Origin of the sequence: Pseudomonas hunanensis, from assembly GCF_013393325.1 — a bacterium.
Lineage (GTDB): Bacteria > Pseudomonadota > Gammaproteobacteria > Pseudomonadales > Pseudomonadaceae > Aquipseudomonas > Aquipseudomonas putida_P.
Genome location: NZ_QJRC01000084.1, coordinates 169,664 through 227,334 on the forward strand (window position 1 = coordinate 169,664; position 57,671 = coordinate 227,334).

Sequence of the window (57,671 nt, forward strand, 5' to 3'; positions counted from 1 at the left end):
AACGCATCATGCTGTTGAGCCTGGACAAGGCCAGTGACTACCTGCGCGTACAGCAGATTGCCGGCCTGCCCAAGGAAGCCGGGGCTTTGGCCCTGCAGGTGTCGCAGAACAAGCTGCTGCAAAAGCTGATGAGCCAGGCTGGGCAACTGCGCATAACCCCGGAAAACCACAGCCAGTTTTCGGCCCTGCTGCCCGCCCCGCTGCGTGCCTTGTTCCGCAGCGAGCATGTACTGCTGCGTTCATTGGCGGTGAACGACCAGGTGCTGATGCTGCTGGTGGCCGACCAGGGCTGTCGGCCCTTGGCCGATATCAGCGTGCAAGCTGTCGGCAAGACCGCGCAATGCATCGAGCGCGCCCTGTCGGTGTTTGCCAACCGCAAGGGCTGAGCCTTGCGCTACAATCGCCCCTCTTTCCACACTGGAGACCGTGGATGACTGACTTTTCCGGCCTGCCCCTGGTGATCGAAGCTGCAGACCTGCTGCCACGCCTGGATTCGCCGCAGCTGATCCTGGTCGACCTGAGCAGCGCCAACCGCTATGTCAGCGGGCATATCCCCGGCGCACGCTTTGTCGAAGGCAAGCGCACCCAGCTTGGCCAGCCGCCCGCGCCCGGCCTGCTGCCGGCCCTGGGCGAACTGGAAAAACTGTTCAGCGAACTCGGCCATCGCGACGACGCCGTATATGTGGTGTACGACGATGAAGGCGGCGGCTGGGCGGGGCGTTTCATCTGGCTGCTCGATGTGATCGGGCACAAGGGCTACCACTACCTCAATGGCGGTATCCAGGCCTGGCCGGCAGATACGCTGTCCACTGAAGTGCCCGCCAGCGGCAACGCCCCGGTACGCCTGCGTATCGACAGCGCCCCCACGGCCACGCGCGAGTACCTGCAAAGCCGCCTGGGCGCCGATGACCTGGTCATCTGGGACGCGCGCGGCCCGCAGGAATTCAGTGGCGAGAAAGTGCTGGCAGCCAAGGGCGGCCACATCCCCGGTGCGATCAATTTCGAGTGGACCGCCGGCATGGACCTCAACGACCACCTGCGCATTCGCCAGGACATCGCCGACGTCCTGCTGGAGCTGGGCATCACACCGGACAAGGAAGTGATCACCCATTGCCAGACCCACCGCCGCTCCGGCTTCACTTATCTGGTGGCCAAGGCCCTCGGCTACCCACGCGTCAAGGCTTACGCCGGCTCGTGGAGCGAATGGGGCAACCACCCGGACACGCCTGTAGAAGTTTAAGGAACCTGCATGAAATCCCGTTTGTTCATCATCAGCCAGTACCTGCTGCCGCACCACCTGCTGTCGCGACTGGCCGGCTGCGTCGCCGAGTGCCGCGCACGCTGGTTCAAAAATGCCTTCACTGCCTGGTTCGCCAAGCGCTATCAGGTCAACATGAGCGAAGCGCTGGTCGAAGACCTGAGCGCGTACGAGCATTTCAACGCGTTCTTCACCCGCGCCCTGAAGCCAGGCGCCCGCCCGCTGGACGAAACCCCGGGCGCCATCCTGTGCCCGGCCGACGGTGCTGTCAGCCAGCTCGGCCCGATCGAGCACGGCCGCATCTTCCAGGCCAAAGGCCACGGTTTCAGCGCGCAAGAGCTGCTGGGCGGTGACCCGGCCATGGCCGCGCCGTTCATGGGCGGCGAGTTCGCCACCATTTACCTGTCGCCCAAGGACTACCACCGCGTGCACATGCCGCTGGCCGGCACCCTGCGTGAAATGGTCTATGTGCCGGGCCGCCTGTTCTCGGTCAACCAGACCACCGCAGAGAACGTTCCCGAGCTGTTCGCTCGCAACGAGCGTGTGGTCTGCCTGTTCGATACCGAACGTGGGCCAATGGCTGTGGTGCTGGTTGGCGCGATGATCGTTGCCTCGATCGAAACCGTATGGGCCGGGCTGGTCACGCCGCCAAAGCGTGAGCTGAAAACCTTCCGTTACGACGAAGCCAGCCGCGCGCCGATCCATCTGGAAAAGGGCGCCGAGCTGGGCCGCTTCAAGCTGGGCTCGACCGCCATCGTGCTGTTCGGGCCGGAGCAGGTGAAGTGGGCTGAAAGCCTGGGTGCTGGTTCTGCAGTGCGCATGGGGCAACTGCTGGCAGAGCCTGTACAGGCTTGACTGCGGTTTTTGCTTTGAAGTGGCTGGCGCGGTTTATTTAGCGCCTGTGAGATCGAGCGCCACCCGCGCGGCGCTCGATCTCACAGGCACTGAAGATACAACGACAAACTAGCCGCGCGCGTCGCGGTCGCGTAGGCCCAGCAGGTACAGCACGCCATCCAGCCCCAGGGTAGAAATAGCCTGCTTGGCCGATTGGCGCACCAGCGGCTTGGCACGGAACGCGACACCCAGCCCAGCCAGCGACAGCATCGGCAGGTCGTTGGCACCATCCCCCACGGCAATGGTCTGCTCCAGCTGCAAGCCTTCTTCGTTGGCCAGCTTTTGCAACAGCTCGGCTTTGCGCTGGGCGTCGACGATCGGCTCTACCGCCACCCCGGTCACCTTGCCATCGACCACTTCCAGCTCGTTGGCGAACACATAGTCGATACCCAGGCGCGCCTGCACCTGGCGGGCGAAGTAGGTAAAGCCACCGGACAGGATCGCAGTCTTGTAACCCAGGCGCTTGAGCTCGGCGAACAGGTTTTCGGCACCCTCGGTCAGGCGCAGCGAGGCACCGATTTCGTCCAGCACCCCCACATCCAGGCCCTTGAGCAGCGCCATGCGCTCCTTGAAACTGGCGCGGAAATCCAGCTCCCCGCGCATGGCACGCTCGGTGATCGCCGCGACCTGCTCGCCCACACCGGCCGCCTTGGCCAGCTCGTCGATGACTTCAGCCTCAATCAGCGTGGAATCCATGTCGAACACGGCCAGGCGGCGGTTGCGGCGGAACAGGTCGTCTTTCTGGAAGGCGATGTCGATGCTCAGCGCTTCAGCCAAGGCAAAGAAATCGGCACGCAGGGCCTGGGCATCGCTCGGTACGCCGCGCACGGAAATCTCGACGGCTGCCTTGCCCTTGTCGGTTTCGGCGTCCAGCGCCACACGGGCCGACAGGCGCTCGATGCGCTCGATGGTCAGGCCGTACTGGCTGATCACCGCACTCACCCGCTGCAACTGCTCGGGGGTGATCTTGCGGCTGAGCAGCGTAACGATGTGGCGCGCTTCGCCATGGCCATCGGCCCAGTGCTGGTAATCCGCCTCGGAAATAGGGGTGTAGCGGGCCTGCAGGTTCAGCTCGTGGGCCTTGGCCTGCACGCTTTGCAGCAGGGCAGTCGCCACTTCGTTGTCCGGGATATCGACCAGGATGCCAAACGACAAGGTGCCGTGCATGACCGCCAGGCCGATGTCGAGGATACTCACACCGCCCTGCAGCAGGACGCCGGTGATAGCCGCAGTGAGACCGGGACGGTCCTCACCGGTGATGTTGATCAGGACGATTTCGCGCACAACCTGGCTCCGACTTCGATGAAAAATGCGCATTCTACCGATTTTCCATGACCATCGGGCGCCAACGATACTTTGCCGACAAAACCCGGCTCGCTATACTCCCCCCACTTTCATGCCATTAAGAGCCGAGCTCAGTGAACCGGCCCACGCCAGTCAAACCAGATAACTTCTTCCTGATGATCTATCGTGCCCTGAGTCAACGTCGCGTGCCGCTGGCACTGCGCATCGCCTGCACCAACATCTTCCTGGTGGCGCTGGCGCTGGTGATCTACGCCTGCGTGATGGGCCTGCAGTTCAAGCAGGCCATGCATGAGCAGGCCGATGCCCTGGGGCAGAGCCTGACCACCCAGACTGCCACGTCGGCAACCGAGCTGCTGGTGTCGAACGACATCCTCAGCCTCAATGTGCTGCTCGGCAACCTGGTGAAAAACCCGCTGGTGGCCCATGCGGCGATCTACAGCGTGGACAACCGTATCCTCGCCGAAGCTGGCCAGCGCCCGCGCAACAGCCTGTTGGGCGAAGCCGAAGGCCTGTACCAGACCAAGATCACCTTCCAGGACGTGACAGCCGGGCAGTTGCGCATCAGCCTGGACATGAGCCAGTTCCAGCAGCCGATGTTGATCAGCCTGCAGAGCATGGGCATTCTGGCCGCGATTCTGCTGGCCCTGGCCTTGGCCCTGAGCTTGCGTCAAGGCCGCTACATCACCCTGCCGCTGCTGCAACTGCGGGTATGGCTGCGCGACCCACAGCCCTATACCCCGGCCACCGACCGCCAGGACGAGATTGGCGACATCGCCCGCCAGCTGCATGCACGCCTGGCTCCACCGCCGCCGCCAGAACCAGAGCTCGAGGAAGACGACGACGAGTCGTTTGACGACCTGCACGAAGCTGCCCCCCCCGCCAAGGCCGCGCCGCGCGCCAAGGTTGTCGCCGTGGAAGACGAGCATGACGACGAAGCCTTCGCCGGCCTGCTGGACGACGACCCTGCGCCCAAAGCCGCCGCGCTGGTCGAGTCCGATGAGCCGCAGTACAGCGCCGTACTGGCCGTGCAGCTGGGCTCGCAGGAGCAACTGCGCCGCCTGCCACGCACACGCCTGACCGAGCTGACCGAGCGCTACCGCGACTGCCTGGAGCACGCGGCCTCACTCTACGACGGCGAAACCCACACGCTCGACGATGGCAGCACCCTGGTGCTGTTCCACAGCCGCGAGTGTGGCGAAGACTATCTGACCAACGCCATTTGTTGCGGCGAGCTGTTGCGCGCCCTGGGCCATGCTCTGCAGATCGAAGTGGCCGACAGCGGCATCACCTTGCAGCTGCAACTGGGCCTGGTGCTGGGCAACGACCTGCATGGGCTGGAACTGGTTGATCTGCTGATGGCCGAGAAGGTTCAGGATGCTTTGGCACTGTCGCAGCACAGCCGCAACCTGTTGTTGGTGGAGCGGCAGATCAGCGATGACGCGCTGATTCGTCAGCGCGCCCGCATTCGTCCGATTGCCAGCCCAGAAGGCGCCTGCTGCGTGGAGCGCCTGATGGAGCCCTACCCGTCGATGCTGGAACGGCAGCTGGCGCGGATGCACGAGCGCAGGGCCTGACAGCTATGGAAGCGGCCTCTCTGTAGAGGCAAAAAAAAGCCCGCATGATCGCGGGCTTTTTCGTACCTGGCAGTTCGATCAGAACCGATAAACTTCCATATCGGTACGAATCGGGGAGGCCATCGGGATCTTGGATTTCTCCGGTGCCTTCTTCACCTGTACCGGCGCAGCGGGCTTTTTAGGCGACTCTTCGGCAATCGCCGGCTGGTTGGCCAGCGGCTTCAGCGCTGTGCTCAGCTGTTCGGCCAGCTTCTGCAGCAGTTGGCCCTGAGCCTGAACCTGCGACGATTCGCTGCCCTCGTGCGGCTGTTCGAGGTGAACGATACGGTTGTCACGCACATGGCCACGGCGGTCGAGCAGACGCCACTGGGCATCCAGTATGGCCGGCTGATCCTTGCCCGAGTCCAGGCGAGTGATCGACAACAACACCTGCACGTCCGGGCTGAAGCCCGTGGTCGCCGGTGCCAGCACAACGCGTTGGCTGTCCAGACGCCAGGCCAGTTGGCGCACCAGCAGTTGGTCGATATCCGACGAAAGGCTGCCAGCCCAACGGCCGTCGGTCGCCGCACTCAGGCTGCCATCGGCTTGACGCTGCAGAAAGGTTTCACGCTGCAGGTAATCGGCCACCGATACCGGGCCGAGCACCACGGCCATGCCCGCACTCTGCGAAGGCTGGCCAGGATCACCACTGTCGAGCTGGTACAGGGCAACCGGCTGATGCATGGTGCACCCGCCAAGGCCCAGCAGGCCAGTCATCAACAGCGCAAATGGAAGGCGCAGAAATTTCATCATCCCATCCAGGCGGCCGCCACAAGGCACACCGCAGTGATACATGTAGATTCAAACGGGCACACGACTACGTCGGCACCGCAAGGGCCATATCATCCGCGAAATAACCGTCCGACTCCAGCATTTCTGCCCGGAACGGCGCTGAAATTGCCGTTCCAGACATTTCTGGTCGTTACGCCGGCACTTCCACCTGCAACCCATCGACGCGCTGGAACCCGCGTGGCAGCTTGCTGCCGCGCCGCCCACGCTCGCCCTTGTAATGCTCCAGATCGTCCCCTTTCAAAGACAGGGTACGCTTGCCGGCCTGCAATACAAGGGTTGCACCTTCGGGAATCACGGCCAGATCGGTGACAAATTCTTCACGGCTGGCCACCCGATCGCCGGGCACGCCAATGATCTTGTTGCCCTTGCCTTTACCCAGCTGTGGCAGGTCGCTGACCTTGAACACCAACAGGCGACCTTCGGTGGTCACCGCCGCCAGCCAGTCCTGCTCGCGGTCCGCCACCGGGCGTGGGGTCATGACCTTGGCGCCGTTGGGCAGGCTGAGCAAACCTTTGCCGGCCTTGTTCTTGGCCTGCAGGTCTTCACCTTTGACCACGAAGCCGTAGCCGGCATCCGAAGCCACCACGTACAGCGCATCGTCATCAGGCAGCAGTACGCATTCGAAAGTGGCCCCCGGTGGCGGTGTCAGGCGGCCTGTCAGCGGCTCGCCCTGGCCACGCGCCGATGGCAGGCTGTGGGCGGGCAGCGAGTAGCTGCGCCCGGTGGAATCGATCAGCACGGCAAACTGGTTGGAGCGCCCGGCCGCAGCGGCCTTGAAGCCGTCGCCAGCCTTGTAGGAAAGGCCGGTGGCGTCGATGTCATGGCCCTTGGCGCAGCGCACCCAGCCCTTCTCGGAGAGCACCACGGTGACCGGCTCGGTCGGCATCAGCTCGTTTTCCGACAGGGCCTTGGCTTCGGCGCGCTCGACAATTGGCGAACGGCGATCGTCGCCATAGGTTTCGGCATCCTTGATCAGCTCGCTGCGCACCAACTTGCGCAGTTTGGCCTCGCTGCCCAGCAGGGCCTGCAGCTTGGCTTGCTCCTTCAGCAACTCGTCCTGTTCGCCGCGGATCTTCATTTCTTCCAGGCGCGCCAACTGCCGCAGGCGGGTCTCGAGGATGTAGTCGGCCTGGATTTCGGTGAGTTCGAAGCGGGCGATCAACGCCTGTTTGGGGTGCTCCTCGGTACGGATGATGTGGATCACTTCATCCAGGTTGAGGAACGCGGTGAGCAAACCGTCCAACAGGTGCAAGCGCTTCTCGACCTTATCCAGACGGTGCTGCAAGCGACGACGAACGGTATTGGTACGGAACTCCAGCCACTCCACCAGGATGGTTCGCAGGTTTTTCAACTGCGGCCGGCCGTCGAGGCCGATGATATTCACGTTGACCCGGTAGGTGCTCTCCAGGTCGGTGGTGGCAAACAGGTGCTGCATCAGCTCGTCGGCATCCACGCGATTGGACCGAGGGATGATGACGATACGGCACGGGTTTTCGTGGTCCGACTCGTCGCGCAGGTCGGCGACCATCGGCAGCTTCTTGGCCTGCATCTGTGCGGCGATCTGCTCCAGCACCTTGGCCCCGGAGACCTGGTGCGGCAGCGCGGTGACAACGACGTCGCCATCCTCGACACGGTACACGGCGCGCATGCGGATCGAGCCACGGCCACTTTCGTACATTTTGAGGATTTCGGCCCGTGGCGTGACGATTTCGGCCTCGGTCGGGTAATCCGGCCCCTGGATATGCTCGCACAGCTGCTCGATGGTGGCCTTGGGCTCGTCGAGCAGGCGCACGCACGCGCTGGCTACTTCACGCAGGTTGTGCGGCGGCACGTCGGTGGCCATGCCCACGGCGATACCGGTGGTGCCATTGAGCAGGATATTGGGCAGGCGCGCCGGTAACACGGCCGGCTCCTGCAAGGTGCCGTCGAAGTTCGGCACCCAGTCCACGGTGCCCTGGCCGACTTCGCTAAGCAGCACTTCGGCGTAGCGCGACAACCGCGCTTCGGTGTAACGCATGGCGGCGAATGACTTCGGATCGTCCGGCGCACCCCAGTTGCCCTGGCCATCGACCAGGGTATAGCGGTAGCTGAACGGCTGCGCCATCAGCACCATGGCCTCGTAGCAGGCCGAGTCGCCGTGGGGATGGAACTTGCCGAGCACGTCACCGACGGTACGCGCCGACTTCTTGTGCTTGGAATCGGCATCGAGCCCCAACTCGCTCATGGCGTAGACGATGCGTCGCTGCACCGGCTTCAGGCCGTCGCCGATGTGCGGCAAGGCGCGGTCCATGATCACGTACATGGAGTAGTTGAGGTAGGCCTGTTCGGTGAAGTCAGCCAGCGAGCGGCGTTCGACACCGTCCAGGCTGAGTTCCAGTGAGTCGCTCATGCGGGCCTCGTCATTTCAGGTTCTGGCGCAACAGCATGGTGCCGCCGCGCTGGGTAAATTCAAGTTGCTGCAGGGCACTCATGCCCAGCAATACGGTGGGCCCGTCCAGGCCCGGTACCACGATGGCGCGTACGTCCTGCAGGCGGATATCGCCCAATTGCAGGCTGGCCAGACGCGTGCGGTAACCCTCGGTACGGCCGTTGGCAGTGCTGAGCAGCACCGGGCTGCCGCGTTCGAGGTTCAACTCGCGGGCCAGCGCTTCAGGGATCGCCACGTCGGTGGCACCGGTGTCGAGCATGAAGTGCACCACCTGGCCGTTGATCGCACCGTCGAGCACGAAGTGCCCTTGGCCGTTGCCCAACAGGCGCACTTCGATAAAACCTTCGCCATGCTCGGACTGCACCTGGCTATTGGGGTTGCGCTGGCTGTCCTCCCATTGGCCGAAAAAGCGCGTGGCAAGGAACAGCGCCGCCGCCCAAGCGACGACCATCAGCACCCTGCCCGCGCGCTTGCCCGGCGCCTGGCTCATGGCTTGGCGCTCCAGCCGCCTTGCGGCGCATCAAAACGCCAGACGATCGGGCGGGTTTCGCCATCGGCGCGGGCGCCGTTGTTGTTGTCCAGGCCGATCCAGGCGCCCTTGGCATCGATCACCAGTGCTTCGGCAAGGCCAAACGGCTGCGAATAGCGGCGTGATTCCACCAGCGCATCGGCAGCGAACGACCAGCAACGCTCGACCTTGCCACTGTCGGCATCCCGCCGGCACACCCGGTAGGCGTTACGTTCGAGGGTAAACAGCTTGCCCTCGTACCAGGCCAGGTCGGCGAAATCGCGCGACAAGGCCCGGGCATCGGGCATTTGCGCCGGCTGCATCTCGACCCCGGCCTCGCTCAGCAGCACGCAACTACGCCCGCAGGTCCATACCGATTGCTGGCGCTCGATAGCCACCAGGCCGCGGCGTTCACGCTCGGCGGCCAGCCACAGACGGTCCCCCGCCGGGTTGATCGCCAAGCCTTCGAACAGGGCATTGAAGTTCAGCAACATGCCACTGGCCCGGGCCTGACGCACCATGGCCGGGTCGATCTTCAACCAGTCCGGCTCGCCTTGCAGCGGCAATTGCAGCACCGCGGCATGGGCTTCACTGACCAGGTACAGGTTACCCGCCTGGTCACAGGTGATGCCTTCGAAATCCAGCTCGCCACCGCGAATGTACGACGCTGCCCAGTTGCGCGACTTCAGCCCCCACGGCAGGCCGCTTTCCGGCGGCGTTGGCGGGGTGAAGGTAAGCGGTTGTGCGCGCCAGGTGGTGTTCTGCTGGTCGAAGCGGTAAATGCGGTCGTCGTCGCGATCGGAAACACCCCACAGCCCGCCCCGACATTGCGCCAGGCCAGACAGGTTGCCACCGCGCATGCCATCGATCGGGTGCTCGCCACTGAGCTTCAGCTCTGGCCAGTTGCCCGCCAGGCAAGGCAGGGCAACCAGCGCAAGGCAAACGGCAAGTACTTGCCGAATCAAACCATGACCTCGGCCAGGTTGCCTTTGGTTTCCAGCCAACTCTTGCGGTCACCGGCGCGTTTCTTGGCCAGCAGCTTGTCCATCAGCTCGCAGGTGGCCTCCACGTCATCCAGGGTCAGCTGCACCAGGCGCCGGGTGTTCGGGTCCATGGTGGTTTCGCGCAGCTGTGGCGGGTTCATCTCGCCCAGGCCCTTGAAGCGGGTGACCTGCGGCTTGCCGCGCTTCTTCTCGGCCACCAGGCGGTCGAGAATGCCGTCACGCTCGGCTTCGTCGAGGGCGTAGTAGATTTCCTTGCCAAGGTCGATGCGGTACAGCGGCGGCATGGCCACGTACACATGCCCGGCCTCGACCAGCGCACGGAAGTGCTGGACGAACAGCGCGCACAGCAGCGTGGCGATGTGCAGCCCGTCGGAGTCGGCGTCGGCGAGGATGCAGATCTTGCCGTAGCGCAGCTGCGCAAGGTCGGTGGCACCCGGATCTACGCCGATGGCCACGGCAATGTTATGCACTTCCTGGCTGGCCAGGACTTCGCCACCGTCCACTTCCCAGGTGTTGAGGATCTTGCCGCGCAGCGGCAGGATGGCCTGGAACTCCTTGTCCCGCGCCTGCTTGGCCGAGCCACCTGCCGAGTCACCCTCAACCAGGAACAGTTCGGCACGCATCGGGTCCTGGCCGGCGCAATCGGCCAGCTTGCCAGGCAGTGCCGGGCCCTGGGTGATGCGCTTGCGTTCGACCTTTTTACTGGCCTTGAGGCGGCGCCCGGCGTTGCTGATGGCCAGCTCTGCCAGTTGCATGCCCAGCTCGGGGTGGGCGTTGAGCCAAAGGCTGAAGGCGTCCTTGACCACGCCGGAAACGAACGCGGCCGCCTCGCGCGATGACAGGCGCTCTTTGGTCTGCCCAGAGAACTGCGGCTCCTGCATTTTCATCGAGAGCACGAAGGAAATGCGCTCCCAGATGTCCTCTGGCGCAAGCTTCACGCCACGCGGCAGCAAATTGCGGAACTCGCAGAACTCACGCATGGCATCCAGCAGGCCCTGACGCAAGCCGTTGACATGGGTGCCGCCCTGAGCGGTGGGGATCAGGTTGACGTAGCTTTCCTGGATGCTGTCGCCACCTTCTGGCAACCACAGCAACGCCCAGTCCACGGCTTCCTTGTTGCCAGCCAGGCTGCCGCAGAACGGCTCGTCGGGCAGACGCTGGAATTCGCTGACCGAATCGACCAGGTAAGAACGCAGGCCATCTTCATAATGCCACTCGACCTTCTCGCCGCTGGCCTTGTCCTCGAAGGTGACCAGCAGGCCCGGGCACAGTACTGCCTTGGCCTTGAGCACGTGCTTGAGGCGGCTGATGGAGAACTTGGCCGAGTCGAAGTACTTGGGGTCGGGGCTGAAGTACACGCTGGTGCCGGTGTTGCGCTTGCCGACCGAGCCGACCACTTCCAGCTCGCTGGCCTTGAAGCCGTCGGCGAACGTCATCTGGTATTCGTTGCCGTCACGTTTGACACGCACGCGCACCTGGGTCGACAGGGCGTTGACCACCGAAATGCCCACACCATGCAGGCCGCCAGAAAACTGGTAGTTCTTGTTGGAGAACTTGCCGCCAGCGTGCAGCTTGGTGAGGATCAGCTCGACCCCGGACACGCCCTCTTCCGGGTGGATGTCCACCGGCATGCCACGGCCGTCGTCGCTGACTTCCAGCGAGTGGTCGGCATGCAGGATGACCTGCACCGAACGCGCGTGGCCGGCCAGGGCTTCGTCGACACTGTTGTCGATGACTTCCTGGGCCAGGTGGTTGGGGCGGCTGGTATCGGTGTACATGCCCGGCCGCTTGCGGACCGGGTCAAGGCCCGAGAGGACTTCGATGGCGTCTGCGTTATAGGCGCTAGCGCTGGGATTGGCCATAGGGTCTCGTCGTCAGTCTGGTGAGTGCAAAAAGTCAAAATACAGAAAAATCGAGCGCAGCATACTGCCCACGGGCAATGCCGGCGAACGCCAACAGTGCCGGCAGGCGCTCGGCGAAGCCTTGGAAGCTGTGGTCGCCACCGGCCTGAATGCGCAGGGCACAAGCACGGTAATAGCGCTCGGCGTGGCGATAGTCCAGGGTTTCATCGGCGGTCTGCAGCCACACTTGATAGCGGCTGGCATCTACCGGGGCCGGCACTTCCAGCTCGGCCAGTGCCTGCACGTGGTCGTGGGTCAGCTCCCAGGTTTCACCGCTGTAGTGATTGCGCTGGGTGCCCAGGTAACCGTCGAAATGCTTGTGCGGGGTTACCGCCGGGTTGACCAGCAACGCCTTGAGGCCATGGCGCTCGGCCAGATGGGTGGCATAGTAGCCGCCGAGCGAACTGCCCACCAACAGTGGCGCACCAAGTTCGGCGATGGCCGCTTCGAGCTGGGCGATGGCCTGGCGTGGGTGGTGGTGCAAGGCGGGCACACGTAGCTGGGCCGACAAGCCCAGTTGCTGCATCACGGCTTCGAGCTGGCGCGCCTTGGTCGAAAGCGGCGAGCTGTTGAAGCCATGGATATAGAGGATGGAACCCGACATGCTGCCCCCGGAATCTGTGGCTTCGCGCCTGATGGTGCGGGCGCAGGGACGCGCAGTGTAGCGCGTTCGCCGGGTTTTGACGCAGTGTCACGGGTTTCGCAACAATTTCTTCAATACCCTGGGCTATCGAAGTCGAGTTTCACAGCGAAGTCCAGCGCCCGCTCCACCCCGGTTTCCAGCCGCCCGTCGGCATGCAGACGCAACCAGCGGTAGCCCGGCTGCTCTTCGCTCACTTTGAAGTCTTCGCTGCGTGCGGCGAACTGGATACAGGTCGACGGAGTAGCCAGCAAGCGCCGCCCCCCGCGTACTTCATCCCACTCCTGATGCACATGCCCCCACAGCAAGGCCCGCACCTGTGGATAACCCTCGACAATGTCGAACAGCGCCTGGGCATTGCGCAAGCCGATCGGCGCGATCCAGGCGCAGCCAATGTCCACCGGCTGATGGTGGAAACACACCAGGCAATGCCGCTCGCCCGCATCTTTCAAGGCTTCTTTCAACACGGCCAACTGGCCATCTTCGAGAAACCCGTGGGTAGCGCCGTGCACGGCGGTGTTGAGCATGATGACGCGCCACGTACCCATATCGGTGACCGCTTGTACCAGCTCTGGCGCCACGTGCGCCATCACCTGGGCCTCGTCATGGTTGCCCGGCAACCAGCGGGTGGGCGCGGCAAACGTTGCGGTCAGTTCACGAAACGCTTCATAGGATGCAACGCTGGCGTCCTGGGACAGGTCGCCCGTACACAGCAACAAATCGACAAGCGGCTGCTCGCGCCGCACCTGGGCCACCACATGGCGCAGGCTGTCACGGGTTTTCAGGCCCAGCATGCTGCCGGCCGGGTCGGCGAACAGGTGGGCATCAGTCAGTTGCACCACATGCACGGGGCGGGATTGGTCTGGCGGCGACAACGGCCATCTCCTCGAACGATTTCAGCACGAATTATGGCTGCGCGAAGGTCACGAGCAAACACCCGCAACCGACCCACGTCACAATTCAGCGAACACTTGCCAGTTCATGGCCACAGGCCAGGCAGTGGCTGAGCCATTCACCGAGGAACAGGTTGAGCTGGGCCTTTTCGTCCGGCTGATGCATGGCCGCGTTCGGGTAGGGGTAAATACTGCGCAGGCGCCGGGTGTGTTCGGCGCTGACCACTTCGGCCATGCGTGCATCGTGATACACCTGCACTTCCAGGTGCGGCACGGGCAACCACGGCAGGCTGTGTTCCTGGCGCACATGCAGGGTGGTGGTATACGGGCAGGCCAGGACCACGTCGAGTACCAGCACGCCAAGCATCTGGTCGCCCTGGGTCATACCGATACGGCGCGAGCTTTGAGTGGTGCGCATGTCAGGCAACAGACGCATCAGCCGGGCGTAGTTGGCCTCGCAGGCTGCCTGCAGCCCGACCAGGTCGACTCGATAGCGCTCACGCAGCAGGTTCACTTCCACATACCTCGTACTTCGTCACGGTTCAGCGCCAGCCATTGCAGGCCAATGATGGTCGCTGCGTTGCAGATGCGCCCGTCGCGCACCGCCTGCAAGGCATCCTCGAACGACCACACACGCACACGGATGTCTTCACCCTCTTCTTCCAGGCCATGCAGGCCGCCCGCGCCCTGGCTGCTGCAACGGCCAAGGAACAGGTGAACATATTCGTCACTACCGCCAGGCGACGGGAAGTAACGCGTCATAGGCCACAGGGCGCTGAATGTCAGGCCAGCTTCTTCCTCAGCTTCGCGGTGAGCGACTTCCTCGGGTTGCTCGTCCTTGTCGATCAGCCCGGCAACCATTTCGATCAGCCAGGGGTTATCGACCTTGTCCAGTGCACCCACACGGAACTGTTCGATCAGCACCACTTCATCACGCAACGGGTCGTACGGCAGCACGCACACCGCATCGTGGCGCACGAACAGTTCACGGCTGATCTCGCGGCCCATGCCCCCGGCAAACAACTCATGGCGCAGGCGAAGCTTGTCGAGCTTGTAAAAGCCCTGGAAGCAATTGGCCCGCTCGATGATTTCGAAGCCCTTGGGCACTGAGTTCAACGCGTCTGACATGGAAATCCTCATTACCTCGAATACTGCTTCGCGCCATCCTACTCTGCACGCCTGCCGGTTTCATCCCTTTCTGGCAACCGCTGGCGCACTCAGGACAGCAGGTCTTCACTCTGTTAGCTTAGTGGCGAACTGAAGGCCGCGCAGACGGTCAAAGGCCGACTTTTCCCTGTTCTGCAAGGATCATCATGACACTTGTCAAACTGACTTCCGTGGCCGTGCTGGCACTCGCTCTAGGCGCCTGCCAGAGCCTGTTCACGCCCAACTACCGGGCTCCGCTCGAGGTCAAGCGCGACGCCTGGGAGCATGTCAAACCCGGCTGCAGCGAGCGTGACTGCCCGCTGGTGAATATCGACATGGTCCACTTCCCGGCCCTGCCCAAGCTCGATGGCATCGTTGAAAAACGCCTGCTGCAATTGACCGAAGACAATCAGCATGGCACCGCGCCAAGCACCCTGCAGGCCTACGAACAGCAATACCTGGCCAATGCCGACAAACGTAACAGCAGCTACTTGCAGGCCAAGGTACGCGAGCAGCATGACGGGCTGGTGATCATCGAGTTGTCCAGCTACCTGGACAGCGGTGGCGCCCACGGCATGCCGGGGCGTGGCTTCATCAACTACTCGCGCAAGCTGGACAAGGTACTGACCCTGCAGGACATGTTGGTGCCGGGCCAGGAGGACACCTTCTGGAAAACCGTCGAGGAGTCACACCGCGCCTGGTTGATGAGCGTGGGCATGGACAAGGACGCCGAGTTCGTCAAAACCTGGCCGTTCAAGAAGTCGCCGCACATCGCCCTGACGTACGGCGCGGTAGTGGTCAAGTACGAGGTCTATGCCATCGCGCCCTACTCCATGGGCCACGTGGAATTGAAGATCCCCTACCCACGCCTCAATGGCGTGCTCAAGCCTGAGCTGTTTCCCGGCCGCGGCTGAGGCTTAGCAGCCCATGCAGCACACCTGCCAGCAGCAATGCTGGCAGGGTAGCGCCCAGTTCCGGTGCATTAGCGGCAATCAGGTGATAGGCCGCCACACCCGCAAACCAGGCCACCAGCGCTTGCCAGTGCAAGCCATCGATTTGCGCAGGCAGGCGACGACGACGGATCACGTAATGGTCCATCAGCACCACACCGAACAGCGGCGCGAATACCGAACCGATCAGCAACAGGAAGTTCTCATACTGGGCCAAGGGGGCCAGCAGGGCGATCAAGGTGCACAGCACGCCGATCGCAAGTGCCAGGTGCTCGACCTTCAGCGGCAGCAGCACACCGGTTGAAACTGCCGCCGAGTGGATGTCGGCGAAGGCTTTTTCCGACTCATCCAGCAGAATCAGCAGCAACGGGATACCCATGCCGGCCCCCGCCAGCGCCAGCAGCAGCGCATTGACTTCGCCACTGGCGGCGAAAGCCAGGGTGTAGGCCACGCCCAGGCTCATCAGCCAGGTGTTGCCGATGAAATAGCCCACGACCGTGCCACCGAACACATGCTTGCCGTTGCGGGCGAAACGCGAGTAGTCGGCAATCAGTGGCAACCAGGACAGCGGCATGGCGATGACGATATCAAAGCCCACCGCCAGGGACATCGAACCGTCACCCGCGCGGCTCCACAGATCAGCCAGGTCGGCCTTGGCGAACAGGTTCCAGGTGAGCCAGACGCAAGCGCCCAGCAGCAACCAGATCCCCCAGGCGCGCAGCACCTTGCGCACGAAGGCCAGTGGCCCGCTGACGGCCAGCAAGGTGGCTAGCGCACCGAAACACAGGGTCCACAGCATCGGGCTGTTCCAGGCACTCTCCTCACCGAAGGCTCGCGCGCCCAACAGGCTGGCAGCATCGCGCATGACGATGATTTCGAACGCGCCCCAGCCCACCAGTTGCAGCAGGTTGAGCAACGCCGGCAAACGCGCGCCATGGCTGCCCAGGCTGAGTTTCAACGTGCCCATGGCGGACAGGCCGGTGTCGCTGCCGATCACCCCGGCGGCGCCCAGCAACAGCACACCGACACCGGTGCCCAGGGCGATGGCCAGCACCGCGCCGGCAAGGCCCAGGCCTGGCGCCAGCATGGCACCGACTTGCAGCACCATCAGGCCGATGCCTAGGGAGAACCACAGCGAAAACAGGTCGCGGGCACCGAAGATACGCTGGTGGGTGGGGACCGGGTGGTCGGGGGAGAATTGGCTGGGTGATGTCATGGTTGGCGCTCGCCGGCAATGTTGTTGGTGTTCTTGGCAAGGACTTCGTCCTCGAATCGCGACGCAAGGCCGCTCCCACAGTGGCCGCGCAGGCCTTGAGCCTTGTGCGGTCCCTGTGGGAGCGGCCTTGTGTCGCGAAAGGGCCGCTAAGCGGCCCCAGCGTTCTTACACTTTGTGGTACAGCTGGCTGCCTTCCTGGCGGAACCGCTCGGCCTGCTCACGCATGCCTTCTTCGACCGTCACATCCACGGCCTCGATCTTGGCGGCGTACTCACGCACTTCCTGGGTGATCTTCATCGAGCAGAACTTCGGCCCGCACATCGAGCAGAAGTGCGCGACCTTGGCCGATTCCTTCGGCAGCGTCTCGTCGTGGAAGGCACGGGCCGTGTCCGGGTCAAGGCCAAGGTTGAACTGGTCTTCCCAACGGAACTCGAAACGCGCCTTCGACAGGGCGTTGTCGCGAATCTGCGCACCTGGGTGGCCCTTGGCAAGGTCGGCGGCATGCGCGGCGATCTTGTAGGTGATGATGCCGGTCTTGACGTCGTCCTTGTTCGGCAGGCCCAAATGTTCCTTGGGCGTGACGTAGCAGAGCATGGCGCAACCGAACCAGCCGATCATCGCCGCACCAATACCCGAAGTGATGTGGTCGTAGCCCGGAGCAATGTCGGTGGTCAGTGGGCCGAGGGTGTAGAACGGCGCTTCGTCGCAGCACTCCAGCTGCTTGTCCATGTTCTCTTTGATCAACTGCATCGGCACGTGGCCAGGGCCTTCGATCATGCATTGCACGTCGTGCTTCCAGGCAATCTTGGTCAGTTCGCCGAGGGTTTCCAGCTCACCGAACTGCGCGGCGTCGTTGGCGTCGGCAATCGAGCCAGGGCGCAGGCCGTCGCCCAGCGAGAAGCTGACGTCGTAGGCCTTCATGATTTCGCAGATTTCGTCGAAGTGGGTGTACAGGAAGTTTTCCTTGTGATGCGCCAGGCACCACTTGGCCATGATCGAGCCCCCACGGCTGACGATACCGGTGACACGCTTGGCGGTCAGCGGCACATAACGCAGCAGCACACCGGCGTGAATAGTGAAGTAGTCCACCCCCTGCTCGGCCTGCTCGATCAGTGTGTCGCGGAACAGCTCCCAGGTCAGGTCCTCGGCCACGCCGTTGACCTTTTCCAGGGCCTGATAGATCGGCACGGTGCCGATCGGCACCGGCGAGTTGCGGATGATCCACTCGCGGGTTTCGTGAATGTGCTTGCCGGTGGACAGGTCCATGACCGTGTCCGAGCCCCAGCGGATGCCCCAGGTCAGCTTGGCCACTTCTTCCTCGATCGAGGACCCCAAGGCGCTGTTGCCGATGTTGCCGTTGATCTTCACCAGGAAATTGCGGCCGATGATCATCGGCTCAACTTCCGGGTGGTTGATGTTGGCCGGAATGATCGCGCGGCCACGGGCGATTTCCTGGCGGACGAATTCGGGGGTGATTTCTTTCGGGATGTTGGCACCGAAGCTGTGGCCAGCATGCTGCTCTTTGAGCAGGCCAGCTGCGCGGGCCTCCTGCAGCTTCATGTTTTCGCGGATGGCCACGTATTCCATCTCGGCGGTGATGATGCCCTGGCGGGCATAGTGCATCTGCGAGACGTTGGCGCCCGCCATGGCACGACGCGGATTGCGCACATGGGCGAAACGCAGCTTGGCCAGCTCGGCGTCGTTCAGGCGCTGCTGGCCGAAGTCGGAGCTCAGGCCGTCCAGGCGCTCGGTGTCACCACGGGCGTCGATCCACGCTGAACGCACGTCGGCCAGGCCTTTGCGCACGTCGATGATCACGTTGGGGTCGGTGTATGGGCCGGAGGTGTCGTACACCAGCACCGGGGCATTGGTCTCGCCACCAAAATCGGTAGGGGTGTCATCCAGGCTGATTTCACGCATGGGTACACGGATGTCCGGGCGCGAGCCTTCGACATAGACCTTGCGCGAACGCGGGAACGGTTGCACGGACTGCTGATCGACTTGTGCCGATTCGCTGAGGTTGATCGCTTTTTCTTGTTTGGTCATCACAGGCTCTCCAGACGGCTTCCTAGCAGTGGAATGTCGGGGTGAACCTGAAACGCGCGGACGCACCCTCTTTGGAGTGCAGTGCCGGGTATGGGGGTGCCTGAAGCTGCATGCAGCTGTGACAATCCCGGACCTGGCACAAGAGGCTCCCCGGGAAGGCGAGCAATCTTGTTCCCTACGCAGGCGCTAACCTGATCAGGTTCAACGGGATCCGCACCTCTGCGATCTCAGCCTTTGCTTCAAGGCACCCCGACAAGAACCTGCGCAGTCTAGACTGGAGTGGTCGGCAAAGCCAAGCGGGTAAATGCGCGGATGATGAAAGGCACACCAAGCGATTGTTGCCGGGTGCGCATGGCACTACACTGGCCCGTCGCGCGATACTCAACAGTTCAGTAATTAAATTTCGTACAAGGATTGCCTCTATGCTGCGCAAACTCTCACTGGCGATAGCCGTGTCTTGTGCGTCCAACGGAGTGGTCTGGGCAGCGGACGTGCCCCAATCAGTAAAGACCGACCTGGTCAGCGTCTATCAGGAAGCGGTCGACAACAACGCCGACCTGGCGGCGGCACGCGCCGATTACGGCGCCCGCAAAGAGGTGGTGCCCCAAGCCCGTGCCGGGTTGCTGCCAAACCTGTCGGCCGGCGCCGAAATGCTGAACACGCGCACCAAGCTGGACGAACCATCGACCACCAGCAACCGCAGCGGCAACACCTGGAGCGCCACCCTGGCTCAGCCGATCTTCCGCGCTGACCGCTGGTTCCAGCTGCAAGCGGCCGAAGCGGTCAACGAACAGGCAGCGCTGGAGCTGTCGGCGACCGAGCAGAACCTGATCCTGCAAACCGCGCAGAACTACTTCGCCGTACTTCGCGCACAGGACAACCTGGCCGCGACCAAGGCCGAGGAAGCGGCCTTCAAACGCCAGCTGGACCAGTCCAACGAACGCTTCGACGTCGGCCTTTCCGATAAGACCGACGTGCTGCAGTCCCAAGCCAGCTACGACACCGCCCGGGCCAACCGGATCATCGCCGAACGCCAGGTGCAAGACGCCTTCGAGGCCCTGGTGACCCTGACCAACCGCGAATACACCTCGATCCAGGGGGTGGTGCACACCCTGCCGGTGCAGGTGCCTACACCTAACGACGCCAAGGCCTGGGTAGAAACCGCTGGTCGCCAGAACCTCAACCTGTTGGCGACCAACTACGCGGTTTCCGCCGCCGAAGAAACCCTGCGCCAGCGCAAGGCCGGCCATGCGCCGACCCTTGACGCAGTGGCCAAGTACCAGAAAGGTGACAACGACAACTTCGGTTTCACCAACCCCGCACCAGCCCCCGTCACGCGCTACGGCGGCGATGTCGAGCAGACCAGCATCGGCCTGCAACTGAACATCCCGATCTACAGCGGCGGCCTGACCAGCTCGCAGGTGCGCGAGGCCTACCAGCGCCTGAGCCAGAGCGAGCAGCAACGCGAAAGCCTGCGCCGCCAGGTGGTGGAAAACACCCGCAACCTGCACCGCGCGGTGAACACCGATGTAGAGCAGGTACAGGCGCGCAAGCAGTCGATCATCTCCAACCAGAGTGCGCTGGAAGCCACCGAAATCGGTTACCAGGTCGGTACACGCAACATCGTCGACGTGCTCGATGCCCAGCGCCAGCTGTACACCTCGGTGCGCGACTACAACAACAGCCGCTATGACTACATTCTCGACAACCTGAGCCTGAAGCAGGCAGCCGGCACCCTGAGCCCGCAAGACCTGCAGGACCTCAAGCGTTACCTGAAAGCGGACTACAACCCGGACAAGGACTTCCTGCCACCGGACCTGGCGGCTGCCGCGGCGAAGAACTTCGAGCGCCGCCCTTGAGATAGATGTTGGCTTTTTCGCGGGCTCGCCCGCTCCCACAATTCAAATCCTGTGGGAGCGGGCAAGCCCGCGAAGAAGGCGATGCAATAATCAGCGGATAAGCGCACTCAGCCCATCGAGCAAGCGCTGCAGCGCCCCCTGATTGGCCTGCATCACCGCCCTGCCCGCCTCACCCATGCGTTGGGCATCCTGCGGCAGCTCGACCAGACGCCGCACAGCACCGGCCAGTCCATCGGTATCATCCACCTGCTGCAACGCCCCCGCCTCGCGCAGCATCGCGCTGATTTCGAGGAAGTTGAACACATGCGGCCCCATGAGCACCGGCAAGGCAAGCGCCGCAGGCTCCAACGGGTTGTGCCCGCCGGTCGCTACCAGGCTGCCACCGACGAAGGCAATGTCGGCCAAGGCATACAGAAACAGCAGTTCGCCCATGGTGTCGCCCAGCAATACCCGGGTTTGCCCATCGACCGGCGTGCCAGCAGAACGGCGCACGGTGGCGAATTGCTCGCTGCACAACGCGTGTACCGCATTGAATCGCTCGGGATGGCGCGGCACCAGGATCAGCAAGGCATCGCCATGCACCTGCAACAACTGCCGGTGCGCCTGCAAAATCAGCGCATCCTCGCCTTCATGGGTGCTGGCAGCAATCCACACTGGGCGCTGCTCGGCCCCCCACTGCTCACGCAGTGCCTTTGCACGTGGTAGCAGTTGCTCATCAATCTTCAGGTCGAACTTGATCGAGCCGGTGACCTGCACGCACTCAGTGCGCGCACCCAGGTCACGGAAACGCTGCGCCTCGGTTTCGGTCTGCACGGCAATCAGGCTCATTTCGGCCAGCATCGGCCGGGTCAGCTTGGCAAAGCGCCCATAACCACGGGCCGAGCGCTCGGATAACCGCGCATTGGCCAGCGCTACCGGAATCCCGCGTTTGGCGCACTGGTGGATGTGGTTGGGCCACAGCTCGGTTTCCATGATGATGCCCAGCTTCGGCCGCACATGGTCGAGAAAACGCCCCGCCGCCCATGGCAGGTCGTAGGGCAGGTAGCAGTGCTGCACGCGCGGTTCGTCGGCGAACATGGCGCGAATACGCTCGGAACCGGTGGGAGTCATGCAGGTAAGGGTGATGGGCAGTTCGGGGTAGGCCTTGAGCAGGGCACGCACCATGGGCGCGGCAGCAATGCTCTCACCCACCGACACCGCATGCACCCAGATGCCGCCCTGGCGCATGGTCGGCAGCTTGAAGGCAAAGCGCTCACCGATACGCTGGCCATAGGCCGGCGCCTTGCGTGCGCGCAGGTACAGGCGCAGCGCAACCAGCGGCAGGCCCAGGTGAAACAGCAAGGTATAGAGTGTTCTGTTCATGGCGGCGAAGTTTACCCGATCGCACGCAGGTGTACTGCAAAGCGCTCGGCCAGCCACTGCGCAGCGGGCCCCAGTGGCTCATCGCGGCGCCAGGCCAGCTCCGCCACCAGCGCCGGCGGGCGCCACTCACTGTCCAGTTCGACCATGTGCGCCTGGTAGGTCGGGTACTGCACCACGTGCCGCGGCAGCCAGGCCCAGCCCAGGCCGCGCATCAGCAGTTCAGCCATGGCGTAGAAGCTGTCGGCACGCCATACCTGCGGGCTGATTGCCTCGCCGCCAGGGTAACCGCTTTGCTGTGGGGTGATGAGTAATTGCCGGTGGCGCGCCAGTTGCTGGCGGGTTGCCCGGCCTTGCCCCGCGAGCGGGTGGCCGACTGCGCACACCGTGACCATTTCGACGCTGCCCAGGACGCGACGCTCCAGCGAAGACGGGATGCTTTCATGGTGGAAGAACAGCCCCAGATCGGCTCGGCGCTCAACCAGCTTGCGCGCTACATCGCCCTGGGCGCCGCTGGCTAGTTGTACCTCCAGGTACGGGAAGCGGCTGGCCAGTTCGTCGAGGCTGTCGATCACCGGTTGATAAGGCATGGCCTCATCCTGAGCAACCCGCAGCAAGGCCTCCTGCCCACGCATCAGGGCCAGGGCGCGACCATCCAGGTGTTCGCACTGGCGCAGCAGTTCGCGGGCGTCTTCCAGCAACGCGCTGCCACTTTCGGTCAGTTTTGGTTGCCGGCCGCTGCTGCGCTCGAACAACGTGACACCCAAGTCTGCTTCCAGCAGGGCGATGGCATTGCTGATGGCCGATTGGGCCTTGCGTTGTTCGCGGGCCACGGCAGAAAACGAGCGCAATTCGGCGACGCGCAAAAAAATACGCAACTGCTCCAGACTCCATTGCTCAGCCATCATCCTATCCCCATATCAGATAGGTAATGACTTTACCGCATCTGGCCAAGGTCTAGAATGCCCAACCAGTTACCGGAGGATCCCGCCATGAATGCCTACACCTACCTCGCCATTGCCATCTGCGCAGAAGTCATCGCCACCGCTTCGATGAAAGCGGTGAAGGGCCTGAGCACGCCGTTGCCACTGCTGCTGATGGTGGTGGGGTATGGCGTTGCCTTCTGGATGCTGACCTTGGTGGTGCGCAGCATTCCTGTAGGGATTGCCTATGCCATCTGGTCGGGGCTGGGGATTGTGCTGATCAGTGTGGCGGCATTGGTGATCTACGGGCAGAAGCTCGATGTGCCGGCGATGCTGGGCATGGCCATGATTGTGGGGGGCGTGGTGGTGATACAGCTGTTTTCGAAAGCGGCTGGGCACTGAGGCTGGCTTGCCGGCGATAGGGCCCTCTCAGGTATAGCCTGTATACTTGCCAGCTGTCCCAGTCTTCGAGGTACCGCCATGCCATCTGCCATTTCCACTGACGTGCTGATCGTCGGCGCCGGGGTCGCAGGCCTCTGGCTCAATGCCCGCCTGCGCCGCCAGGGCTACTCGACAGTGCTGGTGGAACGCGCCAGCCTTGGCGGCGAGCAGACCATCAAGTCGCAGGGCATCATCCACGGCGGCACCAAGTACGCCCTCCACGGTGCCCTGACCGGCGCCTCGGAAGCCATTGCCGACATGCCGCGCCGCTGGCGCGAAGCCTTGAGCGGCAGTGGCGAACTGGACCTGAGCGGCACTCGCCTGCTGTCCGATGCGCACTACCTGTGGTCGCCAGGCACCCTGGCCGGCAACCTCACCAGCTTCTTCGCCAGCAAGGCCGTACGTGGGCGAGTCGACCAAGTAAAAGGTGAGCAACTGCCGCCGGCCCTGCAAGACCGCGCCTTCAAGGGCAAGGTTTACCGCCTGGCCGAACTGGTCATCGACGTGCCCAGCCTGCTGGCCAACCTGGCCGAACTGGCGGGCGACAGCCTGCTGGCTGGGGAGCGCATTGAGCCGCTGCGCGAAAACGACGAGCTGGTCGGCCTGCGCGTTGACGGTCGCGACATCCGTGCCCAACGCGTCGTGCTCAGCGCCGGCGCCGGCACCGAGGAACTGCTGCACGCCCTGGGCCTGAACCAACCGGCCATGCAAACACGGCCGCTGCACATGGTCATGGCCAAAGGCGCCAACCTGAAACCCCTTTACGCTCACTGCCTGGGTGGCGGGCCCAAGCCGCGCGTTACGGTGACCACCCATCCGGCAGCCGATGGCCAGTGGGTCTGGTACCTGGGCGGCGACCTGGCCGAAGCCGATGGCGTGGCGCGCGAGCCAGCCGCACAAATCGCCGCAGCGCAAAAGGAAATCGCCAACCTGCTGCCATGGGTCGACCAAAGCTTGGTGCGCTGGGCCACCCTGCGCGTCGACCGCGCCGAACCTGCGCAATCGGGCCTGGTACGCCCGGACAATGCCTTCCTTGCCGACCAGCAGCGCCTGCTGGTGGGCTGGCCGACCAAGCTGGCGCTGGCACCTGACTTCAGCGACCGGGTCATCAGCCACCTGGAGCGCGACGGCATCCGTCCACAAGCACAAGCCGACCTGGCCGACCTGCCACGCCCACCGCTGGGCGTACCGGCTTGGGAGCAACTGCTGCCATGACCTTGCCAACCCTGCACGACTTCCATCGCCCGCTGGGCAGCACCGGCTTCAAGGTTTCACCGCTGGGCCTGGGCACGGTAAAACTGGGCCGCGACCAAGGTGTGAAATACCCCACCGGCTTCACCATCCCCGGCGATGACGAAGCCCGCTTGCTGCTGGCCCAGGCCCGCGAGCTTGGCATCAATCTGATCGACACCGCCCCGGCTTATGGCCGCAGTGAAGAACGCCTCGGCCCGCTGCTGCGCGGCCAGCGCGATGAATGGGTGATCGTCAGCAAGGTCGGCGAAGAATTCGATCAAGGCCAATCGCATTTCGATTTCAGTGCCGCCCACACCCGCCGCTCGGTGGAGCGCAGCCTGCGACGCCTGGAAACCGACCGCATCGAACTGGTACTGGTACATTCCGACGGTAACGACCTGGCCATCCTCGAACAGCAGGAGGTCTACCAGACCCTGGCAGCGCTCAAGCAGGAGGGCAAGATCCTTGGCTTCGGCCTGTCCGGCAAGACCGTCGCCGGCGGCCTGAAGGCGCTGGAGCAAGGCGACTGCGCCATGGTCACCTACAACCTCAACGAGCAGGCAGAACGCCCGGTGCTGGACTACGCTGCCGAACACGGCAAGGCCATCCTGGTAAAAAAGGCCCTGGCCAGCGGGCATATCTGCCTGGCCCCGGGCGTTGACCCGGTGCAGGCCAGCTTTGAGCTGCTGTTCGCCCACCCCGGCGTCAGCAGTGCTATCGTCGGCACCATCAACCCGTTGCACCTGGCCCATAACGTGGCCACCGTCGCCCGTATCCTGGGCCAGCATTGAGTTACCCCTGGCCCAAGGGCCAGGAGACTGACCCGACGCAAGGAGTAGCCTCGTGGCGCGAACGCTGATCCGCAAGAACCCGAGCAACTTCAAGACACTGCCACTGCATGTCGAGGCCACGGCTGAAGGCCTGATCTACCAAAGCATCGGCATGCCGCTGAACTTTGCCCAGACCCAGCAGCGGCGCAAGGCGATCCAGTTACCCGACGTGCAGCGTTTTGTGGTCGAACTGGCAAACCTGGGCGTGTCGGTGCGCCTTACCCTGCATTGGCAAAACCGCGATTACTGGGTGCTGGTGCGCCAGCGCCGGCAAGACCGTGGCGACGTGGTGCTGAAACTGATTTCCGGTTATGTACCGGCGCAGGAGTTGAACCTGCCGCTGCACACGGCTGTGCAGGAAGTGGCCGAGGAGTGCCTGCTGGAAACCCCAGAGGGCTGGCTTGGCGGGCGTTTCAACGATACCTGGCTGCCCGTCCCTTACGCTGCCGCCCTGCACTACCGTGAAACGCCGCACTTCGTGCTGGCCCCGCAGTCCGGCGCAGCACGCCCGGTACACTGCGGCCAGCTGATGCTGCTGGAGCGCCCACGGGCCTATGTGCACTTGCCCACCGCCTCGCTGCAACTGATCTACGATATGCGCCTGCAGGTACCCCGTGAGGCCAAGAAACTCAGCCTGTTCCACGTCGATGAACGGCTGGAGGGCGGCCAGCTGGTGGCGCGACTCAACCGCAAACGGCCAGACCTGTATCTGATGCCGTTAAAGGACGGCCAGCCGCTGGCGGAGCTGTATACGCTTAAAAAGGATGAGCTGGTGCCGGCGAGCACACGCGGGCTGTACCTGGCCGAGAGTTTTGCCCGGCAGGAAGGCTGGGTGGTGGCGGATGAGCGGGTACGCTGGAAGGACTGGGTGAAGCAGCAGGGGCTGGTGGAAAACAAGCCGGTGAAGGCATCGCACCTGCAGCGCTTTGGCGACAAGGCGCGGGCACTGCTGGAGCGGGCTCGTACTAGCCTGAACAAGTGATAGCGGGGCTGCTCTGCAGCCCCAGCTGTATCAGTTCTTGCGAATCTTCTCGACAATCGCCGTGGTCGAGCTGTTCTCGACCAGCCCCAGCACCTTCACGGTGCCGCCATAGGCCTTGACGATATCGGCACCCACCACCTGGTCGATGCCGTAGTCGCCACCCTTGACCAGCACATCCGGCTTGACCTGGCTCAGCAGGTTTTCCGGGGTGCCTTCCGGGAAGCTGATCACCCAGTCCACCGCGCCCAAGCCGGCCAGTACGGCCATGCGCCGGTCGACACTGTTGATTGGCCGGCCCGGCCCTTTCAGGCGGCTGACCGAAGCATCGTCGTTGACCGCGACGATCAGGCGATCGCCTTGGGCCCGTGCCTGTTCCAGGTAGGTGACATGCCCGGCATGCAGGATGTCGAAGCAGCCGTTGGTGAAGACGATCTTCTCTTTGTGTGCCCGCGCGTCATCGATGGCCAGCAGCAGTTGCTCCAGGCCCAGTACACCGCGCTCGGAGCCTTCCTCACGCTGGATGGCGCGGCGCAGTTCAGGGGCGCTGATGGCCGCCGTACCCAGCTTGCCGACCACGATGCCTGCCGCCAGGTTGGCCAGGGCCACAGCATGGGGCAGGTCCTCGCCAGCGGCAATGGCTGCGGCGAGGGTGGAGATGACGGTATCACCGGCACCGGTCACGTCGAACACTTCACGTGCCCGCGCCGGCAGGTGCAGCGCCGGCTGGCCCACGCGCAGCAGGGTCATGCCGTGCTCGCCACGGGTTACCAGCAAGGCGCCGAGGTCCAGGTCCTGCAGCAGTTGCAAACCCTTGGCAACCAGGTCGGCCTCATCGGTGCAACGGCCAACGATGGTCTCGAACTCGCTGAGGTTCGGGGTGATTAGGCTGGCACCACGGTAAATGGAAAAATCCTTGCCCTTGGGGTCGGCCAGCACCGGAATGCCTTTGGCCCGCGCCGCCTGGATCAGGCTTTGGTGATTCTTCAGCGCGCCCTTGCCGTAGTCGGACAGAACCAGCACCTTGACACCCTCGAGCAGGCTGTCGACCTCGGTGGCCAGCGACAATGGGTCGGTGGCGAACGGCTCTTCGAAATCGATACGCAGCAGTTGCTGGTGACGGCTCATGACCCGCAGCTTGACGATGGTCGGCTGATGCGCGATGCGCTGGAACACCGAACGCACACCGGCAGCCTGCAGGCTGTTGGCCAGGCTGTCGGCAGCTTCGTCCTGGCCGGTGACGCCGATCAGCGAAGCCGGCGCGCCCAGCGCGGCAATGTTCAAGGCAACGTTGGCCGCGCCGCCGGGGCGATCCTCGATTTGATCGACCTTGACCACCGGGACTGGCGCTTCAGGCGAAATACGCGAAGTACCGCCATGCCAGTAGCGGTCGAGCATGACATCGCCGACCACCAGTACCGGGGCTTGATCGAAACGCGGCATGGACAACTTCATGGGCAACCCATATGGAAATAATGAACAGGGGCAGGATATTAGCACAGGGTAGTCGACGGCTTTATGGCCAGATCGTACCCAGAAAATTCCCGTGACAATCGGGGCCATGACGGCCCCGATCAAGGAGGGTTCAGGTGATATCGGCCTTGGCCGGCTCATCCAGGCCCATGGCATGCAAGCGGGCATAATGGCCATTGGCCGCAAGCAGCTCGGCATGCGTGCCACGCTCGACCAGGCGGCCCTGGTCCATGACCAGGATCTGGTCGGCCTTCTCGATCGTCGACAGGCGGTGAGCGATCACCAGCGTGGTACGGCCTTGCATCACGTGATCCAGGGCAGCCTGGATATGCCGCTCGGACTCTGTATCCAACGCAGAAGTAGCCTCGTCGAGGATCAGCAGCGGCGCGTTTTTCAGCAGCGCCCGTGCAATTGCCAGGCGCTGGCGCTGGCCACCGGACAGCAGTACACCGTTCTCTCCCACTTCGGTATCGAAGCCCTTCGGCAGCCGGTCGACGAACTCCTTGGCGTAGGCATCGGCTGCGGCGGCTTCGATGTCTGCGCGTGGGGCACCGGCCAAGTCACCGTAGGCGATGTTGTTGGCCACGGTGTCGTTGAACAGGGTGACGTGCTGGGTTACCTGCGAAACATGGCGACGCAGGTTGCGCAGGCGATAGTTTTCGATTTCCACGCCATCGAGCAGAATCTGCCCCTGGTCGTGGTGATAGAAGCGTGGGATAAGCGCCGCCAAGGTCGACTTGCCACTGCCGGAACGGCCGACCAGGGCGATCATCTGCCCAGGTTCGGCGACAAAACTGATGTCGCTCAGCACTTCACGCTCGGTACCCGGGTAGGTGAAGCTCAGGTTGCGCACTTCCAGGCGCCCTTCCACACGCTCCTTCTCGACAGTACCGGTGTCCAGCTCAGGCTCTTCGTCCAACTGCTCGAAGATGCTCTCGGCACCTGCCAGGCCCTTCTGGATGGTCGAGCTGACTTCCGACAGCTGGCGAATCGGCTTGGGCAGCAGGCCAGCAGCAGTGATATAGGCTACCAGGTCACCGGCGGTGGACTCGCCCCGCAGGAACAGCACCAGGAACATCAGCGCGGCCATGGCGCTGTAGATCACCAGTTGCAGCATCGGCGTGTACAGCGAGCCGGTCTTGGTCATGCGCAGTTGCTTGTCGGTGTTGCTCTGGCTGGCTTTGCCGAAACGCTGCTCCTCGTAGGCCTCGCCGCCGAAGCTGCGGACCACGCGGTAGCCCTGGATGGTTTCCGACGCCACGTGGGTAACGTCGCCCATTGCCACCTGGATCTTCTTGCTCTGCTTGCGGAATTTCTTGCTGGCGATGCTGACCATGACCGCGATCACCGGCAGGATGGCGACCATCACCAGGGTCAGGTGCCAGTTCATCCACAGCAGGTAGGCAAACAGGAACACCACGGTCAGGCCTTCGCGGATCACCACCTTGATGGCATCGGTGGCCGCGCCGGTGACCATGGTCACGTTGAAGGTGATGCGCGAAATCAGGTGACCGGAGTTGTGGTTGTCGAAGTAGCGGTTAGGCAGCACCAGCAGCTTGTTGAACAACTCCACACGCAGGTCGTGCACCAGGCACAGGGACACCTTGGCCAGGAAGTAGTTGCCGAGGAACGAGCCCAGGCCCTGCCAGGCGGCGATCAGGATGATCAGCAGCGGCACCGCCTGCAGCAATTGCAGGTCACGCAGGTAGGGCACGTTGGGGAACAACACCGCTTCGGGGTTGCTCAGGCCATCGACGAAATACTTGAGAATGCCGGCCAGCATCGGCTGGGTCGAGGCAAAGATCACGAAACCGACAATGCTCAGCAGGAAAATGCCGACATAGGGTTTCACATAGCTCAGCAGCCGGAAGTAGATCTTCAGGCTGGAGGTGTGCTCCGCCGGTCGCGGGGTTTCGGCCATTATCGAGCTCGCTGTTCAGGTTGAACCGGAAATTTTACCACAGGCGTCATTTTCGGCACGCCCCCATGGCAGCATCATGGCAAGGCCCACCGGCAGCCAGCTGATGAACCATTCGGCACGCGGCGTACCAGTGAGGCTGGCAGCATCGAACTGCATGGCCAGGGTCGAATACACCCAGAACCCCAGCAGGACCTTGCAGAACAGGGTGCCGCGCGCGCGCACGATTTCACCCAGCGTGAACAGCCATACCATGGTCCACAGCAGCATACCGGGCAGCCCCATCTCGACCGCGATGTGGGTGAACATGTTGTGGGTATGGTCAAAATGCTTGCCAACCGCACTCACCTCGTAGGCCGAGCCCAGGCCCAGGCCAGTCCAGGGATGCGCGGCAATCATGTCCACCACAGCATGGAAGATTTCCGGCCGGTACGACGAGCCACGCTTGGCGATCAGATCGTACACCAAGTAGAAAGCAAGGCCCGTGGCAATGACTGCGAGGATGGAAAACACTCGGCTGTGGCGGTCGCGGAACCACAGCGGCGCCATCACCACGGTGATCACCAGCGCCAGAAGCGCCCCACGGCTCTGGCTGAGCATGGCGAAGGCCCCCAGGCAAGCCAGTGCCGCCAGCCACAACAGCTGCAAGCCTCGTTGCCGAGGTGGCTCGTAGAGCAGGAAGAGCACGGCCGAGCCAATGACATAGGCGCCCAGGATGGGGTGGGATATCTCACCGATACCCGCCAGCCTCATCAGCAAAGGCATGCGCTGCAACCCATAGAACTTGATGATCGAGACCAGTGCCGCAATGGCCAGTAGCGCGCTGCCAAGCAGCAACAGCTGGCGAATACGGCCCAGGCCAAGCTGGGCGAGCAACGGGAAAGCCAACAGGAACACCAGGATGTAGAGCAGCCGTTTGATCTCGCGCCCGTCATCTTCCGCAGATGACCACACCAGGCTCAGCCCGCTCCAGGCCAACAGCAGCAGCACGCTCCCCCACAGCGCCGGCTGGCGCTTCCAGGCCTGCACCAGCACGTCACGCGCCGACCAGGCCAAGACCAGCGTCGGCAGCCACAGGAACAACACCAGCCCCTGCTGATAAACCTTGTTGCTCGGTGCCAGGGCAATCGCCGCCAGGAACCAGACCAAACCCAAACCTAACCAGGCCCGTGCCCAGCTTTTTTGATACAACATCCTTTCCCCCGATGAATCAAAGACACCATCCATGGTGCTACAGCATTATTTTCGGCATTATTGCCGGTCATTTTGCTCGCCAGACGACAAGGCTCTATTCATGCAATGCTCCCGGCTCACCCAGGTCGACTTCGATCAGCTGACACAAGGCGCACAGGTGCTTGAGGCAGACAGCCATGGTGCCAAAGTCTACCTGCTCGCGAATGGAAATTTCCTTAAGGTTTTTCGTAGGAAGCGACTGATTTCATCTGCGCTTTTGCGCCCTTACTCCCAGCGCTTTGTCGATAACGCCGCGCAGCTGGCGCAACTGGGCATCCCCACCCTCGAGGTGATCAGCCAGCACAAGCTCGACCTGCCTGGCCGCACCGCCGTGCTGTATCGCCCGCTGCCCGGGCGCACGCTGCTGCAGATGTCGCGCGATGAAGGCTTCAGCTGGGACGTTTACCTGCCACGCCTGATCGAACTGATTCGCCAGCTGCACCGCAGCGGTGTGTACTTTCGCTCGCTGCACCTGGGCAACGTGGTGGTCACCCCCGACCAGCGCCTGGGCCTGATCGACGTGGCCGATATGCGTTTCCTGCGCCCGCCGCTGTCGGCACGCATGATTCGGCGCAATGTGCAGCATATGGTGCGCTATATCGAGCGGGAGAACCTGGGCGACCGGTTCCCCCTCGCCGCCTTCGAGGCAGCCCTGCTGGCGCGCTGAGCGTCAGCTGCGCAACAGGCTCTGCGAGCCGTTGCAGAACGCCTGCCAGGCCTGCTCCGGCGCCAACGCCTGGCGCTGCTGCGCGGCAACCGCCGAAGCGCTCAACGCCGAACAACGCTCGATCGCCTCGGCCCAGGCGCTCTCGTCGGCAATGGGCAGGTAGCCCCCGGTGTCGCGCAACTGCTCGCGGAACACTTGCAGGTCGCTGCACACCACCGGCACATCGGCCATCACGGCCTCTTGCACTACCAGCCCCAGCCCTTCGGAACGCGAAGGCACCAATAGCCAGTCGAAGGCCCGATACAACTGCTGCAGGTCTTCGCGGTGGCCACATAGATGAACCCGCCCAGCCAGGCCCAGCGCGTCGATACGTGCCTGGAGCGCGGCGTGCTGCGGCCCCTCGCCAATGATCGCCAGTTGCAGGCTCGGTTGCCGAGCACAGGCTTTGGCGAATGCCTCGATCAGCATTTCAAAGCCCTTGCTCTCTACCAAACGCCCTACCGCACCCAACATCACCCCGCCGGCCTGAGGCAATCGCAGCGCCTGCCTGGCCTGGTCCCGGCTCAGCAACGGCTCGACGAACGCCAGTGGGTCGAGCGCCATGCGTAGCGTCTGCACCGGCCTGCCCAGATCGCGTTCCAGCGACTCGGCCAAGGTCTGCGACACCGCTGCGATACTCAGGCGCTCGGCCGGGAGCCTGCGCAACAGGCGAATATCGCTGGCGTGCAGACGCGTCTTGCCATGGAACAGCACCTTGGCGCGCACCTCGGGAATGTTCTGCAGCAACGGCAGCACCAGCCGCGCGACGCCAATACCGTCGAGCAGCACGATTTCTGCCCTGGCTTCGGCCAGCGCCTTGCGCAAGCGCATGCGCAGCCACGGGCGAAGCAAGCGCCACAAGTGCCGCCCTTTGAGCGCACGTGACGGCATGTGCCACTCCCGGGTAGAACCGAGCCCACAGCAGAGCCCGCTGCCCAGCAGCAGCCAGTTACTGATCCGGGCATCGGCACCCGCGTTCGACAACACCTGCCGATGCACCTTGTGGATGGACATGTACGGCGTTCCACCCGCCCACATCATATTGACGATGTTCATGGGCCCTCTCCCGCTCATGTCAGGTGGGACAGCGACTTCATTGAACAAAAATGGTGATACCCATGCCGATCAAGGCACCCGTCACCAGCGTCAATGCCAGCTTTATCCGATCACGTTGACGACGCTTGGCCTTACGCTCCACTTCAATGGGCAAGGTCACGTGATTACCGAATCCTGTGTGCAAGACTGCATCACCCTCCAAGGTGACCGCTGTCAGATTTAACTCAGCGTAGCGTCGGGAAAGCGCCTTCTCTCCAGCATAGGCGGCAAATGGCGCGCAGCGCTGGTAATCGCTCAAGCGACGCAGGCCAGGATTGAGCGAGAATGCCTGCCATTCGGCTTTTTCGGAAAGCAGCGGATAACACGGCACGCCGGCGATTACCTGGCGATCACCCAGGTGGATGTACGGGCTGTGGATAGCCAGGTCGTGGGCATGGCTGCGCAGCCACACCTGCAACAGGTTGGGGCTGACCTCCAGAATGGCCCGCGAGTCTTCGACGAAGCCTTGGCGGTAGAAATGCCAGTCGTCTTCGCAGTGAAAGATGTACGGCGTCTTGACGTGGCTGTAAGCCAGGTCGATAGACGGCAATTGGCCAAGCTTGGGCCGATTGACGAACACCTTGCAGTACGGCTTCCAGTGCTCCGGCACAGCGGCATGCACGGCATCGTCACCGGAATCTTCGGTGATGAATACCTCGCGAATGGGCGCGGTGTTGTAGCGATCGAAACTCTCAAGGGTGTCTTTGAGCAGATCGAACCGCCCACAACTGGTCACGACGAGCGTGACGTCACTCTCATTTGAAAAGCGCACCGGACTCCCTCCGCATTGCGACTGTCGGCTTTCAACAACCCGCTCCTGGGCGTGAAAGCTCTTATTTAGATGCCCAGCTTCAGGCGCAGCCGCTGCCATGCAGACAATGGCGGGTGGGGCCTGAGCGCCGGGCGCATTTGGTCGACGATGCTACGTCCAACTGCGCCGAAACTGAAACGGGAAACCGCCAAATGGCGGCCATTTTCTGCAATCTGCCGGGCCAGATCAGGGTCCGCGCGCAAGCGGCGGAGCTTTTCCTGAAGGGTCGGGATGTTGTCATAGAACACCACGTTGTGCATGTCCTGCAGGCCCAATGCGCGGTTTTCTTCCTCGCCCTGGTCGTACGCCAGCAACACACAGCCACAGGCCATGGCTTCGAAGTTCTTGATCATGTATTCGCCCATACCGACGTCGGCACTGACGAAAAAACGGATACGGTTGAGCGTGTTGCAGTAGTCCTCACCCGACTTGGTGCGGGTTACCAGCAGGTTCTCGACCTGCCCCAACTCGTCCAGCAACGCCTTGCGACCGCTGTAGGCCACGCTGTTGACACTGCCGACGAAGGCCAGTTCGATATCGCGCTCACGCCCCTGGTCCGTCAGCAACTGCTCGTCGTAGCCCTTGGGCACGAACACCGCGTCAAAACCCTCCTGGCGCAGGCGTTCGCTGACCATGTAGCCAGAGCTGATCACCCGGGCCCATGGCAGTTGCCGGTAATGGGCGCTGAACTTGCCGGTGTACTTGCACGGGATGTAGTTCTGGTAGGCGTCGTGCTCGAGGATGACCAGGTTCGGCACGGTACGGATGAAGGCCACCTGGCGGATCTCCTGCTTGAAGCGCAGGAAGAACACGATGCGGTCATAGCGTTCGACCTGCACTTCACGCTTGAAATAGCGACGCAGGTTGCGTTGGTCTTCGCTGGTCAGCCAGCGCAGGTCGCATTCGCAGTTGGCCGCGACGCCGTCGTACAGGCGGTCGAGAATCGCCCGCTGTTCCTTCTGTACCAGAAATAGGACTTTCATTGCTTTCCTTGGGCGCTCTGCGCCATCGCGGTCAACCATGGGGCGTGCTTACAGCTCGCGCCGCCAGAACAGTTCGTGTCGGCGCACGGCCTTGCGGAAGAACTCGTTCTCCCCATAAGGCGACGGCCGACGCGCGGCCAGCCAGCGTTGCAACAAGCGGCGCAGGCGGCGCTTGAACGGCGCGGGCGGCTGCAGGTCGTGCATCATGCCCAGAGCCATGGCCTTGTCGTGCTGGGTAGCCCGGTCCAGGACCAGGCTGCAAGGTGCCCAGGCCTGCGCAGCGCTCAACTGCGGAGGCAGGGCCACGCCATCGCCGCTGTCGCCCATAGGCCAGCGGTCGTTGTCATGCAGGTGGTTGGCATAGCACAGCAGGGTTTGTGGCTGCCAGGCCAGGCCTTGCAGGGCTTCCAGCACTGCCGCCTGAGCGCAGATGTGGTCGGGATGCGGGTCGAGTTGCGGGTGCGGCATCACCAACACCTCTGGCCTTGCCAGTTCCAGCAAGGCACGCAGGTCGGCCAGCAGGTTGTGCCAGGTTGGCGCGCCATCGCGGTCGCCCGGCAACGGGAACGGGTTGAACTGGCGGAACAGGCGAATATCGGCGAGGGCGGCTTCACGAGAAACGGCAGGCTGGTCGGGCGCGGCCTGCATGGCAGGCAGTTGCAGGCAGAAGTAACCCAGCTGCACGCAACGCGACTCCGGCACACCGGCCCAACGCGGCACGGCGATGCTGTCCCAGGCACGCAGGCGGCCCTTCAGACGCGCGGCCTCAGCTTTTGCCAGGCCCATCTGTTGATAATGCTCGGCCTCGATCTCACCGGCGGTCAGAGTCACCACCCAGGTTTCGTCGGCCTGACTGTACAGGCCATACGCGGCCAGCTCGGCGTCGTCGGCATGTGGCGCGATTACCATCACCCGACGCCGCTGCAGCTCGACCGCTGGGGTTATCCACAGCCGAGCCTGGCCTTGCAGCCGGCAATGCCGACCGCGCAGGCACAACGTGCCGGCTTGCAGCGGCGCAGCCAAGCCAGTCAGATTGAGGAAGCGCACGCCATCGACACCACGCTCGAACGTTTGCCGATCGGACTGATCGGCAGCGGTCAGCTCGACCCGAGGGTCGAGAAACCGCCCCAGCCAGCTGCTTTTTACGTGCAGCTCAAGCACCAGGGTTTCGTCGCCCTGCAGCGCGCACTCGGCCTTGAGCAGACCGTCCTGCAGGCTGGCTGGTACCGGTTGCGCCTGGTCGCCAAAGTCGTAGGCATAGTCCTCACCTGGCGCATAGAACAGGTGGTCGGCAAACCAGGCTTCATGGGCAGCCCAGAGCAGCGGCAACAGCAGCAGTGGCAGCCACCACCAGCTGATAACACCGAGGGCGACAAGCGCGACCAGGCCCACCAGCAGGCCCAGGCGCTTGTTGCGCCGGTGGCGCTTGAGCAACTGCTGCTTGCGGCTCACGCCTGATACACCGGCACGGGGTTGCACCAGCGGTCCTTGTACTCGCGGTCGGCACGGCCGAACGAGAACCGCAGTGGCTTGTTGCGCGCGCGGGCATCTTCCCAAGCGGCCTGGGTATTGAGGAAGCTCAGCACACTGCCGGGGCTGAAGGCCTTGGTTTCAGGGTCGACGCCGCCATTGATGTATTCGACGCTGATCCATTCTGGCGCTTCGACGCGGTACACCAACTGGATGGCAATCGGCTTGCCGTCCAGCAGCAGCACCGAGCCGATCAGCAGCTCGCGCAGGCGCTCCAGCACATCGGCCATGCGCTCGGCGCCTGTGGCTGGAAAGCCCCAGCGGCGCAGGAACAGGTCGCAGTACATGCTGGCGATGTCCTGGGCAGCGAAGTCACTGATCGGGCGTACCACGCCGCCCGCCTCTTCCAGCAGGCGCAGTTCGCGGCGCTGGTTGTAGCGAAACTTCTTCGACAGATCTTCGGGCGCCCGGGCCATCGCCAACTGCTCCTTCTGCGCCTTCAGGCCGCTGAAGCGCCCTTGGTTCAGCTCGGACAGGTAACGCACGGTATGACGCAACGGCGCCGCGGCATCGACCGCCGCCGGCAGGATGATTTCGGCATTGCCAAGGTCGAACAGGGCTTTCTTGCCGGCACGCTTGAGCACGTCCTTGGCCAGCGCCAGGTGGTGCCCCCAGGTGGGAATGGCGGCCTTGAGCTCACCGGCCTGATACCAACCCAGGTATCGCACCGGGATCTGCGCCAGATCAGCCAGTTGCTCGACCACCAGCGGATGGGTGGCGACACTGCCACCAAAGCGCGCCCATGCCTCGGCATAGGCCTTGGCGTCGACAGTTTGCCAACCGCGTTCGCGGAAGGCCTGGATACGATTGAGCATCAGGCCTGCCCCACCAGCGCACGCACCTGCGGCAGCTGCCAGAAGGCCTCGCGCACTGCCTGGTCGGAGAAACGCTCACGCAGGCGCTGCAGCATGTGCTCGGCACAAGCCTGGCGCTGCTCGGCGTCCAGCGTGGCCATGTGCTTCAGGCCTTGAGCCAGCTGGGCAGCATCGCCCAACGGGAACAGCACGCCAACACCCTCGACGACTTCGCGGGCACCGCCACAGGCCGTGGCCAGCACCGGCACGCCGGCGACCATGGCTTCGAGCAGGACCATGCCGAACGGCTCATGGTCGGAGCTCAGGGCGAACACATCGAAGGCCTGGAAGTAACGCCGCGCATCCGGCACCTGACCCAGGAAGTCCACCTGCCCGGCAATGCCGAGTTCGGCAGCCAAGGCCTTGAGTTCGTCCGCCAGGCGGCCCTTGCCGAGGATAGCCAAGCGAGCACCCGCCGGCAGCCCCGGCAGCGTTTGGGCAAAGCCACGCAACAAAGTGGCCTGGTCCTTGTCCGGGTGCAAGCGCCCGACGTTGCCGACGATCCACGCCTGCGCATCCAGGCCCAGGGCCTGGCGCGCCTCGGCATGCGGCACCAGGGCCATTTGCAGGGCGTCGATGTCGATGCGGTTGTACAGGGTCTGGATGCGTTCGGCCGGCCACTGTGGCAGGCACCGACGCATGTCGTCACGCACCGCGTCCGACACACCCAGCAGGCTCAGGCGCTTGCTGAACAGGTTGGCGAACAGCCGGCGGCCCTTGCGCTCATAGTCACCAAAGGCATGGTGCACGCCAATCACCGGCAGGCCGGTACCCAGCAGGGCGACGTAGATGGGCTTGAAGCGGTGGGCGATGCAGAAGGCGAAGTTGCGCTCGGCCGCGATCCGCCGCAACGCGCGGATCGCCCCGAGCTTCAAACCGCGCACGGCCTTGGAGCTGAACTCCAGGAACAACACCTCGTCCGACGCACAGCCGGCCGCTACCTGCGGGTCGGCTGCCCCGGTGAGGAACACCGTGGTGACCTGGTAGCCACGCCCCTGGAACAGGCTGGCGTACTGACGGGCGCAGTCGAGGAAAGGCCCGTCATAACCATGGCAGAACTGCAGGATGCGCGGTTCAGAGCGGCTGGTCATAGGCGGCGGCGCCGTCCTTCACGACCAGGATGTCTTCCATGATCAGGTACTGCAGGTCCGAGCCGAAGAACATGTTCAGGGCATCGGTCGGTGAGCAGATCATCGGTTCGCCACGGCGGTTCAGCGAGGTGTTCAGCGACACGCCGTTGCCGGTCAGGTCTTCCAGCGCCTTCATCATGTCGTAGTAGCGCGGGTTGTACTCGCGCTTGAGCACCTGGGCACGCGAAGTGCCGTCCTCGTGCACCACTTCCGGTACGCGCGTCTTCCACTCCTCAGCCACTTCGAAGGTGAAGGTCATGAATGGCGCCGGGTGGTCGACCTTGATCATCTGCGGGGCAACGGTGTCGAGCATCGACGGGCAGAAAGGTCTCCAGCGTTCACGGAACTTGATCTGGTGGTTGATGCGGTCGGCCACGCCTTCGACGCTCGGGCAGCCAATGATCGAACGGCCACCCAGGGCACGCGGACCGAACTCCATGCGGCCTTGGAACCAGGCCACCGGATTGCCATCCACCATGATCTTGGCGATCTGCTGGGGCATGTTCTCAAGCTTGCGCCACTTCGGCTGGTTCGGATGACGGGCGCAGGCGGCAATCACGTCCTCGTTGGAGTACGAAGGGCCGAGGTAGACGTGTTCCATCTTCTCGACCGGTACGCCACGGGCGTGGGAAACGTAGGCTGCGGCGCCAACGGCAGTGCCGGCGTCGCCGGAGGCCGGCTGGACGAACAGTTCCTTCACGTCCGGGCGGGCGATGATCTTCTGGTTGAGCTTGACGTTCAGCGCGCAGCCGCCGGCGAAGGCCAGCTTGCCGGTTTCACGCAGGGTGTCGCCCAGGTAGTGGTCGATCATCTGCAGCGCCAGCTTCTCGAACAGCGCCTGCATGCTGGCCGCGTAGTGGATGTACGGCTCGTCGGCGATGTCGCCTTCGCGCTTGGGGCCCAGCCATTCGATCAGTTTCGGCGAGAAGTAGAAACCCTTGCCCTTCTCTTTATAGCGGCGCAGGCCGATGACGTTGGCGTACTCGGTGTTGATCACCAGCTCGCCGTTTTCGAAGCTGGCCAGGCGCGAGAAATCGTACTTGCTGGCGTCGCCGTAAGGCGCCATGCCCATGACCTTGAACTCGCCATCGAGCATCTCGAAGCCGAGGAACTCGGTGATCGCGCCGTACAGGCCGCCCAACGAGTCCGGGTCGAAGAATTCCTTGATCTTGTGGATCTTGCCGTTTTCGCCGTAGCCAAAGAAGGTGGTGGCGTACTCGCCTTTACCGTCAATGCCGAGAATCGCGGTTTTTTCCTTGAAGCCCGAGCAGTGGTACGCACTGGAAGCGTGGGCCAGGTGGTGCTCGACCGGCTCGATCTTGACCTTTTTCGGGTCGAAGCCCAGTTGCTCCAGGCACCAGACGATCTTCTTGCGGTAGCGCTTGTAGCGACGGTTGCCCATCAGGATGGCGTCGAGGGCGCGATCCGGGGCGTACCAGTAGCGCTTGGCATAGTGCCAGCGCGCCTTGCCGAACAGGCTGATCGGGGCGAACGGGATGGCTACCACGTCGACGTCGGACGGCTTGATGCCTGCCTGTTCCAGGCAGAACTTCGCCGACTCGTAGGGCATGCGGTTCTTCGCATGCTTGTCACGCACGAAGCGCTCTTCTTCGGCGGCGGCAATCAGCTTGCCGTCAATGTACAGGGCCGCGGAAGGGTCATGGCTAAGGGCGCCGGACAGGCCAAGAATCGTCAATGCCAAGGGATTAGCCTCTTCATTCGGTAAAAATGCGCCAGCTGCCTCTTGGGCGGGTGGCGGCTAAAGGGCGGAATTATAACGCAAACATGTGCGCAACGCGGCAACCTGTATTATTCGGCGATCAGCCAATCCATGCGGTAGCTACCGTCCGTCTGCGCCAGCTCTTTGGCCAGCCAAGGCAACAACTCCTTGAGCTCTTCTTCCAGGCCCCACGGCGGGTTGGCGATGGCCAGGCCCGAACCATTAAGGCCCTGCGGGCTGTCCTGGTGGTGCACGTATAGCTCGACCCGCAGCAATTTCGGCGCGCCGGTGCTGGTCAGGTCCTGGTAATAGCGGGTCAGCGAGCGCTGGTCCTTGATCGGGTACCAGATGGCCACAACCGTCTGACGCATGCGGCCAATCGCCTCTTTCATGGCATTGGTGCAGCGCTTGAGCTCATCGGCCTGTTCGAACGGCGGGTCGATCAGCATGATCGCGCGCTTTTCCTGCACAGGCAGCAAGGCACGCGGCACATGCCAGCCTTCGCCCAGATGCACGACCACGCGCGGGTCTTTCTTCATGTTCTCTTTGAGCAGCGGGCCGTCTTCGGGGTGCTTCTCGTTGAGCAGGGCACGGTCCTGCTGGCGCATCAGGCGGCGGGCCAGTTCGGGCGAACCTGGGTAGTAGCGCAGCTCGCCGTCGGCGTTCAGGCGCTTGATGACGCGCAGGTAGTCGTCGGCCATGGCCGGCAGGTCATCGCGGTTCCACAGACGAGCGACGCCTTCCAGGTACTCGCCGGTGCGAGTTGCCTGGTCGCCTTGCAGGTCGTACAGGCCAAGGCCTGCGTGGGTATCGATGTAGGCGAACGGCTGCTCCTTGCGCGACATCAGGGCGATGAGGCGGGTCAGCACGATGTGTTTGAGGACGTCGGCGTGGTTGCCGGCGTGGAAGGCGTGACGATAGTTCATGGCAACTCCTGCGGGGAGGGCAAGTTTACCTTGCCTTGCAGGCGGAGTCAGGCCTGGCTGCTGATTGGCGGCGCCCGCTGAGCAGGCGCCGCCAATTCAACGGCTGTTACTTGTCAGCGTGGTACGCCGCATCGGCAGTCTCGAAGCGCTGCACCATCGCCTTCGAAGGGCTGCCCATCTTGCTCACCAGCACGATGGCGATGCTCGCCAGCAGGAAGCCTGGGATGATTTCGTACAGGCCCCAGGTATCGATCTGCTTCCACACGATCACGGTCACTGCGCCGACCACGATACCGGCCAGTGCGCCGTTGCGGGTCATGCCTTTCCACAGTACCGAAATCAGCACCACCGGGCCGAATGCAGCGCCGAAGCCGGCCCAGGCGTAGGCCACCAGGCCCAGCACGCGGTTTTCCGGGTTGGCAGCCATGGCAATGGCGATCAGGGCTACGGCCAGCACCATCAGACGGCCGACCCACACCAGCTCGAGCTGCGAAGCGTTCTTGCGCAGGAACGACTTGTAGAAGTCTTCGGTCAGGGCACTGGAGCACACCAGCAGTTGGCAGCTCAGGGTGCTCATCACCGCCGCCAGAATGGCCGACAGCAATACACCGGCGATCCATGGGTTGAACAGGATCTTCGCCAGCTCGATGAACACGCGCTCGTGGTTTTCGGTCACCGGGCCCGCCAGATCAGGGTTGGCCGAGAAGTAGGCGATACCGAAGAAGCCCACGGCACAGGTACCGGCCAGGCACAGAATCATCCAGGTCATGGAGATGCGACGGGCTTTGGCAATCGATTTCACCGAATCGGCGGCCATGAAACGCGCCAGGATGTGCGGCTGACCGAAATAGCCCAGGCCCCAACCCATCAGCGAGATGATGCCAATGAAGGTAGCGCCCTTGAACATGTCGAAGTTGGCCGGGTTGACCGCCTCGATGGCAGCGAAGGTGGTGTCGAAGCCACCCGTGGAGATCAGCACGATCACCGGGGTCAGGATCAGCGCGAAGATCATCAGCGAAGCCTGCACGGTGTCGGTCCAGCTTACCGCCAGGAAGCCACCCACGAAGGTGTAGGCGATGGTCGCCGCGGCGCCGGCCCACAGGGCTGTCTCGTACGACATGCCGAAGGTGCTTTCGAACAGACGGGCACCGGCAACGATGCCGGAAGCGCAGTAGATGGTGAAGAACACCAGGATGACGATCGCCGAAATGATCCGCAGCAGGCCGCTTTGGTCTTCGAAACGGCTGGAGAAGTAGTCCGGCAGGGTCAGTGCGTCACCGTTGTGTTCGGTCTGCACACGCAGACGGCCGGCCACGAACAGCCAGTTCAGGTAGGCACCAACGGTCAGGCCGATGGCGATCCAGGCCTCGGACAGGCCCGAGAAGTAGATGGCGCCCGGCAGGCCCATCAGCAGCCAGCCGCTCATGTCGGATGCGCCGGCAGACAGCGCGGTGACCACGCTACCCAGGCTGCGACCGCCCAGAATGTAATCGGAAAGGTTGTTGGTGGCGCGATAGGCGGCGAAGCCGATCAGCACCATTGCCGCGATGTAGACCACGAAAGTGATCGTTAGTGGATTGCCCATGCGTGTGCCCTGGCGTTTGTTTTTATCTCATGCACAACCGCAGCCATGGCGGTTGCACCCAGGCGGCGAATCCTATGCAACAACGCAAAGCAGGTGCAACCATTTTTCATTTGCAAGTTGCACCTTGCCGAGCATTTTTCGTAACAGCAGCCTTTTTGCTCCTTTTTGGAGCAAAAAGCCGGTTTTTCAGAATAAAACGCACCGAAAGCACCCCTTTTCAAGGTGTGGAAATGCCTGTCGGACGAGTTGCACCTTCTTCAGAAAAAATTCGGGTTGCACCTGGTTGCACCCGAATTGTCCTACAGCTACTCTTGGCGCCAGCTTAGGCCACAGCCGTGGCAATAACGAGGATAAGAAATGGCGACGACCACCCTTGGGGTCAAACTCGACGACCCGACCCGTGAGCGACTCAAAGCAGCTGCGCAGTCCATTGACCGCACGCCGCACTGGTTGATCAAGCAAGCGATCTTCAACTATCTGGAGAAGCTCGAGGGTGGTGCCACCCTGACCGAACTCAACGGTCATGTCAGCAACCTGGCCGATGATGCCGGTGAAGTCCAGGCCGACCACAGCCACCAGTGCTTCCTCGAATTCGCCGAGAGCATCCTGCCGCAGTCGGTACTGCGCTCGGCGATCACTGCCGCCTACCGCCGCCCCGAGCAGGAAGTGGTGCCGATGCTGCTGGAGCAGGCACGCCTGAGCGCGCCATTGGCCGAAGCCACCAACAAGCTGGCAGCCGGCATCGCCGAAAAACTGCGCAACCAGAAGAGCGCTGGCGGCCGTGCCGGCATCGTCCAGGGCCTGTTGCAGGAGTTCTCGCTGTCGTCCCAGGAAGGCGTGGCACTGATGTGCCTGGCCGAAGCGCTGCTGCGCATCCCTGACAAGGGCACCCGCGACGCGCTGATCCGCGACAAGATCAGCACCGGCAACTGGCAGCCGCACCTGGGCAACAGCCCGTCGCTGTTCGTCAACGCCGCTACCTGGGGCCTGCTGCTGACCGGCAAGCTGGTCAGCACCCATAACGAATCCGGCCTCACCTCCTCGCTCACCCGCATCATCGGCAAGAGCGGCGAGCCGATGATCCGCAAGGGCGTCGACATGGCCATGCGCCTGATGGGCGAGCAGTTCGTCACCGGTGAAACCATCGCCGAAGCCCTGGCCAACGCCAGCCGCTTCGAGGCCAAGGGTTTCCGCTATTCCTACGACATGCTCGGCGAAGCCGCGCTGACCGAACACGACGCGCAGAAGTACCTGGCGTCCTACGAGCAGGCCATCCACTCGATTGGCAAGGCCTCCCATGGCCGCGGCATCTATGAAGGCCCAGGTATCTCGATCAAGCTGTCGGCACTGCACCCACGCTACAGCCGTGCCCAGTACGAGCGCGTGATGGAAGAGCTGTACCCGCGCCTGCTGTCGCTGACCCTGCTGGCCAAGCAGTACGACATCGGCCTGAACATCGACGCTGAAGAGGCCGACCGCCTGGAGCTGTCGCTCGACCTGCTCGAGCGCCTGTGCTTCGAACCTTCGCTGGCGGGCTGGAACGGCATCGGTTTCGTCATCCAGGCCTACCAGAAGCGCTGCCCGTACGTGATCGACTACGTCATCGACCTGGCCAAGCGCAGCCGCCACCGCCTGATGATCCGCCTGGTTAAAGGCGCCTACTGGGACAGCGAGATCAAGCGTGCCCAGGTCGAAGGCCTGGAAGGCTACCCGGTGTACACTCGCAAGGTGTACACCGACGTGTCCTACGTTGCCTGCGCCCGCAAGCTGCTGGCCGTACCAGAAGCCATCTACCCGCAGTTCGCCACCCACAACGCCCACACCCTGTCGGCCATCTACCACATCGCCGGGCAGAACTATTACCCGGGGCAGTACGAGTTCCAGTGCCTGCACGGCATGGGTGAGCCGCTGTATGAGCAAGTGGTCGGCAAGATTGCCGATGGCAAGCTGAACCGCCCGTGCCGCGTCTATGCGCCGGTCGGCACCCACGAAACACTGCTGGCCTACCTGGTACGCCGCCTGCTGGAAAACGGCGCCAACACCTCGTTCGTCAACCGCATCGCCGACCACTCCATCTCCATCCAGGAACTGGTCGCCGACCCGGTCGCCAGCATCGAGCGCATGGGCACCCAGGAAGGCAGCATCGGCCTGCCGCACCCACGCATCCCGCTGCCGCGCGACTTGTATGGCAACGAGCGGGCCAACTCGGCCGGCATCGACATGGCCAACGAACACCGCCTGGCGTCGCTGTCCTGCGCCATGCTGGCCACCGCTCACAACGACTGGAAAGCCGCCCCGCTGCTGGCCTGCGCCGCCAGCGATAGCGCTGCCGTGCCGGTGCTGAACCCGGCCGACCTTCGCGATGTGGTGGGCCATGTGCAGGAGGCCACCGTCGCCGATGTCGACAACGCCATCCAGTGTGCACTGAACGCCGCACCGATCTGGCAGGCCACCCCACCCGCCGAACGTGCCGCCATTCTGGAGCGCACCGCCGACCTGATGGAGGCCGAGATCCAACCGCTGATGGGCCTGCTCATCCGCGAAGCCGGCAAAACCTTCGCCAACGCCATCGCAGAGGTGCGTGAAGCCGTGGACTTCCTGCGCTACTACGCGGTGCAGGCACGCAACGACTTCAGCAACGACGCCCACCGCCCGCTGGGCCCGGTGGTGTGCATCAGCCCATGGAACTTCCCGCTGGCGATCTTCACCGGCCAGGTGGCCGCAGCCCTGGCTGCCGGCAACCCGGTACTGGCCAAGCCCGCCGAGCAAACCCCGCTGATCGCCGCCCAGGCCGTGCGCCTGCTGCTGGAAGCCGGCATCCCCGAGGGCGTGCTGCAGTTGCTGCCAGGCCGCGGTGAAACCGTCGGTGCTGGCCTGGTCGGTGACGAGCGCGTCAAAGGCGTGATGTTCACCGGCTCCACCGAAGTCGCCCGCCTGCTGCAGCGCAACGTCGCCGGTCGCCTGGACAACCAGGGCCGCCCGATCCCGCTGATCGCCGAAACCGGTGGCCAGAACGCGATGATCGTCGACTCCTCGGCACTGACCGAGCAGGTGGTGATCGACGTGGTTTCCTCGGCCTTCGACAGCGCTGGCCAGCGTTGCTCGGCCCTGCGCGTACTGTGCCTGCAGGAAGACTCCGCCGACCGCGTGATCGAAATGCTCAAGGGCGCCATGGCCGAAAGCCGCCTGGGCTGCCCGGACCGCCTGGCCGTGGACATTGGCCCGGTGATCGACGCCGAAGCCAAGGCCGGCATCGAGAAGCACATCCAGGGCATGCGTGAAAAAGGCCGCTCGGTCTATCAGGTTGCCATTGCCGATGCTGCCGAGATCAAGCGCGGCACCTTCGTCATGCCAACCCTGATCGAGCTGGACAGCTTCGACGAGCTCAAGCGTGAAATCTTCGGCCCGGTACTGCACGTGGTGCGCTACAACCGCCGCAACCTGGACCAGCTGATCGAGCAGATCAACAACTCTGGCTATGGCCTGACCCTCGGCGTGCACACCCGCATCGACGAGACCATCGCCAAGGTGGTGGAAACCGCCAATGCCGGCAACATGTACGTAAACCGCAATATTGTCGGTGCGGTGGTGGGCGTGCAGCCGTTCGGCGGTGAAGGCCTGTCCGGCACCGGCCCGAAAGCAGGCGGCCCGCTGTACCTGTACCGCCTGCTGTCGACCCGCCCGGCCGACGCGATTGGCCGCCACTTCCAGCAGCAGGACGGCGAAGGCAAGCCAGACCGCACCCTGCACGAACAGCTGATCAAGCCGCTGCATGGTCTGAAGGCCTGGGCCGAGAGCAACCAGCTGGCTGACCTGGCTGCGCTGTGCGACCAGTTCGCCAGCCAGTCGCAAAGCGGTATCGCCCGCCTGCTGCCAGGCCCGACCGGCGAGCGCAACAGCTACACCATCCTGCCGCGCGAGCACGTGCTGTGCCTGGCGGACAACGAAGCCGACCTGCTGGCGCAACTGGCTGCGGTACTGGCCGTTGGCAGCTCGGCGGTGTGGGCTGACAGCGAACCGGGCAAGGCCCTGCGTGCCCGCCTGCCGCGTGAGCTGCAGGCCAAGGTCAAGCTGGTGGCGGACTGGAACAAGGATGACGTGGCGTTCGACGCCGTGATCCACCATGGCGACTCGGACCAGCTGCGCAGCGTGTGCCAGCAGGTGGCCAAGCGCGCCGGGGCGATCGTCGGTGTGCACGGGCTGTCCAGCGGGGATCACCAGATTGCGCTGGAGCGGTTGGTGATTGAGCGGGCGGTGAGTGTGAATACTGCGGCGGCGGGTGGTAACGCCAGCCTGATGACCATTGGCTGAGGCTGAGGGTTGTTGAAGAAAAGGGAGGGCTTAGGCTCTCCCTTTTTTATGGGCGGTTGTCTTGAGATAGGGTTGGGCTGACGGGTGCTCGCCACAGCATTATCTGCGCCTGTGAGACCGAGCGCCGCCCGCGCGGCGCATCGCGACGCAAGGCCGCTCCTACATTTGTTTCGGGCCAGTCTCTCCTGTGCCTATGGCGCGCGTACCCTGGGGGCATGGCTGGAGATCGATAAGAGCGACTGCGCCCCCTTCAATACCGCATGGAACAAACAAGGCGGACAGCGGTGGCCTAACAGGATGAACTGGCCCGAAACAAATGTAGGAGCGGCCTTGCGTCGCGATGCGCCGCGCGGGCGGCGCTCGGTCTCACAGGCGCAGAAACCATCAAGGCAAGCACCTGTATGCCCCACCCGTTCTAAACCCATATCACCCAAACCTATTAACCTCCCCCCACACCACCCGGTTCCCTACACTCGCAGCATCCCGCCTCAGGACCGCCCCCATGCCCGAGACCCTGCTCAGCCCTCGTAACCTGGCCTTCGAGCTCTACGAAGTACTCGACGCCGAAGCCCTCACCCAGCGCCCGCGTTTCGCCGAGCACAGCCGTGAAACCTTCGACGCGGCACTGACCACCGCCCGCACCATCGCCGAAAAGTACTTCGCCCCGCACAACCGCAAGGCCGACGAGAACGAGCCGCGCTACGTGGATGGTCGCGCGGAGCTGATCACCGAGGTGAAGCCTGCCGTCGACGCCTTCCTCGAAGCCGGCTTTCTCAACACCAACCGGGACTTCGAGGTGGGTGGCATGCAGCTGCCCAGCCTGGTGTCGCAGGCCTGCTTCGCCCACTTCCAGGCCGCCAACGCCGGCACCACGGCCTACCCATTCCTGACCATGGGCGCAGCCAACCTGATCGAGAGTTTCGGCACAGAGGAACAGAAGCGCCTGTTCCTGCAACCGATGATCGAGGGCCGCTACTTCGGTACCATGGCGCTGACCGAGCCCCACGCCGGCTCGTCTCTGGCCGACATCCGCACCCGCGCCGAACCTGCACCCGACGGCAGCTACCGGCTCAAAGGCAACAAGATCTTCATCTCCGGTGGCGACCACGAACTGTCGGAAAACATCGTGCACATGGTGCTGGCCAAGCTGCCGGACGCCCCGCCCGGGGTGAAGGGCATCTCGCTGTTCATCGTGCCGAAATATCTGGTGAACCCGGACGGCAGCCGTGGCTCGCGCAATGACGTGCTGCTGGCCGGGTTGTTCCACAAGATGGGCTGGCGCGGCACTACCTCCACCGCGCTGAACTTCGGCGACAACGGCCAGTGCGTCGGCTACCTGGTCGGCCAGCCACACCAGGGCCTGGCCTGCATGTTCCAGATGATGAACGAGGCGCGTATCGGCGTCGGCATGGGTGCAGTGATGCTAGGTTACGCCGGCTACCTTTACTCGTTGGAATACGCCCGACAGCGTCCGCAGGGCCGGCTACCGGACAACAAAGACCCACACAGCCAAGCGGTGCCGATCATCGAACATAGCGATGTAAAGCGCATGCTGCTGGCCCAGAAGGCTTACGTGGAAGGTGCCTTTGACCTGGGCCTGTATGCCGCCCGTCTATTCGACGATACCCACACCGCCAGCGAAGAAAGCACCCGCCAGCAGACTCAGGAACTGCTCGACCTGCTGACTCCGATCGTCAAGTCGTGGCCGTCGACGTTCTGCCTCAAGGCCAACGAACTGGCGATCCAGATTCTCGGCGGCCACGGCTACACCCGCGAATATCCGGTGGAACAGTATTACCGCGACAACCGCCTGAACCCGATTCACGAAGGCACCGAGGGTATTCAGTCGCTCGACTTGCTTGGCCGCAAGCTGGCGCAAAACAATGGCGCCGGGCTCAAACAACTCATCCGCCTGATCGCCAACACCGGCGAGCGCGCCAGCCACCACCCCAACCTCGACCCACTGCGCCAGCCACTGGAACAACTGGTCAACCGCCTGCAAAGCGTAACGCTGGCCCTGCTCGGCGACCTGGCACAAGGCAAAGTCGCTGGCGCCTTGGCCAACTCGGCCCTGTACCTCAAGGCCTTCGGCCACTGCGTTATCGGCTGGCGCTGGCTGGAGCAGGCGATTCACGCCGAGCTTGGTTTGCTAAAGGGCAACGCTGCCGACCGCACCTTCTACCTCGGCAAGCTCCAGGCCGCACGTTATTTCCTGACCTGGGAAGTACCGGGCTGCCATAATGAGCTGGCATTGCTAGAGGCGCGCGACAACACCTGCCTCACCATGCAGGACGAGTGGTTCTAAGGGGGAGCCACCGTGTACACGGAGGCTTTTGCATGTTCGATTCCAGCGCCCTGCTGCGCCAGCGCTTTGCCGCGCTGCGCAGTACGGCCGAGTTGTTTTCCCTGCGCCATGTGAAACAGTCGCACCAGGCGCTTTCAGTTCGGCGCAACGTTGCCGAACCACCGTTCTTCAGCCAGGACGAAGGCGCCATGCTCACCGTGCGGGTCAACGGCGTGGAGGCCTATGCGGCCACCGCCGACCTGTCCCAGGCCGGCCTGCAACGCGCACTGGAGCAAGCCGAGGCACTGGCCCGGCAGATCGCTCCGCACAGCCTGCTGGACCTGCGCGAGCAGCCAGTGACCAGTGCTCGTCACGACCATCTCTCACCCCATTTCGACCAGCCCGTACCTAGCCTCGCCGACTGCCTTGGCCTGCTGGCTGCCGAATCGGCCAGCGTGCCCAAGGACAGCCGCCTAGTGGACTGGCAGGCCAGCCTGGGCCTGAGCCTGGTCGAGCAAACCTACCTGAACTCGGCCGGCGCCGAGCTACGCCATGCCCAGCGTTTCCTGTTCCCAGGCCTGGGTGTGACCGCCAGCGACGGCCAGGATAGCCAAAGCCGCAGCCTGGGCCGCGACAACTTCGGCCAACAGGGCGGTTTCGAGATCATCGAGCGCTGCGGGCTGGTCGGCGCCGCCCGGCAGGTCGCCGACGAGGCACTGCAACTGCTGATGGCCCCCAACACCCCAAGCGGCCCGCGCGACCTGCTGCTGATGCCGGACCAGATGATGCTGCAGATCCACGAGTCCATCGGCCACCCGTTGGAGATGGACCGCATCCTCGGCGACGAGCGCAACTACGCCGGCACCAGCTTCGTCAAAGCCAGCGACTTCGGCCACCTGCAATACGGTTCCAGCCTATTGAACGTGACCTTCGACCCGACCATCGGCGAAGAGCTGGCCAGCTACAGCTTTGATGATGACGGCACCCCGGCCAGCAAGCAGTTCCTGATCCGCGACGGCCTGCTGCTGCGCCCACTGGGCGGCGCGCTGTCGCAGTTCCGCTCTGGCCTGGACGGCGTGGCCAACAGCCGCGCCTGTGGCTGGAACCGTGCCCCGATCGACCGCATGGCCAACCTCAACATCGAACCGGGCGACCAAAGCCTGCAGCAGCTGATCCAGGGCATCGAGCACGGCATCCTGATGCGTACCAACCGTTCCTGGTCCATCGACGATGCGCGCAACAAGTTCCAGTTCGGCTGCGAATGGGGCCAACTGATCGAAAATGGCGAGCTGAAGGGCATCGTCAAGAACCCCAACTACCGTGGCATCTCCGCGCAGTTCTGGCTCAACCTGTCGGCCGTCGGCGACCGCAGCACCTTCCAGGTACTGGGCACGCCCAACTGCGGCAAGGGCGAACCCAACCAGGTGGTGCGGGTCGGCCATGCCTCGCCGGCCTGCGTGTTCCGCCAGATCGACGTATTCGGAGGAGACGCCTGATGCAACATGCTTTCGAAACCCTGGTCGGGGATGTGCGCGCCGCCCTGCAAGCAGGCGAACAGTTCACCCTCGGCTACAGCGCCGAACAGTCGCAATTCGTGCGTTTCAACCACGCCAAGGTGCGCCAGGCCGGCGAAGTGAGCCAGGCCAGCGCTCAACTGCGGCTGGTGCGCGATGGCCGCCAGGCGGAACAGCAAGTGACCTTGAGTGGCGACGTGCAGCTGGACCGCCAGCGCCTGGCCGATGCTTTGGCGCAATTGCGCCAGACCCTGCCGCTGTTAGCTCTCGACCCCTACCTGCGCCTGGACGAAAGCGCCTGGCAAAGCCACAGCCTGCAGGAACAACCACTGCCGGAGCTGGACGAAGTGCTGGCCTTGCTCGACAGCGAGGCAGGTGACCTGGACCTGGTAGGCATCTACGCCGCAGGCCCTATCTGCCGAGGCTTTGCCAGTTCGTTCGGGGCCTTTGGCTGGCACCAGGCCAACAGTTTCAACTTCGACTGGAGCCTGTTCCACGAAAACGGCCAGGCGGTGAAGGCCAACTATGCCGGCCAGCTGTGGAGCGCAGACGACTTCATCGCACGCCTGCGCCAGGCACGTGAACAACTGGGCTTCCTCGGTCGCCCGGCGATCACCCTCAAACCGGGAAGCTACCGCGCCTACCTGGCCCCGGCAGCCATGGACGAGATCGCCGGCATGCTCTGCTGGGGCGGTTTTTCCGCGCAGGCCCTGGCCACTGGCAACAGCGCCCTGCAGCGCTTGTACAACGGCGATGCACGGCTGAGCCCGCTGGTGAGTTTCACCGAGCAGGTCAGCGGGTCGCTAAGCCCGGCGTTTTCCGACGAAGGTGCGCCGCGCCTGGATGTGCCGTTGATCCAGCAGGGCCAGGCCCAGCAGCGATTGATCAGTGCGCGCAGTGCGGCCGAGTTCGAGCTGCTGGCCAATGGCGCCGACAGCTACGAGTCGCCCTGTGCGCTCAGCCTGGCACCGGGTAACCTGGCCAGCGAGCAGGTCCTTGAGCGACTGGGTACTGGGCTGTACATCAGTAACCTGTGGTACCTGAACTACTCTGACCTTCCGGCAGCGCGGATGACCGGTTTGACCCGATTCGCCACTTTCTGGGTGGAAAACGGGCAGATCCAGGGGCCGGTAAGTACCATGCGTTTCGATGACAGCCTGTACAGCCTGCTCGGCAGCCAGCTGGAGGACCTGACCCAGGCGCGCGAAATGATCCTGTCGACCAGTACCTATGGACAGCGCAGTACCGGGTCGAGTCATTTGCCGGGGGCACTGGTCAAAGGCCTGACCCTGACATTGTGATAGGCATTAGCGGCCTCTTCGCGGGCAAGCCCGCTCCTACAGGGAACGCACAATCCTTGTAGGAGCGGGCTTGCCCGCGAAGAGGCCGGCACTGACAAACGAGGAAGTCATGCCCGAACGCACCCCGCTGGACCCCGTCACCGCCCGCTGGATCCCCTGGGTGGTAGCCATCGCCTTCTTCATGCAGTCCCTGGACGGCACTATCCTCAACACCGCGCTGCCGGCCATGGCCCGCTCGCTGGCCGAAGACCCGCTGCGCATGCAGGGCGTGATCATCGCCTACATGCTCACCGTGGCCCTGCTGATCCCTGCTTCGGGCTGGATCGCCGACCGCTTTGGCACCAAACGCATCTTCTTCAGCGCCATCCTGCTGTTCAGCTTCGGTTCGCTGCTGTGCGCCGCCGCCAACAGCCTGGGCTTCCTGATCTTCGCCCGCGTCGTGCAGGGCCTGGGCGGTGCGCTGATGCTGCCGGTTGGGCGGCTGGTGGTGCTGCGTGCTTACCCGCGCAGCGAACTGGTGCGGATCATGAGCTTCATCACCATCCCCGGCCTGCTGGGGCCATTGCTGGGCCCCACGGTCGGTGGCTGGCTGGTGGAAATCCTCAGCTGGCACTGGATCTTCCTGCTCAACCTGCCGGTTGGCCTGATCGGCTGCATTGCAGTATGGAAGTTCATCCCGGACCTGCGCGGGGCCGAGCGAACCTCGTTCGACGGCCCCGGCTTCCTGTTGTTCGGCGCGGCGATGGTGCTGATCACCATCGCCATGGAAGGCCTGGGCGAGTTGCACCTGCCGCACTTGCGGGTCATGTTGCTGCTGTTCGCCGGTATGGCCTGCCTTGCCGCCTACTGGCTGCGCGCCGGGCGCGACCCGGAGCCACTGTTCTCGCCCAGCCTGTTCCGCGTGCGTACCTTCGCCATCGGCATCCTCGGCAACCTGTTCGCCCGCCTGGGCAGCGGCGCCCTGCCCTTCCTGGTGCCATTACTGTTGCAGGTGGCGCTGGGCTACTCTCCGGCGCAGGCTGGCATGAGCATGATCCCGCTGGCGGCGGCGGCCATGCTTGCCAAGTCCATCGCCAGGCCGCTGATCGAGCGGTTCGGCTACCGCATCATCCTCACCGGCAACACGTTGCTGCTGGGCCTGCTGCTGGCCAGCCTCGGCCTGGTCGACGAGCAAACGCCCTACGCCGTGCTGTTGATCCAGCTGGGCCTGCTCGGCGCTGTCAACTCGATGCAGTTCACGGCCATGAACACAGTAACCCTGATCGACCTGGACGACGCCAGCGCCAGCAGCGGCAACAGCCTGCTGTCGGTGGTCGCGCAACTGGCGTTGAGCCTGGGCGTGGCCTGCGCCGGCGCACTGCTCGGCGGCTTTACCGCAGCGGGCAGTGCCGAGGGCGTGGAAAGCACCCTGGGCGCCTTCCAGCTGACCTTCGTCACCATCGGCATCATGGCCATGCTGGCGGCGGCGATCTTCCTGCAACTGGCGCCGACGGACGGAAGGCGTGCCCGTCGTCCGGAACAACACATGGAACCATAGGGCGAATGGCCACGAGGCTGGTAGACTGTGCGGCATTTTTCGCTTCGCAACGCAGGCCCGCCTCGTGACCACCGAATCCACCGCCTTTGCCACTCTGCCGTTGTCCGCCGCCATGCTGGCGAACCTGGACGCCCTCGGCTATGCCTCGATGACGCCGATCCAGGCCCAGAGCCTGCCAGTCATCCTCAAAGGCCAGGACCTGATCGCCCAGGCCAAGACCGGCAGTGGCAAGACCGCTGCCTTCGGCATCGGCCTGCTCAACCCGATCAACCCGCGCTACTTCGGCTGCCAGGCACTGGTGCTGTGCCCTACCCGCGAGCTTGCCGACCAGGTGGCCAAGGAACTGCGCCGCCTGGCCCGCGCCGAGGACAACATCAAGATCCTCACCCTGTGCGGCGGCGTTTCGCTGGGCCCGCAAATCGCTTCGCTGGAGCACGGTGCGCACATCATCGTCGGCACCCCAGGGCGCATCCAGCAACACCTGGACAAAGGCACCCTGGTGCTCGATGGCCTCAACACCCTGGTACTCGACGAAGCCGACCGCATGCTCGACATGGGCTTCTTCGATGCCATCGCCAGCATCATCGGCAAGACCCCGGCGCGCCGCCAGACCCTGCTGTTCTCGGCCACTTACCCGGCTGGCATCAAGCAGCTGGCCGCCGACTTCATGCGCAACCCGCAGCAAGTCAAGGTCGAGAGCCTGCACACCGACAACCAGATCGAGCAGCGCTTCATCGAGATCGACCCGCAGCACCGCCTGGAGGCCGTCACCCGCGTGCTCGGCCACTACCGCCCGCAGTCCTGCGTGGCGTTCTGCTTCACCAAGCAGCAGTGCGAGGATGTGGTTGCCCACCTGACCGCCAAGGGCATCGTCGCCCAGGCCCTGCACGGCGACCTGGAGCAACGTGACCGCGACCAGGTGCTGACCATGTTCGCCAACCGCAGCAGCTCGGTGCTGGTGGCGACCGACGTGGCCGCGCGTGGCCTGGACATCGATGGCCTGGACATGGTCATCAACGTGGAACTGGCACGTGATGCGGAAATCCACGTGCACCGCGTGGGCCGTACTGGCCGTGCCGGCGAGAAGGGGATCGCGGTCAGCCTGGTGGCACCGGCCGAAGGCCACCGTGCCCAGGCCATCGAAGACCTGCAGAAAAGCCCACTGCGCTGGGACTCGCTGGACAGCCTGAAGAACAAGGGTGGCGAACCACTGCTGCCGGTGATGACCACGCTGTGCATTGCCGCTGGCCGCAAGGACAAGCTGCGCCCTGGCGACATTCTCGGTGCGCTGACCGGTGATGCCGGGATCCCAGGCAAGCAGGTGGGCAAGATCGCCATCTTCGACTTCCAGGCGTTCGTGGCCGTGGAGCGGGCGTTGGCCAAACAGGCCATGCAGCGGCTGAACAGCGGCAAGATCAAGGGTCGCGCCCTGAAAGTCCGCATTATCTAAAGCCAGGCAAGGTCCCTGTGGGAGCGGGTTTACCCGCGAATTCGATGGTGCGTGCACCGCCCTATTCGCGGGTAAACCCGCTCCCACAGGTTCGGCGTAGCCATTACGAATCCAGATAGGTTTATACCGTGCACTCCACCGACGTGATCATCCTCGGCGCCGGCGCCGCCGGCCTGATGTGCGCCCAGCTCAGCGCCCGCCGTGGCCGCCGGGTACTGCTGCTCGACCACGCCAACAAGCCAGGCAAGAAGATCCTCATGTCCGGCGGCGGGCGCTGCAACTTCACCAACATGTACACCGAGCCAGCCAACTTCCTGTCGCAGAATGCGCACTTCTGTAAGTCGGCCCTGGCCCGCTACACCCAGTGGGACTTCATCGAGCTGGTGTGCAAACACGGCGTGGCGTACCACGAGAAGAAACTTGGCCAGCTGTTCTGCGACAACAAGGCCAGCGACATCCTCGACATGCTGCTGGCCGAATGCGACGAGGCCGGCGCCGAGATCCGCATGCACACCAGCATCGAACAGATCGAGAAGACCGAAAACGGCTACCTGCTGCAGACCAACGGCGGCCAGTTCGCCTGCCAGTCGCTGGTGATCGCCACGGGCGGCCTGTCGATTCCCACCCTGGGCGCCACCGGCTTCGGCTACCAAGTGGCGCGCCAGTTCGGCCACACGCTGCTGCCGACCCGCGCCGGGCTGGTGCCGTTCACCATCACCGAGCCCCAACTCAAGGCACTGTGCACCGAGTTGTCCGGCACCTCACTGGATTGCACCGCCAGCTGCAACGGCACCAGCTTCCGCGAGAACCTGCTGTTCACCCACCGCGGCCTGAGCGGCCCGGCAATCCTGCAGATCTCGTCGTTCTGGGAAGCCGGCGACACGGTCGAGATCAACCTGCTGCCCGACCGCGATGCGCTGACCTGGCTGCAGCAAATGCAGGCCGAACGCGCCAACGCCGAACTGAAGACCGTGCTGGGCGAAGTGTTCACCCGCAAGCTGGCCAACCTGCTGGCCGAGCAGTGGTTCGAGTCCAAGCCGATGAAGCAGTACACCCCAGCAGAGCTGGCGCAAATCGCCGAAAAGCTGGCGAACTGGCAAGTGGTGCCGGCCGGCACCGAAGGCTATCGCACCGCCGAAGTGACCTTGGGCGGCGTCGATACCCGCGAAGTGTCGTCCAAGACCATGGAGTCGCTGAAAAGCCCTGGGTTGTACTTCATCGGCGAAGTGCTGGACGTCACCGGCCACCTGGGCGGTTTCAACTTCCAGTGGGCCTGGGCATCGGCCAACGCCGCAGCGCAGTTCGTGTAGAGTAGAATCCATTCAGCAGCACGGAACGCTTCTTGCTGGCCCGTGCTGCATTGCATTCTTCGCTCACTGCCTAGCAGGCCATCATGTCATCGAGCTCGTTCCGTCAGTCACTGCGTCGCCTGTGGGGCCAAGACAAGTTCAGCTACAGCATCCGGGTCACCATCGCCCTCACCGGCAGCCTGGCCCTGTGCTGGTACCAGAACGAGATGGCCCTGCTGATTCCGCTGTTCCTCGGCATCATCGCCAGCGCCCTGGCCGAAACCGACGACAGCTGGCAAGGCCGCCTTAGCGCCTTGGCCGTTACCCTGGTGTGTTTCGCCATCGCTGCGCTGGCGGTCGAACTACTGTTCCCCTACCCCTGGGTCTTTGCCATCGCCCTGGCCCTGGCGGCGTTTGGCCTGACCATGCTTGGCGCCTTGGGCGAGCGCTATGGTGCGATTGCCTCGGCGACACTGATCACGGCGGTTTACACCATGATCGGTGTGGACCAGCGCGGCGGCCAAGTGACGGACTTCTGGCACGAGCCGCTGCTGCTGGTGGCGGGTGCGGCCTGGTACGGGCTGCTTTCAGTACTTTGGCAGGCGCTGTTTTCCAACCAGCCGGTGCAGCAGAGCCTGGCCAAGCTGTTCTACGAACTGGGCAGCTACCTCAAGCTGAAGGCCAGCCTGTTCGAACCGATCCGCACCCTCGACGTCGAGGCCCGGCGCCTGGAGCTGGCCCAACAGAATGGCAAGGTGGTGGCCGCGCTGAACGCAGCCAAGGAAATCATCCTGCACCGGGTGGGCAACAGCCAACCGAACTCGAAGGTCAGCCGTTACCTCAAGCTGTACTTCCTGGCCCAGGACATTCACGAACGGGTCAGTGCCTCGCACTACCCCTACAACGCACTGACCGAGGCGTTTTTCCACAGTGACGTGATGTTCCGCTGCCAGCGCCTGCTGCGTAAGCAGGGTTCATCCTGCCAGGAGCTGGCCCGCTCGATCCGCCTGCGCCAGCCATTCGTGCTGGCAAGCGGTTATCCCGAAGCCCTCGAGGACCTCAACGCTTCACTTGAGCACCTGCGTATCCAGAGCAACCCGGCCTGGCGTGGCCTGTTGCGCTCGCTGCGGGCGCTGGCCGCCAACCTGGCAACGCTGGACCGCCAGCTCAGTGCCGCCAGCAACCCTGACAGCCTGGCCGACGCCAGCGACAGCAGCCTGCTCGACCGCTCGCCACGCTCGCTGAAGGATGTGTGGACGCGCCTGCGCACCCAGCTCACACCGACCTCGTTGCTGTTCCGCCACGCCTTGCGCCTGCCGCTGGCGCTGTCGATCGGCTACGGCATGGTGCACCTGATTCACCCGACCCAGGGCTACTGGATCATCCTCACCACGCTGTTCGTGTGCCAGCCCAACTACGGTGCAACCCGGCGCAAGCTGGTGCAGCGCATCTTCGGTACCGCTGTCGGCCTGACGGTGGGCTGGGCCTTGTTCGACCTGTTCCCCAACCCGGTCATCCAGTCGCTGTTCGCCGTGGTCGCCGGGGTGGTGTTCTTCGTCAACCGCACCACCCGCTACACCTTGGCCACGGCCGCGATCACCTTGATGGTGCTGTTCTGCTTCAACCAGATCGGCGATGGCTACGGCCTGTTCCTGCCACGCCTGTTCGATACCCTGGTGGGCAGCCTGATCGCCATCCTTGCGGTGTTCCTGTTCTTGCCTGACTGGCAAGGGCGGCGGTTGAACAAGGCGCTGGCCAATACCCTGGCCTGCGCCAGCGTGTACCTGCGCCAAATCATGCAGC

At 63.6% G+C, this 57,671-nt stretch carries 45 protein-coding genes and 1 riboswitch (2 of these 46 running past the window's edge); of the genes, 19 read left to right on the forward strand and 26 right to left on the reverse strand.

Translation table 11 applies throughout. The annotated features are described in order from the left end of the window. The 3 genes in view from DM807_RS11915 to asd are tightly spaced (at most 44 nt apart) and all read left to right on the forward strand, a layout consistent with a single transcriptional unit that may run on beyond the window. On the forward strand, positions 1-386 hold the final stretch of the coding sequence (locus DM807_RS11915; protein ID WP_179027405.1) for an HDOD domain-containing protein. 1,150 nt of this gene lie to the left of the window's left edge; the window shows 386 of its 1,536 coding nt (coding positions 1,151-1,536); its start codon lies off the left edge, out of view; its stop codon occupies positions 384-386. A 44-nt stretch (positions 387-430) separates the two neighbouring features. Beyond that, positions 431-1,240 carry a rhodanese-like domain-containing protein gene (locus tag DM807_RS11920; RefSeq protein WP_060493954.1) on the forward strand — a complete coding sequence of 270 codons (810 nt, stop codon included), beginning with the start codon at positions 431-433 and terminating at the stop codon, positions 1,238-1,240. 9 nt (positions 1,241-1,249) lie between these two features. Further along, complete coding sequence (gene asd / locus DM807_RS11925; RefSeq protein ID WP_060493955.1) at positions 1,250-2,113, forward strand: archaetidylserine decarboxylase; 864 nt, start codon at positions 1,250-1,252, stop codon at positions 2,111-2,113. Between the two features lie 108 nt (positions 2,114-2,221). On the opposite strand, the gene serB is transcribed toward asd, so the two are convergent. Further along, positions 2,222-3,436, reverse strand: a complete 1,215-nt coding sequence (serB, locus tag DM807_RS11930) for a phosphoserine phosphatase SerB (protein WP_012274473.1) — start codon at positions 3,434-3,436, stop codon at positions 2,222-2,224. A 134-nt stretch (positions 3,437-3,570) separates the two neighbouring features. Here serB and DM807_RS11935 point away from each other — a divergent pair, with 134 nt between their 5' ends. Beyond that, entirely contained in the window at positions 3,571-5,031 is a 1,461-nt protein-coding gene (locus tag DM807_RS11935; RefSeq protein WP_041166607.1) for an AhpA/YtjB family protein, read from the forward strand. A gap of 78 nt (positions 5,032-5,109) precedes the next feature. Here DM807_RS11935 and DM807_RS11940 read toward each other — a convergent pair whose 3' ends face one another. The 9 genes from DM807_RS11940 to DM807_RS11980 all read right to left on the reverse strand — a co-directional run bounded on the left by DM807_RS11940 (position 5,110) and on the right by DM807_RS11980 (position 14,364). Continuing rightward, positions 5,110-5,820: a PqiC family protein gene (locus tag DM807_RS11940; RefSeq protein WP_041166608.1), complete on the reverse strand. Its 711-nt coding sequence runs from the start codon at positions 5,818-5,820 to the stop codon at positions 5,110-5,112. A 172-nt stretch (positions 5,821-5,992) separates the two neighbouring features. Then, positions 5,993-8,251 (reverse strand): DNA topoisomerase IV subunit A, encoded by a 2,259-nt coding sequence (parC, locus tag DM807_RS11945; RefSeq protein WP_012274476.1) that lies wholly within the window; start codon positions 8,249-8,251, stop codon positions 5,993-5,995. Between the two features lie 10 nt (positions 8,252-8,261). Next, complete coding sequence (locus DM807_RS11950; RefSeq protein ID WP_012274477.1) at positions 8,262-8,780, reverse strand: retropepsin-like aspartic protease family protein; 519 nt, start codon at positions 8,778-8,780, stop codon at positions 8,262-8,264. Continuing rightward, on the reverse strand, positions 8,777-9,763 hold the full coding sequence (locus DM807_RS11955; protein ID WP_012274478.1) for an esterase-like activity of phytase family protein: 987 nt from the start codon (positions 9,761-9,763) through the stop codon (positions 8,777-8,779). The genes DM807_RS11950 and DM807_RS11955 overlap by 4 nt, the downstream gene beginning before the upstream one ends. After that, positions 9,760-11,664: a DNA topoisomerase IV subunit B gene (parE, locus tag DM807_RS11960; protein WP_060493956.1), complete on the reverse strand. Its 1,905-nt coding sequence runs from the start codon at positions 11,662-11,664 to the stop codon at positions 9,760-9,762. Before parE ends, DM807_RS11955 begins: the two co-directional genes overlap by 4 nt. A 34-nt stretch (positions 11,665-11,698) precedes the next feature. Then, positions 11,699-12,307, reverse strand: coding sequence for a YqiA/YcfP family alpha/beta fold hydrolase (locus tag DM807_RS11965; RefSeq protein ID WP_012274480.1), 609 nt, complete (start codon positions 12,305-12,307; stop codon positions 11,699-11,701). Between the two features lie 110 nt (positions 12,308-12,417). Next, the gene (gene cpdA / locus DM807_RS11970) at positions 12,418-13,218 is read right to left on the reverse strand and encodes a 3',5'-cyclic-AMP phosphodiesterase (RefSeq protein ID WP_012274481.1); all 801 of its coding nucleotides are present in this window, start codon (positions 13,216-13,218) and stop codon (positions 12,418-12,420) included. An 85-nt stretch (positions 13,219-13,303) separates the two neighbouring features. Beyond that, a complete protein-coding gene (locus DM807_RS11975; protein WP_041166609.1) occupies positions 13,304-13,756 on the reverse strand; it encodes a DUF1249 domain-containing protein in 453 nt (150 codons plus the stop codon). After that, complete coding sequence (locus DM807_RS11980; protein ID WP_012274483.1) at positions 13,747-14,364, reverse strand: NUDIX domain-containing protein; 618 nt, start codon at positions 14,362-14,364, stop codon at positions 13,747-13,749. The genes DM807_RS11975 and DM807_RS11980 overlap by 10 nt, the downstream gene beginning before the upstream one ends. Positions 14,365-14,549: 185 nt before the next feature. Between DM807_RS11980 and DM807_RS11985 the strand changes: the two genes are divergently transcribed. Next, on the forward strand, positions 14,550-15,296 hold the full coding sequence (locus DM807_RS11985; RefSeq protein ID WP_012274484.1) for an RsiV family protein: 747 nt from the start codon (positions 14,550-14,552) through the stop codon (positions 15,294-15,296). Here DM807_RS11985 and cytX read toward each other — a convergent pair. Then, positions 15,265-16,548: a putative hydroxymethylpyrimidine transporter CytX gene (cytX, locus tag DM807_RS11990; RefSeq protein WP_012274485.1), complete on the reverse strand. Its 1,284-nt coding sequence runs from the start codon at positions 16,546-16,548 to the stop codon at positions 15,265-15,267. The genes DM807_RS11985 and cytX overlap by 32 nt on opposite strands. A 165-nt stretch (positions 16,549-16,713) precedes the next feature. After that, positions 16,714-18,594, reverse strand: a complete 1,881-nt coding sequence (gene thiC / locus DM807_RS11995; RefSeq protein WP_179027406.1) for a phosphomethylpyrimidine synthase ThiC — start codon at positions 18,592-18,594, stop codon at positions 16,714-16,716. 155 nt (positions 18,595-18,749) lie between these two features. Further along, positions 18,750-18,856: riboswitch (TPP riboswitch) on the reverse strand. Positions 18,857-19,016: 160 nt separating this feature from the next. On the opposite strand from thiC, the gene DM807_RS12000 reads away from it, so the two are divergent. After that, positions 19,017-20,453 (forward strand): TolC family outer membrane protein, encoded by a 1,437-nt coding sequence (locus DM807_RS12000; protein ID WP_012274487.1) that lies wholly within the window; start codon positions 19,017-19,019, stop codon positions 20,451-20,453. Positions 20,454-20,543: 90 nt separating this feature from the next. On the opposite strand, the gene waaA is transcribed toward DM807_RS12000, so the two are convergent. Together waaA and DM807_RS12010 are read right to left on the reverse strand one after the other, a co-directional pair. After that, complete coding sequence (waaA, locus tag DM807_RS12005) at positions 20,544-21,815, reverse strand: lipid IV(A) 3-deoxy-D-manno-octulosonic acid transferase (protein WP_060493959.1); 1,272 nt, start codon at positions 21,813-21,815, stop codon at positions 20,544-20,546. 11 nt (positions 21,816-21,826) lie between these two features. Next, entirely contained in the window at positions 21,827-22,717 is an 891-nt protein-coding gene (locus DM807_RS12010) for a LysR family transcriptional regulator (RefSeq protein ID WP_041166801.1), read from the reverse strand. 87 nt (positions 22,718-22,804) lie between these two features. Here DM807_RS12010 and DM807_RS12015 point away from each other — a divergent pair, with 87 nt between their 5' ends. The 4 genes from DM807_RS12015 (at position 22,805) to DM807_RS12030 (ending at position 26,221) form a co-directional block, all read left to right on the forward strand. Beyond that, a complete protein-coding gene (locus tag DM807_RS12015; RefSeq protein WP_012274490.1) occupies positions 22,805-23,137 on the forward strand; it encodes a DMT family transporter in 333 nt (110 codons plus the stop codon). A 78-nt stretch (positions 23,138-23,215) separates the two neighbouring features. After that, a complete protein-coding gene (locus DM807_RS12020; protein WP_060515509.1) occupies positions 23,216-24,391 on the forward strand; it encodes an NAD(P)/FAD-dependent oxidoreductase in 1,176 nt (391 codons plus the stop codon). Then, entirely contained in the window at positions 24,388-25,200 is an 813-nt protein-coding gene (locus DM807_RS12025) for an aldo/keto reductase (RefSeq protein WP_012274492.1), read from the forward strand. The genes DM807_RS12020 and DM807_RS12025 overlap by 4 nt, the downstream gene beginning before the upstream one ends. Before the next feature lie 52 nt (positions 25,201-25,252). Then, positions 25,253-26,221, forward strand: a complete 969-nt coding sequence (locus DM807_RS12030; protein WP_012274493.1) for a hypothetical protein — start codon at positions 25,253-25,255, stop codon at positions 26,219-26,221. A gap of 30 nt (positions 26,222-26,251) precedes the next feature. Here DM807_RS12030 and hldE read toward each other — a convergent pair whose 3' ends face one another. From hldE to DM807_RS12045, 3 genes are all read right to left on the reverse strand, one after another. Beyond that, the gene (hldE, locus tag DM807_RS12035; RefSeq protein WP_012274494.1) at positions 26,252-27,673 is read right to left on the reverse strand and encodes a bifunctional D-glycero-beta-D-manno-heptose-7-phosphate kinase/D-glycero-beta-D-manno-heptose 1-phosphate adenylyltransferase HldE; all 1,422 of its coding nucleotides are present in this window, start codon (positions 27,671-27,673) and stop codon (positions 26,252-26,254) included. Positions 27,674-27,803: 130 nt separating this feature from the next. Further along, positions 27,804-29,612, reverse strand: a complete 1,809-nt coding sequence (gene msbA / locus DM807_RS12040; RefSeq protein WP_012274495.1) for a lipid A export permease/ATP-binding protein MsbA — start codon at positions 29,610-29,612, stop codon at positions 27,804-27,806. Positions 29,613-29,627: 15 nt separating this feature from the next. Beyond that, the gene (locus DM807_RS12045; protein ID WP_179027407.1) at positions 29,628-30,803 is read right to left on the reverse strand and encodes an O-antigen ligase family protein; all 1,176 of its coding nucleotides are present in this window, start codon (positions 30,801-30,803) and stop codon (positions 29,628-29,630) included. A gap of 100 nt (positions 30,804-30,903) precedes the next feature. On the opposite strand from DM807_RS12045, the gene DM807_RS12050 reads away from it, so the two are divergent. Beyond that, positions 30,904-31,509: a serine/threonine-protein kinase gene (locus DM807_RS12050; RefSeq protein ID WP_012274497.1), complete on the forward strand. Its 606-nt coding sequence runs from the start codon at positions 30,904-30,906 to the stop codon at positions 31,507-31,509. 3 nt (positions 31,510-31,512) lie between these two features. Here DM807_RS12050 and DM807_RS12055 read toward each other — a convergent pair whose 3' ends face one another. The 9 genes from DM807_RS12055 to putP all read right to left on the reverse strand — a co-directional run bounded on the left by DM807_RS12055 (position 31,513) and on the right by putP (position 42,182). After that, a complete protein-coding gene (locus tag DM807_RS12055) occupies positions 31,513-32,604 on the reverse strand; it encodes a glycosyltransferase (RefSeq protein ID WP_060494398.1) in 1,092 nt (363 codons plus the stop codon). Positions 32,605-32,641: 37 nt separating this feature from the next. Further along, positions 32,642-33,415, reverse strand: a complete 774-nt coding sequence (locus DM807_RS12060) for a glycosyltransferase family 2 protein (RefSeq protein WP_012274499.1) — start codon at positions 33,413-33,415, stop codon at positions 32,642-32,644. Positions 33,416-33,480: 65 nt separating this feature from the next. After that, positions 33,481-34,437: a glycosyltransferase family protein gene (locus DM807_RS12065; protein ID WP_012274500.1), complete on the reverse strand. Its 957-nt coding sequence runs from the start codon at positions 34,435-34,437 to the stop codon at positions 33,481-33,483. Between the two features lie 48 nt (positions 34,438-34,485). Next, a complete protein-coding gene (locus DM807_RS12070; RefSeq protein ID WP_179027417.1) occupies positions 34,486-35,889 on the reverse strand; it encodes a PIG-L family deacetylase in 1,404 nt (467 codons plus the stop codon). Further along, positions 35,886-36,782 (reverse strand): antimicrobial resistance protein Mig-14, encoded by an 897-nt coding sequence (locus DM807_RS12075; RefSeq protein WP_012274502.1) that lies wholly within the window; start codon positions 36,780-36,782, stop codon positions 35,886-35,888. The genes DM807_RS12070 and DM807_RS12075 overlap by 4 nt, the downstream gene beginning before the upstream one ends. Beyond that, positions 36,782-37,912, reverse strand: a complete 1,131-nt coding sequence (locus tag DM807_RS12080; RefSeq protein ID WP_179027408.1) for a glycosyltransferase — start codon at positions 37,910-37,912, stop codon at positions 36,782-36,784. Before DM807_RS12080 ends, DM807_RS12075 begins: the two co-directional genes overlap by 1 nt. Next, positions 37,896-39,653, reverse strand: coding sequence for a carbamoyltransferase family protein (locus DM807_RS12085; RefSeq protein WP_012274504.1), 1,758 nt, complete (start codon positions 39,651-39,653; stop codon positions 37,896-37,898). The genes DM807_RS12080 and DM807_RS12085 overlap by 17 nt, the downstream gene beginning before the upstream one ends. Before the next feature lie 107 nt (positions 39,654-39,760). Continuing rightward, on the reverse strand, positions 39,761-40,597 hold the full coding sequence (locus DM807_RS12090) for a 23S rRNA (adenine(2030)-N(6))-methyltransferase RlmJ (protein ID WP_012274505.1): 837 nt from the start codon (positions 40,595-40,597) through the stop codon (positions 39,761-39,763). A gap of 106 nt (positions 40,598-40,703) precedes the next feature. Beyond that, positions 40,704-42,182, reverse strand: coding sequence for a sodium/proline symporter PutP (gene putP, locus DM807_RS12095; protein WP_060494400.1), 1,479 nt, complete (start codon positions 42,180-42,182; stop codon positions 40,704-40,706). 357 nt (positions 42,183-42,539) lie between these two features. Between putP and putA the strand changes: the two genes are divergently transcribed. The 8 genes from putA to yccS all read left to right on the forward strand — a co-directional run. Further along, complete coding sequence (putA, locus tag DM807_RS12100) at positions 42,540-46,493, forward strand: trifunctional transcriptional regulator/proline dehydrogenase/L-glutamate gamma-semialdehyde dehydrogenase (protein WP_012274507.1); 3,954 nt, start codon at positions 42,540-42,542, stop codon at positions 46,491-46,493. A gap of 502 nt (positions 46,494-46,995) precedes the next feature. Continuing rightward, on the forward strand, positions 46,996-48,798 hold the full coding sequence (locus tag DM807_RS12105; RefSeq protein WP_179027409.1) for an acyl-CoA dehydrogenase: 1,803 nt from the start codon (positions 46,996-46,998) through the stop codon (positions 48,796-48,798). Positions 48,799-48,830: 32 nt separating this feature from the next. Next, on the forward strand, positions 48,831-50,273 hold the full coding sequence (locus DM807_RS12110; protein WP_179027410.1) for a TldD/PmbA family protein: 1,443 nt from the start codon (positions 48,831-48,833) through the stop codon (positions 50,271-50,273). Next, positions 50,273-51,592: a TldD/PmbA family protein gene (locus tag DM807_RS12115; RefSeq protein WP_179027411.1), complete on the forward strand. Its 1,320-nt coding sequence runs from the start codon at positions 50,273-50,275 to the stop codon at positions 51,590-51,592. The genes DM807_RS12110 and DM807_RS12115 overlap by 1 nt, the downstream gene beginning before the upstream one ends. A gap of 109 nt (positions 51,593-51,701) precedes the next feature. Beyond that, positions 51,702-53,129 carry a multidrug transporter subunit MdtD gene (mdtD, locus tag DM807_RS12120; protein ID WP_060494365.1) on the forward strand — a complete coding sequence of 476 codons (1,428 nt, stop codon included), beginning with the start codon at positions 51,702-51,704 and terminating at the stop codon, positions 53,127-53,129. A gap of 112 nt (positions 53,130-53,241) precedes the next feature. Beyond that, a complete protein-coding gene (dbpA, locus tag DM807_RS12125; RefSeq protein ID WP_238045876.1) occupies positions 53,242-54,579 on the forward strand; it encodes an ATP-dependent RNA helicase DbpA in 1,338 nt (445 codons plus the stop codon). 128 nt (positions 54,580-54,707) lie between these two features. Next, a complete protein-coding gene (locus tag DM807_RS12130) occupies positions 54,708-55,889 on the forward strand; it encodes a BaiN/RdsA family NAD(P)/FAD-dependent oxidoreductase (protein WP_012274513.1) in 1,182 nt (393 codons plus the stop codon). 83 nt (positions 55,890-55,972) lie between these two features. Then, positions 55,973-57,671 carry the 5' portion of a YccS family putative transporter gene (yccS, locus tag DM807_RS12135; RefSeq protein WP_069942945.1) on the forward strand. It continues 485 nt past the right edge of the window, so the window shows 1,699 of its 2,184 coding nt (coding positions 1-1,699); its start codon is at positions 55,973-55,975; its stop codon lies off the right edge, out of view.

Excerpts from the sequence above, each read along its gene's own strand:
- DM807_RS11920 (WP_060493954.1), top strand. The coding sequence starts at position 431 with ATGACTGACTTTTCCGGCCTGCCCCTGGTGATCGAAGCTGCAGACCTG.
- asd (WP_060493955.1), top strand. The coding sequence starts at position 1,250 with ATGAAATCCCGTTTGTTCATCATCAGCCAGTACCTGCTGCCGCACCAC.
- DM807_RS11940 (WP_041166608.1), bottom strand. The coding sequence starts at position 5,820 with ATGAAATTTCTGCGCCTTCCATTTGCGCTGTTGATGACTGGCCTGCTG.
- parC (WP_012274476.1), bottom strand. The coding sequence starts at position 8,251 with ATGAGCGACTCACTGGAACTCAGCCTGGACGGTGTCGAACGCCGCTCG.
- DM807_RS11950 (WP_012274477.1), bottom strand. The coding sequence starts at position 8,780 with ATGAGCCAGGCGCCGGGCAAGCGCGCGGGCAGGGTGCTGATGGTCGTC.
- parE (WP_060493956.1), bottom strand. The coding sequence starts at position 11,664 with ATGGCCAATCCCAGCGCTAGCGCCTATAACGCAGACGCCATCGAAGTC.
- DM807_RS11965 (WP_012274480.1), bottom strand. The coding sequence starts at position 12,307 with ATGTCGGGTTCCATCCTCTATATCCATGGCTTCAACAGCTCGCCGCTT.
- DM807_RS11980 (WP_012274483.1), bottom strand. The coding sequence starts at position 14,364 with ATGTCAGACGCGTTGAACTCAGTGCCCAAGGGCTTCGAAATCATCGAG.
- DM807_RS11985 (WP_012274484.1), top strand. The coding sequence starts at position 14,550 with ATGACACTTGTCAAACTGACTTCCGTGGCCGTGCTGGCACTCGCTCTA.
- cytX (WP_012274485.1), bottom strand. The coding sequence starts at position 16,548 with ATGACATCACCCAGCCAATTCTCCCCCGACCACCCGGTCCCCACCCAC.
- thiC (WP_179027406.1), bottom strand. The coding sequence starts at position 18,594 with ATGACCAAACAAGAAAAAGCGATCAACCTCAGCGAATCGGCACAAGTC.
- DM807_RS12000 (WP_012274487.1), top strand. The coding sequence starts at position 19,017 with ATGCTGCGCAAACTCTCACTGGCGATAGCCGTGTCTTGTGCGTCCAAC.
- waaA (WP_060493959.1), bottom strand. The coding sequence starts at position 21,815 with ATGAACAGAACACTCTATACCTTGCTGTTTCACCTGGGCCTGCCGCTG.
- DM807_RS12010 (WP_041166801.1), bottom strand. The coding sequence starts at position 22,717 with ATGGCTGAGCAATGGAGTCTGGAGCAGTTGCGTATTTTTTTGCGCGTC.
- DM807_RS12015 (WP_012274490.1), top strand. The coding sequence starts at position 22,805 with ATGAATGCCTACACCTACCTCGCCATTGCCATCTGCGCAGAAGTCATC.
- DM807_RS12020 (WP_060515509.1), top strand. The coding sequence starts at position 23,216 with ATGCCATCTGCCATTTCCACTGACGTGCTGATCGTCGGCGCCGGGGTC.
- DM807_RS12025 (WP_012274492.1), top strand. The coding sequence starts at position 24,388 with ATGACCTTGCCAACCCTGCACGACTTCCATCGCCCGCTGGGCAGCACC.
- hldE (WP_012274494.1), bottom strand. The coding sequence starts at position 27,673 with ATGAAGTTGTCCATGCCGCGTTTCGATCAAGCCCCGGTACTGGTGGTC.
- msbA (WP_012274495.1), bottom strand. The coding sequence starts at position 29,612 with ATGGCCGAAACCCCGCGACCGGCGGAGCACACCTCCAGCCTGAAGATC.
- DM807_RS12045 (WP_179027407.1), bottom strand. The coding sequence starts at position 30,803 with ATGTTGTATCAAAAAAGCTGGGCACGGGCCTGGTTAGGTTTGGGTTTG.
- DM807_RS12050 (WP_012274497.1), top strand. The coding sequence starts at position 30,904 with ATGCAATGCTCCCGGCTCACCCAGGTCGACTTCGATCAGCTGACACAA.
- DM807_RS12055 (WP_060494398.1), bottom strand. The coding sequence starts at position 32,604 with ATGAACATCGTCAATATGATGTGGGCGGGTGGAACGCCGTACATGTCC.
- DM807_RS12065 (WP_012274500.1), bottom strand. The coding sequence starts at position 34,437 with ATGAAAGTCCTATTTCTGGTACAGAAGGAACAGCGGGCGATTCTCGAC.
- DM807_RS12075 (WP_012274502.1), bottom strand. The coding sequence starts at position 36,782 with ATGCTCAATCGTATCCAGGCCTTCCGCGAACGCGGTTGGCAAACTGTC.
- DM807_RS12080 (WP_179027408.1), bottom strand. The coding sequence starts at position 37,912 with ATGACCAGCCGCTCTGAACCGCGCATCCTGCAGTTCTGCCATGGTTAT.
- DM807_RS12090 (WP_012274505.1), bottom strand. The coding sequence starts at position 40,597 with ATGAACTATCGTCACGCCTTCCACGCCGGCAACCACGCCGACGTCCTC.
- putP (WP_060494400.1), bottom strand. The coding sequence starts at position 42,182 with ATGGGCAATCCACTAACGATCACTTTCGTGGTCTACATCGCGGCAATG.
- putA (WP_012274507.1), top strand. The coding sequence starts at position 42,540 with ATGGCGACGACCACCCTTGGGGTCAAACTCGACGACCCGACCCGTGAG.
- DM807_RS12105 (WP_179027409.1), top strand. The coding sequence starts at position 46,996 with ATGCCCGAGACCCTGCTCAGCCCTCGTAACCTGGCCTTCGAGCTCTAC.
- DM807_RS12110 (WP_179027410.1), top strand. The coding sequence starts at position 48,831 with ATGTTCGATTCCAGCGCCCTGCTGCGCCAGCGCTTTGCCGCGCTGCGC.
- DM807_RS12115 (WP_179027411.1), top strand. The coding sequence starts at position 50,273 with ATGCAACATGCTTTCGAAACCCTGGTCGGGGATGTGCGCGCCGCCCTG.
- mdtD (WP_060494365.1), top strand. The coding sequence starts at position 51,702 with ATGCCCGAACGCACCCCGCTGGACCCCGTCACCGCCCGCTGGATCCCC.
- dbpA (WP_238045876.1), top strand. The coding sequence starts at position 53,242 with ATGCTGGCGAACCTGGACGCCCTCGGCTATGCCTCGATGACGCCGATC.